The organism is Pseudarthrobacter woesei, assembly GCF_055412745.1.
Genome location: NZ_JBVAYU010000017.1, coordinates 1 through 54,586, shown reverse-complemented (window position 1 = coordinate 54,586; position 54,586 = coordinate 1). Strand labels below are relative to the sequence as shown.

The window sequence follows — 54,586 nt, the reverse complement described above, 5'->3', positions numbered from 1 at the left end:
GCTGCGGACGGTTCTCCGTGCAGGGTGTCTAACAGGATCCGCGCGGCATCCTGCCCCTGTCCGGCTACGTCAACTCAACGTAAATGGCTCCGCCCCGGCGCTCAGCCGCAGCTCAGCCGGTGCTATCGAGGATCAGGCGCGCCGCTTCCGTTGGTTGGTCCCAGTGCGGGAAGTGACCGCAGTTTTCGAACCAGTGCAGCGTTGCATCCGGGAACAGCTCCGTGGCCCGCGCCGCCTCACTGGGAGCGGTGACCTTGTCCTTCCGCCCCCATCCAATGACCACTTTGCCCTTGAGTGAACCGGCCGGTGCGCCTTCCTGGCGGGGTCCGTGAATCAGCGCGTTCAGGGCCGGGTCCAGACTGGTCGATGTCTTGAACCCGCGAAGCTCATGCAGGACCAGATCCTGCGGCAGCTTCCAGGGGTGGGCGGAGAACTGAGCCAACAGGGCCGTGCGGCCCACGGGGTTGCCCGTGAGGAAGGGGAGCGCCGGTTGGATGCGGCGCACCAGTGCGACGGATGCCTTGATGCTTGCACCAAAGATCGCTGCCTGGCGGTCATTCCAGAATCCACCCGGGTCCAGTGCGATCGTGGTGCCAGCGTGCCCTCGCCGTGCCATTTCCATCGCCATCCGGGCGCCCATGGAGCTGCCTACCAGATCAACGTCACCCAGTTCCCCGTCGCGGATAAAGGCTTCGACGGCATCGGTCAGCGTGGCAATGGTGATTTCGCCGGTCAGCGGCGCGGATTCGCCGCAACCGGGGAGGTCGACAGCGATGACATCGCGTTCAGCGGCCAGCGCCGGGATTACCGGGTTCCAGTTACCAATACTGGAACCGAGCCCATGGATCAGGAGGAGTGGCTTGCCGGAGCCTTGCCGGGTTGAGTGCAGCATGACTTCACTGTAGGGGCGGTGCAACATATCTGGCCAGAGGTCATCTGGCGAAAGGCCCGACGGCACAGCGATACGCGGTTAGGCAGCGCATCCAACACGCCTCAGGTCGAACACATCTCAGGCAGGGGCGAAGAGTTCAAGCGCCACGTCGTCGGGGGCCCTAAATTCCAGGATGTAACCGGCGCCGATGTGCTTGACTTCCCCATGCGCAATGCCGAGCTCGTCAAGGACCGTTACGGCAGTGTCGAGGTCGGTGCGGGCGGATACGACAAAGCTCAGGTGATCCAGACCTCCCCTGTCCTCATCATGGCAGTCACCTTCGGGTGCAACCGGGCGGAGCCCGGCGATCAACGACGCGCACTTCCCGGATCACCGGCCCGGATCCCGGGCGACTACATGGTCAAAAGCCCGCAGCGCCGCGGAAGCGGAGTTCCTTGGCATCGGTGCTGGTGCCCGGACCTGGCTGCTTGAGGCTGCCGCGGTGGGCACCGCACGATGAACGTGAAAATGGCCGAAGCTGCTGCGGGGATTTCGGACAGCGGAATTAGTGGATTCTTCTACGCTGCCAAGGCTGGCTGTTGATAACCATAGTGGACTTCGTTGGGCCGACGGTAACCGAGCGCGGAGCAGTCGATGACGGTGGCGAGGTAAACGAGTCCTTGCCAGGTGTGGATGTACGTGATGTCGCCGACGAACTTCACCCCGGGGCGGTCGGCGGTGAAATCCCGGGTGACGAGGTCGGGTATGCCCGCTGCTGCCTCGGTGGTGACGCGGAACGGGCGTGGCTGACAGGCCACCAGGCCGTGATGGCGCATGATCTGCCGCACCAGCTCGGGTGAGCACTCGGTCTGTTCCGCGGCGAGATCGGCGTGGATGCGCCGGTACCCGTAGGTGCCCTCGGAGTCCTCGAAAAAGTGCTGGATCCGCGCCGTCAGGGCCTGGCGGCGGGCTGCCGTGGCCGATTGCGGACGGGTAGCCCAGTGATAGAAACCGGACGTCGAGACGGCCAAGCAGCGGCACATTTTTACCACCGAATTCATATTGGCGGGCTCAGCTTTTTGGGAATCGATGAATTCGTACTTGCTCACTACCGCTGCTCCCGGGCGAAGTAAGCGCTGGCCTTTTTCAGGAAGGCGGTCTCCGCCCGCAGCTCTTGAACTTCTCGCTCGAGCTCCTTCAACCGGGCCCGTTCCGACACCGGTAGATCCGCTTCGGTCCCGCCGTTGGCCTCGCCTGGGGCTGGCGACTGCCGTTCCTCGTCAGCGCGGTCCTGGTCATTGTCGGCCTGGTCATCCGCCTTACCATCGCCGAAAGTCCCGCCTTCGCGGCGGCCCGCGAGAAGAAGGAACTGGTGAAGCTCCCCATCAAGGAAGCCTTCCGTCGGCACCCAAAGGAAATTTTCCTTGTCGCCGGCACCTACCTCAGCCAAGGCGTTTTGCATACATCACCATGGCCTACCTCGTGAATTACGGCACCGCCGTGGCCGGACTTGACCGTACAACCGTCCTGCTCGGCGTCTTCATCGCAGGCATCGTCGCCGTCGTCCTCTACCCGGTCTTCGGCTCCCTCTCGGACAAATACGGCCGTAAGACCATGTACCTCACCGGCGCCGTGGCCATGGGCGTCCTCATCGGGCCCGCGTTCATGCTCATCAACACCGGCGTGGCAGCCAACTTCATCCTGGCCGTCGTGATGATCTTCGGCATCGCCATGGCCCCGGCCGCCGGCGTGACCGGGTCCCTGTTCTTCATGGTATTCTCCCGCGAAGTCCGCTACACCGGAGCATCGGTCGGCTTCACCATCTCCCAGATCTGCGGATCCGCGTTCGCCCCCACAATCGCCACGGCCCTGTTCGCTGCCACCCAGTCCAGCGATTCTATCGTCTTCTATCTTCTGATCGTCTCGGCCATCTCCGTCATCTCGGTGGCACTACTGCCAGGAGGTTGGGGTCGTAAGGAAGCAGCACCCCAGAACGGCGAACTGCAGGAAACCCAACGAACACAGGAGCCCAGCACCGCTGAGGCCTGATCCGACCCTCGGGACGGACAGCTGGCATGGCATCCGTCCGCCTCGACCTGGACCGACAAAAAAGACAGGACCGCGGGCACCAGCGGCCAGGACCATAGCCGCCACCCTTCGACAGAAAGGACCGGACCCATGCAAGAAGGCTTCCAGCACTACACGCCGGCAAAAGAACCCGCGCCGGAAGCTGCCGACCACCGCCGGTATCCCTTCAGGGAGTGGAGCATGCTGGTCGGTGCCGTAGTTGATGTCCGGCGCGAAGGTGTGTTTGTCAGAACCGGCCTCGTGGAAGACACCACACCCTCCGGAGATACAGCCTGGATAGCGGCGGACGGAATTGACCACCGGATCATGATCGAAAAAACCGCAGGTTACGACATCTGGATCACAGCCGAACAACTGCTGCTCCGGAGGGTTCATCAGCCAAGCAACTCAGTTGCATAGCGGCTGCGGGAGGGAACTCGGGCAACAACGTGAACAGAGCCGGAGTACAGGCCGAACACACCAGCGACATCCAAGGAGAGAGCATGTCCGCCGTCCACACCGAACCTGACCCGGTCAGCTCCAACCAAGGACATGACTGTAGCCTCCTTCGGAACGTCGAGGACTTTCCTCAAGGTGCAATCACATCGTCAGCCTGGGAAGGCTGGTGCCACCAGTTTCCGCCCGAAGAGTCACCCTTAGCGTGACTCAGACCGCCACCACAGAAGCCAGGACACTGCGGATCTGATGACTCGCCGAGCGCTGGCGCCGGCGCCAGCGCCAGCGCGAAGCATGAGCCTTTACCTGGCTGTGGGCCGACAGAAGTTGAGGAAATATGAAATGGGCAGAGAGCAAAGTGGACGGACGCGACTGGAACCCAACAGAGTTTGGCAGACTGGACGCCGCGTGGCGTCAGATCAGGCGGAAAGGCTTGGTATGTCTGGGATGCGGAGGCCCTGCGTTCTTCCGGTCCCCGTCCGGCAGGAGGCCCCCCACTTTTGCCGCTAAACACCAGTCGGGTTGTGCCGCCGTCACACTGAAGTGGACGGTATTCCGTTACCTGCAGTTGCCGGGAAGCAGCGCTGAAGGCCGAGTTAGTGCGGTTAACGGGCTACGTCGTCGTTGAGCTCAAAACCGGCAAGTTCCAGCCCGAATACGCCGGCAAGCTCAACTTCTATGTCGCACTCGTCGACGACGTGCTCCGCCGCCAACACCATAACGAAACCATCGGAATCCACATCTGCGGCACCAAAAATGAACGCAGCCTCCGGTACAGCCTGGGACGCTCCACCTCTCCTATGGCCGTCGCGGCCTACACCTACGACAAACTTCCCCCGCCGGAGCAACAAGCGCTTTCGAACGAAGGACACATCGTCGCAGCGCTGGAATGGGCTGAACCTGACGCGAATGCCCAAGCCGGGCCCGGTCAAGCCTAGAGAAGTGCTTCCATTGCCCGCCTGGCGAGCCCAGGGTATCCGTGGTGGTACTTCCGCCTTCGGCGCTTTACCTGGTGATTGCAGTTACCAATTGCCCGGCTGGCTCCGTTCCACCAGCCGGGCAATTCGCGGCTGATCGGAGAGTGACTTAACCGCGGCGTTGCCACATTGAGCCCGCTGCGAATCGGCCCCGCCGTACTGGTGTACCCAAGATAGGGCGGCCGAAGGTGTCTTCGGTGCTGGCTATCAGGCCGTAGTGGTTGACCGGATACCGCACTGGGGCTGCGAGAGTGGATCCGAGCGCCAGACGGAGCACTAGGGCATGCGGCGGGGGAAGGCCCGTCGGAGCTGTCCCCCGCCGTTGTCGGGGCGGCAGTTACCTACCGCATACCGTGCAACCTCAGGTCATTTGGTCGAGGTGAACGCATACAGGTTCTCGTCGAAAGAGCCGGCCACGACAGTGTTCCCGCTCACGGCCGGCCCGGCCGAAACCCAGGCGCCGATGCCGTACTCCCAGGTGACCTCGCCCGTGTTGGCATCCAGCGAGTAGAAACTGCCGTTGTTGGAGCCGACGAACAGCGAGTCTCCGGACACCGCTGGCGAGGTGTGCACGCCGCCGCGGTCCAGCTTGCCCGGGAGCAGCTTCGTCCAGAGCACCGAGCCCGTGGTGGCATCCAGCGCTGCGACCTCGCCGCTGGGGAAGCCCATGTAGACCACATTGCCGCGGATGGTCGGAGCGGCCGGGGTGGCGCCGCCGTTGATCAGCGACGGGTTCGGGCTGCGGTAGGTCCACAGCGTCGCTCCTGTCGCTCCGTCGCGGGCGATAATGCCATTGTTGGAGCCGATGAAGACCTTGCCGTTCGCGGCGGCCGGAACACCGTCCTGCCAGCCGCCGAGCTCGGCCCCGGACTGCCAGAGCTTGGCACCGGTCTTCAAGTCGTACGCCAAGACGCGGTCCGCAGTCTGGTTGCCAACATAGACCCGGCCGTCTGCCACGGCAGGGGTGCCGTCGCTCATGGTGGACCCGCTCAGCTCCGAGGCCCAGACGCGCTGGCCGGTCTTGACATCCAAGGCCAGCAGGAGGCCGTTCTTGGCCTCGCCGTGGCGGGTCTGGTACGGGTACAGGACCTTGCCGTCGGCGACGGTGACGCCGTAATAGCCGTAGGTGCGCTGGTTGAAGCCCTCCCCGGCGGGCTCAGGATCGTGCTGCCACTTCAGCTGGCCGGTGGCCGCATCTACGGCGAAGAGCGTGCCGCGCAGCGTCGGCACGTACACAGTACCCTCAGTGACGGCGATGCTGCCGTGCACGGAGGACGGGACCTTGTAGCTCCACAGCTTCTTGCCTGTGGACTGTTCCACGGCATGGACCTCGCTGTTGCCGTCGCCGTTCTCGTCGCGGGTGCCGGCGTAGATGACACCGTCAACGATCGTGGGGGAGCCGGTCAGGAAGCTGCCGCCTGTGCGGTAGGACCAGGCCAGGCGCTGGCCGGAGCCGACGACGTCGGCAGCGGCGCCAGTGTGGGCGGCGTCGCCGTGGTGCTGGGCCCAGTCGGCGCCGGGCACCGGCGTCAAGTGCTCCTCGCCGGTAAGGGTGAAGGTGGAGGTCTTGGTCCAGGAGGCGCCTGTGGCGTCGAAGACCTGAACGTCGACGGTGTGCTGGCCCAGTCGGCGCAGGTCGCCCTGCAGTTCAGAGAACCAGGTGAACTCGCCGGTGTGCCGCAGCGGGCGCCAATTTCCGCCGTCCACCCTGAACTGGCCCTTCACAGGGGCGTCGGTGGTGTCGTAGGCATTGACCTGAATGCCGGGGAATCCGGCGAGTGGAACGGAAGCGCCGTCGGCCGGGCTGGTGATGGTGAGCTCCTTCTCAGCCGAGTACATGCGGAAGGGGTTGTCGAAGGACTCGTCCGTCATGTGCACGTAGCGGAAGCCGCGCGGAGCGTTGTCGATCGTATAGGAGCTGGACGCGGTCTGGACGTGCTTGGCCGTGCCCGCGAAAGCGCTGTTCGGTTCGACGTCGTTGGAGTGCTCATGACCCACAAGGATCAACTCGGCCTTGTACTGCTCCAGCAGCGAGCCGTACTGGTCGTAGACCTCCTTGGAGCCGAAGGGAACGTTCATTGGCTGGTGGGTGAGCACCACCAGGTGTTTGCCGTCCTTGACGTTGCGCTCGAGGTCCTGTTTGGCCCAGGCGAGCTGCTCCTCAAACGGTGCCGCGCCGTTGTTTTCGAGCACGAGGAAGTGGCGGTCGCCGTAGTCGAAGGAGTACCACTCGGGGCCGACGTGGTTACGGTAGTTGTTGATCCGGGCGGAGTAGTACGTTCCGCCGGAGTACTCGTGGTTGCCCACGGCCGGCCAGACCGGCACCTTGGACTTGGCCGTGCCGGCCTTGTAAGCGTCGAACTGGGTGTCTGTGGCGTTGTTGGTCAGGTCACCGCTGACCTGGATGAAGGCAATGTCCTGCTGGGTGGCGTTGATCTCGGCAATCTGATCCGGCAGTTGAGCGTTGACGTGCGGATCCGCGACGTTTCCGAAGTTGAAGTTGCCGCCAGCGGACTTGGTGTCCTTGAGCAGGGCGAAGTCCACGGACTTGACATCGCCGCCGGCGAGGGCGCCCACGTTGCGGTAGAACTTGGGAGTCTTGAACTCGTCCATGCCCACGGAGTAGCCGGAGGGCTGGGTAATGAACACCAGATCCGTGCCGCGGCGCTCTGTGGAGAGGGTGAGGCTGTAACGGCCGTCCGCGTCCGTTACTGCGACGCTTTTACCATCAGAGACGCTGACGTCGGCCAGGGCCGGCTCGCCCGCGTCACGCGCCTCGTTGCCGTTGCGGTCCTCGAAGACCTGGCCTGAGACGGTGGCGCTGGGCGGGTTGACGGTCTCGGCGACCGCCGCGGTCAGGGGCGCGGCGACGACGAGGGCGGTGAGGGCGGCGGCGCTGCAGTAGAGCGCCAGCCGGAGCCGTTTTGACTGAGGAGGAAATTGGATTGTCATCCGAAAAAGAACCTTTCGACGAACCAGAAGAGACCAACGACTGCGACCGTAATGGTCGCCCCGCGTACCGCCGGAACCGCAAGGCGGGTCCGGCGCACGAGCAGGATCAGGGGGAAGCCGACGAGCACCAGCAGCAGCTGGGCGGCTTCGATGCCGAGGTTAAAGCTGAACAGGGAGAGCAGCATCGACCCGTCCACCTGGCCGTCGATCTGCAGGCTCCCGGCGAAGCCGAGGCCATGGACCAGGCCGAACAGGAAGGTCACGGGCATACGGCCGCGGGCGCCCATCAGGTTTTCCACCGCGACGAAGGCGATGGAGAGGGCTATGAGGGGCTCCACGACCTCGGCGGGGACGTGGACCAGGCCCAGCAGCGCCGCTCCCAGGGTGAGGCTGTGCGCGAGGGTGAACATGGACAGCACCGCCACGAGCTGCCGCGGCCGGGCCGCGCCCAGCAGGAGGGCGACGACGAAGAGAACATGGTCCATGCCTGTGAGCAGGTGCTCCATTCCCATGGCCCCGAAGCGGCTGACGGCGGCGGCGGGGGAAGAGTTGCCCGCCACGAATTCGCGGTGGCCGGCATCCAGCATCTGGCGGCCCTGGGAGCCACCTAGGCTGTAGTCGACGATGTTGGTGTGCCCGTCGACGACGGCGTCTCCAGGGGAGAAGACGTCGTAGCGAATGCGGTACTCGCCGTTCTCACCGGGGCAGCTGAAGGCAAGGTCCAGACGGGCGTAGGCCGCGCCGTCGTGCTCTTCCGTGGAGGTGCCGGCGAGCTCAGGTGCGCAGCGGGCGCCGTCCAGGAAGACAGTGAGCCGCTCAGCCAGATACGTCCGCAGGGCCGGGCGGGCGTTCTGCAGCGACTCCCGCCGGGCGGAGTCGTCCGCGGCCGCGGCCGCCTCCGGGCCCATGTCCACGGCCCGGGCCAGCAACTCATATTCCAGGCTGAGGGTGTAGACCACCCGCGCGCCATCGCCCCGGACCGTCGAGTATCCCGGGCTCTCGCGGACGTGGGCGGAGGCCGGCGTCGCACCGAGGGTCAGCAGGACGGCTGACAGCACGGCCAGCGAACAGAGGAGGGCGAAATGCGAGGCGCGGCGGCGCAGGACGGTCACGGGAACTCAATTCGAGAGGGATCCGGCGGGCGTAAGCCAAGCTACTCTCGGGGTTCGTCTTTCAGGTGACTCCAAGGTTAACGCCAGCATTTTCCCAGACGGCGGAATAGCTACGGTCTCCCATCACATCGCCGCTTGTACATGCCTGTTGAAACTACGCCGCCGGTTCAGCTGACCGGGACCGTGCGCCCATCCGGCGTTGAGCATCACGTGCACCTGGAGCAGGAACTTTCGGCCGCCGTCGGTCAGCGTGTGACGGTCGGTGATGTGCCGGCTCGGGACCGTGAGCTTGCGGCAGTCCAGGGTTCACCGGCTCCGGAGAAAGCGCCCCTTGGCCGGGTCCAGCGGGATGGGCGCCCCGGGCGGGGACGCTGAACTCTGAAGCGCGCGGGGGGTGTCGGTGATGACCGTTCGCGCTCGTTTAAGCCTGGCGTGGTGCCGACGAGAAGCCACCGCACCGCCAAGCCCTCACGAGGCAGCCGGTTCCTCCGGAGGGTTACCGAGGGCGTGGCGAGGTAGTTCCAGAGGGGACGGCCTCCGTCGTGCATTCTGCGGGCAATGGGAGAGAGGGCCGGTGCCTCTTCGACTTCGGCGGCAGTTCCAGGACTGAGGCTTCCGGCGGCGTCGCAGGACGAGCAGAGTCACGGGCCAAGCGCGCTGAACGTCGCGGGCCGTCTGGGAAATTTTCAGCCCGATCAAGCGCGTGGATCTCGTCTATGGTGACGGCCAAGCCTGTACCTTTCGCTTGCAGAAGCCGCAACAGAGTTTCCCGTCCGGCACCCCACTCATGGAACTGTGCGGCGGGGGCTCATCTCAGACCTCGTAGGCCGGAGCGCCGATGGGAACGATCCGATTGGGCTCGCGGCCAAAACCCTCGATCACGAGGTGATCGTCGTGCGCCTGCACCGTTGCGTACGAAGTGACTGTGGTGTCGAGCATGCCCTTGAAGTTGACGAAGTGAGTGCCGCCGGTGAATCCGTAGTTGCCGGCATGGTTGTGGCCGTTGAACCACGCGACGACGTTGTCGTAAGAGGTGACGAGGTCGACCAGCTCGGTGTCGTTATAGGCGTTGTGCTCGTTGAGCGGAAAGACCGGATGATGCGCGCTAAGGACGACCTTCTCGCCGTGCCTGCGGGCGTGCTCGAGGGTCTGCTCAATCCAAGCGAGCTGCTCCGCACCGACGCCGCCATTCCAGGTCTGGCCGTTTGGCTTGCCCGCAGCGGTCAGCTCGGCGCGCATCTTCTCCGCAAGGGTGTATTTGGCGGAGTCCTTCGGGTTGCCGTAGGTGCTGATGTCGTTGGTGTCTACGACGATGAACCGCCATCCATTGCGGCGGAAGTGATGGTACGACGCCGGCATCTTCAGCGTGGTCAGCAGCTCCTCGCGGGGCAACTGGAAGTCATGGTTGCCGAGCACATGGTACTTCGACATGCGCAGTTGCTCCCAGATCGGCATCACAGCCTCGAAACTCTCCGGGAATTCATCGACAAAGTCGCCCAGGTGGAAGGCGAATCGCAGGTCCGCCTCGTTGAGCGTGCCTACGGCCTCCTTCAGCTTGTCGATGGAGAGCCGATAGAGGCGGACAGGACCGTCAGGCTTGTCGGCGTACTGGCAGTCGGCGATCACTCCGAACCGCAGCGGCGGCTCGGAACCCGCAGAGGCTGCCGATGCCGCCCCTGGCACTGCGACGGTGGCCGCGACCCCGGCGCCCAGGCCTAGGAAAGCACGGCGGCTGTGGGCGTAGGTGGTCCATGGCATAGGGGACTCGGTCGGCATGGCGGGCTCCAGGCTGGTAGGAAGTATCAGCACAAGTAAAGCGGTGCCGAGTGACCTCGTAGCAACGATGCGCCGGCCTCCCTGTTAACACCAAGAGAACACCCCCCCAGCCGAGCTGAGCCATTGAATACCGCGGCGCAAGTGCACGTTGTAGACATGGCCTGGCCAGGGTCTCAAAGGACACCATCTCCCGGCCGGGACGGGCGTCAGGGTGGCGTTGGGCTGCTCGCCGCGGATCGGGTGGGATCGCTCGTAGTGGCGGTCATGGCCGCAAGACTTGGGCCGGCATTGGATCGACGCCCTCACTGGATGGGCGAAGACCCCTATAATTCCGCTGTTTTATGCGCCCAGGTGGGCTATATGCGGAAAGGGCGCTTCGGCGGGTCCTGTTCCACAGAATCTGCCATCGGATCACTTCAGCTGGACATGATATTCACTATCGGTGTCCTGGCTGGCGGCCCGCCTGTGGTGGTTTTCTGCCAAGCACAGAGTTGGGCAGCGGTCCTGTTCTCCCGAATAGGAGGTGTCAGGGTTGCAGTGAGATGGTGGGGAATTTCTTCCATTCGCGGTGGAATCGGGTCTCGGCCTCGATAGCGGAGGATTGTTCCAGGGCGTGCAGCCGCCCGTAGCTGAACCCGTTCTCGCCCAGGACGAATGCCTCGGCTCCGAGTCTGCGAAGAAGCTCGCGGGTAACGACGCTGTCCTGGTGGTCCCCCAGGACTTTCTGGACGCCGTGGGCGGCGTCGGCCAAACGGGCGGTCTGCTTGGGGTTGACGGGGGCAGCGGCTTCGGCAGCATACCGCAGCCGTTTCCCGTCTTTCCGGGCCTCGTGCAGGGCCGGGTGGTCTCCGGTGCCTGCAGCATGCCGACTGGCTTCCCGCGCCGCGGTGCGCATCCGCTTGACGTCGCGTTGGACCAGCCGGGGTATGACTTTGACTGCTGGTTTTGATGCCAGCGGCGCAAGGGGCGGGGCGGCGATCATGGCCTCGAGGGCGTCGAGCAGCCAAAAATAGCGCACGCCGTCCAATGCTTCCAGCACCCTGGCGTGGGCTTCCTGGTAGGCGCCTCCGAGTTCAAGATGGCCCCTACGGGTGACGGGTCCCATGACCAGCTCGCCGGGTTCCTCTGCGACCATGTCCTTCAGGCGTGCATGCATGACCTCAGCATCGCGGGCCTCACCGAGCACGCCCGCGAGCCATTTCTGTTCGTTCCGCAGGAAACCCACAGTCTCGGCGTCGTCCAACAGTGTCCGGTACGTCGCCAGCACGGGGCGCATACGTCTGGTGGCAACCCTCATCTGGTGGACCGCATCGTGGGTGTCCTGCCGCACTCGGGGGTCCTGGTCTTTGAGTTCTTTCACCTGTTGCCTGAGGTAGGCGAGGATGACATCGCCGGCGGGTCCCTTGCGCTTGGGCGCTGGCACGGGCTCTGTGGAGTCAGGATCCAGGTTCAGGGCGCGCGCGAGTTTGGACTGGTAGGCGGAGGGCCGGACGCCGGCTCCGGCGAGCCGGTCCTGCACGGACTCGAGCAGGGCCCGGGAACCGGCGACGAGTTCAATCTCCCACTCCCGCCATCGCAGGGTGCCTAGTTTCTGCCCACGTGTCTCAGACTGCACCCGGTCATCACAGAACTCCGCGAGAACGGCGTTGTTCTTGTCTCTGAGCCGGTACATGACGCGCCTCGTCTTCAGCCGGGCCACCGGTACCAGCGCGCGGTCTCTGGTGTGCACACGGACCAGCCCGAGAAGGGCGTCGGGGACGCCGCCAGTCTGCCCTCCGAGCGGTTCGCGGAATTCCGTCCGTTCGTCCGGTCCTGCGGGAAGCTTCAGGTGCCATCCGGCGTCCTCTCCGCCGGTCCTGCGGCGCAGGGTGATCCGCGCGGATGCCAGGCGCAGGTCCTCGGTGTCGAAGTACTCGGCCTCCAGCCGGTGCTCCACAGGCCTGTCCACCCGGGCAACACCGGGCAGGTCCTGAGGCGAAGGAAGAAGGTCCTCCTCCTCGACATCAAACTTCCGTTCGATCTCAACAACGCGTTTCGCGGACATACCGAAATTCTACGTCCCGCGTTCCGGCGCCGGGCATGACGAGCACCAAAAGCCGTCCCCGTGGGCACCTACAGGACCGGAAACGCTGTCAGCCCATGGACCGGCGCGCCCAGGCAGTCATATCCATAGGCCGGGTCAGCGGTCACGGCTGTTGAGCGACCCATTTTGGAGGAAACTGACCATGGCAGGCCGGAGATCAGCAGTGCACCCGGGGGCAGTCCGAGCGTTGCCTCGCCCACGCACGGCCCATGTCATGTGCTCGCTCGTAAGGTCCACGCGCAGCCTGTATCCGGCCGCCGCCTCGGGCCGTCTTGATCCGGATCTTTCCGCTGTGCCGGAGGTCGCCGCTGAGGTCAGTGACCCTGAATCCCACATTGTCCGGTTGCTCTTGTCCGTGAGGACCTCCCATACCGTGGAAGGGCGGGCATTGATCAGAGCCTCCGGCTCAAAGAACTGCACGGGCCCACCGTAGCTGCCGGTCGGGATCGACGGGCGGTTCACAGGCCAGACTCACCCACTGTTCAACCTCCAGCTGATGATAAATGCACCTGAACGCCAGAACGGCGGACCACCGTATTGTTGTCCGCCAGCGTCCAGGACGTGCTCATGAGCACGATCTTGTTCGCAGTCATTCAAGCATCGAAGTCAGGTTTGTACTAGGGGGAGTACGCCGTCACGGCGATCGACGTGAAGGCGATGGAATCGTGTCGGCCCAGCTGGCCCTCGACAGCTGATATAGAGGTTCGGTTGTCAATAGGCATGGACGAGCGGCTCCTGGCTTTTGGTTCCCGGGGCCGCTCGTCGTGTGCCGGCCCGGTCGTGGTGTGAGTGCTGGCGAGTCGTTTCGACTGCAGTGTCAGGCTGATATTCGCGGGTTGGTTACCGCAGGACGATGTGTTCGGCTGGAGCGTATCGGTGTCTAAGATCGAGCGTTGACGGTGTGGTCCTTCTGCTCATAGCTGGCTCTCGAGTTAGCTCCGCGTGCTGCCATCCCACTTTCACCACGTCCCGGGGGCACGTTTCGGGTCAGGCCGCGTTCATGCGTTCTCCCTGCTGCAGGGGCGCCGCCAGTGACCAGCACCAGCCGGCGAGCTCGCGGGCGATCGCGGTGTTGGCCTTGACGGACATTTTGTGGCGTTGATCGAAGACTTCCCACTTGTGGTGGAGCCGGTGGTTTCCTTCCAGAGCGCGGATCCGGGTTGCCGGGGCGACGCGATCGAGCTGGCGCAGCAGCCGTTCTCCGGGCCGGGCGTACGGGCGCCGGTGCTGCCAGACGGCTTCGATGAGGAGTCTGCGGGCGTAGGCGTTCCCGGCCTTGGTGATCGGGCCCTGGTGGCGGGACTGGCCGGAGGAGTTTTCGCTGGGTACCAGCCCGAGATAGGAGCCGATGGAGGAACCGGTGAAGCGGGTCCAGTCCCCGATCTCCACGGCCAGCCCGAACCCGGTCGTGACCTGAATCCCGCGCAGACACATCAACGCCTCGATCACCGGGGTGTAGCGGCAGGCAGCGGCCGTGGCGGTCACCTGCTTATCGATCCGTGCCAGGTGCCCGGCGAGCAGTTCGGCCTGCTCGACATCGGCCTGATAGGTGAACTGCAGCGCCGGTTCGTCAAAGCGCTGGCGGTGCAGCCACAGGCTGTGTTCCTTCGTCCATCTCGTGTCTTTGGGGTAGCGGACGCCGTGGCGCAGCAGGATGGCGTTCACATGCTGGCGGGCGGGCGCGAGGTCCTTGGCCGTGCCCGAGCGCAGCCGGGACAGGTCCCGGAGCGCTTCTTCCTCCGGGTCCGGGATCCGCACCTCGGTGACCGAGCCGACCGCGAGCATCTCAGCCAGCACCCGGGCGTCGCGCCGGTCGGTTTTCACCCGGTCACCGGGTGCGCGCAGCAGTTTCGAGGACGCCGCGACGACGCAGTTGCTACCCGCGGTGCGCAGGTAGCGGGCCAGGACGAATCCGGTCGGCCCGGATTCGTAAACGGCTTTGACGGGCGGCTCGAATCGGCGGACCCACTCCAGCACCATGGCCGGGTCAGCCGGCATCGTATGGTTGCTGATTTCCCCGGTGGCCAGGTTCAGCGCATGGCCCACGACGTTGACCGCGTGAACATCGAGATCAATGAAAGTATGCTCAAACATAGCCGGGACCTCCCAAACTTCACATGTGGCACTACCATTGCACCCCTGACGAGCCGGCCAGGCCAAGGGAGCCGCCAATGGCAACCCACGGACCCTGTGAAACAGAAGGCCCCGGCCTCTTGCCGCTACCTGGCCCCCCGTCCGGGATAGAAAACATCACCGCCGGGGATCAGGCCCCACAGCGCCGCCCTCCAACGCAGACGTCCACGGACTACACCAAAGCCGGAGCTGCGGGACCGCCCGGCGATAATGGCTGGTCCCGGACGGGGGCAAGGACCTGCACCCCTCACTTCATATCGTCTAAGCAGCTGATGCTGGCGCGGACGTCGTCGATACCGTCCCTGGACAGTGCACCCAGCTGTGGGGCAGAGGGCAGGTTCTGACATTATCGGGTCTCACGGCCTTGGACGATCCGACGGGAGTTCTGGCCGGGTCTGGATCAGACTGCGTAAGGGAAAACATGCCTGTCAAAAAGGCCGCCTGATTGAGATGCCTGAGGCGAGCGGACGTGCCTCTCTACCCGTTTCTGTCCCACAGGCTGGTTTCGGTACCGGCTGAGCACTGGTTTTCACTGTCGTAATGCCCATTAGAGGGACACGCGGGGGATGTTCTCGGTACCGCTCACGCAGGCTCCTATCCTGTTGCTATGGCGGTGGCCTACAGGCGTCTTCGTATCCTGACCCCGAGCCTTGGGGCCTACTACGGCGTGGTCGACGAGGGGTACCGGCCGCACGAGCTGGCGTCCCGGTGGCTTGAGGTCCGTTTCTTCGGACGGGCACAAGCCGAAACGACCAGCGCGCAGTACGCCAGCTCCATCGCCTTATTCCTGACTTGGTCGCAGCAAAGCGGGCGAGACCTCGAGCAGTCGGCCCAAAAGCTTCACCTGTTCGCGGCCTATCTCGCGACAGATCCTCAGACGTCCGGGCGGAATGCCGGCTCGCCCCGAACGGCGGGCCGAATCAATCGGATCCTTGTAGCTGTGCGTGAGTTTTACCGATTCGCAATAGCCGAGGGTGCTCTGCCGACCCGACTTCTCAGCGACTTATACGAACTCCCCGACGAGCGAGAGTTCCATTCGGCGAGAGGCCCGCGGGTACGGCACAAGCGGCGTGAGTCCCGACGAGCGACGGCGCCTGACCAGGCGACGGCAGCTGAAGTTGCAGCTCTTCTTGATGCCGCCGTGACTGCCCGCGACCGGTTCCTGATCCTTCTCTTCGCACTCACCGGGATGCGGATCGGACAGGCGCTTGGACTGCGACGGCAGGATCTGCATCTCGTGCGCGACGCGGGCAGCCTCGGATTGCCGTCTCCCACGGGTAACAGCGGTCTGTGCCGTGTCCCGGGCGAGCACATCCATGTCGTCCGCCGCCGTAACCCGAACGGCGCCTGGTCCAAAGCTCAGTTCGACTTGGCCGTCCCGGCACCGGGGATTCTGCTCGCCCTTTACGACAGCTACATGCTCGAGCGCGACGGCTGTCAGGAGGCCGCAGACAACGACATGCTCCTCGTCACGTTGAGCGGGGCGACCCGCGGGTGCGCGATGTCGCCTCGCAATCTCAACAAGATCATCGAGCGGCTCGCCCGGACAGCGGGTTTGCGTCACATCCACCCCCACATGTTCCGGCACTTCGCCGCTTCTGAGCATCTGGCGTCGGGAACCACCCGCGATGAACTGCAGGCCCTTCTGGGATGGAGCAGCCCAGCGTCGGCCGACCCGTACATCCATGTCAGCGACGACCGACGCCGCGCGGCGGTTGACCGCCTCACTGAACGGCTGACATCCCGGGCGCATTCATGACGGCGGTCGCACGGTCATTTGAAACAGCGGCAAGTCACCCACTGGCAGGGCACCCGTTATCGGCGGCCATCGAGACGCAACTTCCACTGGACACCTGGGATCTCCGAGTGTTTGGATACGGCCGGGCCACTTCCCCTGCCCGGTTCCGGGGACGGGCCGACCGTGCCGGTCGCGGCGCGACAGACATCAGTCAGCCGTGGCTGTTGTCGATTGCGAAAGAGTGGGTTCTTCGCGGTGCTCTTCGCCGTGTCAGCGCCAGCTACATGGACGATGTGGTGCTTGCAATCGCCTTACTCTCCGCGACCTTGCGTGAACGGCCGGACGCCGGGCTCGACGCCACACGACTCGGCCGGGATGACCTCACAGCACACCTGATCGGGCTGGGACAACTCCGCGAGAGCGCGCTGCTCAGCCGAAGCGGCCAACAACGCTGCGTACGTTTCCTCAACCATGTTCTGGAAGATACCCGCCAGTGGGGGCTGACCAACGCGGGCGGTGTCGCTGCGGGACTGCCTGACAGCTTCGCTTTGACCCGTCGGGACCATCCTCGAGGCTTCACCCGCGGCTCCGATGAACCCGGAAAGGCGTTGCCCCGGGAAGTTGTCCGTCAGCTCCTGGCACCAGCCTCCCTGGCCCTGCTGGAGTCAGGAGCTGGCAGATGGGCCGTGAACTGGTTCAAACTCGCTCTCGGCACCGGCAGGCGCCCCGGCGAGTTGAACCATCTGCCCCTGGATGGATGTCTGGACTACAACGTGCTCCGCGATGAAAACGGGGCGGAGCGCACTCACGCTGTGTTGATTCACAACATGTCAAAGGTTGGTCTGACTTCTTACCGGCTCCCGATCAACTCTGAAACGGCTGCGGTGATCGAGGACCAGCGTCAGCAGGTGCTGCACGCATACCCCTACACCGATCGGGCACGGCTTCCATTGTTCCCACATCCGCACCACAACGACTCTGGCCAGCGCCCGGTGGCGACCTACCAGGTGGGACTCTCTCTCCGACGTTGGGTGGAAACCCTGCCGGAGCTTCGCGGACCGCAAATGGATGAGGACGGCAGGGCGGCAGGCGCTGAGGAACCGGTCAACGGGAACAGGCCGTTCCCGCGTCAAAAGGTTTACCCTTACGCCCTGCGGCATACGTGGGCTCAAGATCACGCCGATGCCGGCACCCCGCTTGAGGTGCTCCAGGACTTGCTCGGCCACACTAAACCGGGCACCACGCAGGGCTACTACCGGATGACGCATGCTCGCCGGCATGAGGCCATGAACCGGCTCAGCCGGCTGCAGCTGACCAACACCGGTTCCCTCGTCGTCGCGGGGCTTCGCGCCCTTGAGCACGAGGAAGAACTCCGCAGCCACGTCGGCGCCGTGGCTGTTCCTTTTGGGACCTGCGTTGAACCCAGCAACGTCAAGGCCGGCGGCCATAGCTGCCCCTACCGCATGCGCTGCCTGGGCTGCTCACACTTTCGCACCGATCCTTCCTATCTCCCCGAGCTCGGGGAATACCTGACCCAGCTGCTGGTCTCGCGTGAACGGCTTACCGCCGCTGACAGCGTCTTGGAACCGTGGGCCCGGGACAGCGCAATGCCCTCTACCGAGGAGATCGACCGGGTCCGGCACCTGATCCGCCGCTGCGAAAACGAACTTGAATCCCTGACTGACGAGGAACGCGCCGAGATCAACGCCCATGTCGCACAGGTTCGGACTGCCCGGGCCGGCACCACTCAAGCAGTGCCGCTGGAACTGCTGGGAATCGTGCGCGCCGGCGAGCCAACCTTGTTCGCAGGGTCCTTTCAACGGCTGCGGGACGCCGGCCAGATACCGACGACCGGGAGAGTACGATGACATCCTCGAGCGCACAGCAGACCGATGGCATGCTCCGCCAGCGCCGGACTATAAGCGAAGCCAAACATCGCGCCGTCCGCACCGCGATCGACGCCTGCGTTGCCCGCGGCACCACCGATTCCGCCGCCGGCATCGCCCGGAAAGCAGCAGTGACGGAAACGTTTCTCTACCGCCACGAGTCGGAGCCCTGCGCTCTCTGCGCGCAGGTGTTCGGTATGGGACCTGTCGGGTATCTGCGCACCCACATGGCACGCGTCCTCGATTCCAGGGATGCCCACGCTCAAGAGCAAGGTCTCGTCACCGCGGCAACGACCCGGGCTGATCTGGCCAACACCCGCGCCGCTAACCACCGTCTGCAACAGCGCCTGCAAGCGCTGGAACGCCGGCTCGGGGAAGTCCTCGGCCACGCCGTCCAGGACAATCTGCCGGAGCTGGACCGCCTCGCCCAGGACATCGACCCAGCCAGTGAAAAACGAATTCGCGAGCTGTCCGAGCAGACAGCCGCCCTTCAATTGCTGCTCAACGAACGCGAAGAGGAACTGGACGCCGTCCGGCGCCTTAACACCGATCTCACACGCCGCCTGAACGCGACAGCGAAGAGCGCGCCATGAGTGACACGCACGATGACGGCCATCCTCCAGCAGGGGATTTGCCAGCCGAGGACGAGGACACGGTTCTGGAGATACTGGAAATGCTCAAGGCACTCGATTCCACACGGCCCGACCAGATGACCCCGCTCTTTTATCAGCACTGGTTCGAACAACTGAACATGTCCATCCGGGATCTGCTCAGGATTCTCGGTCATGAAGACGGCATCTGATTCCGTGACAGTTCAATAAACACCAGTAGCTGGATGGTTATCAGTTAAGGCAAACCCTGGCCACGCGGACGTTCCATTGACTCAAGGCAATCTGGACCGTTGGCTTTCGCCAGCGAATAGTTCAGGATGTCAGCATCCGGACCAGAAGCTTCACCAGAGGGTTCCAGGTCTCTCTTTGTCGGCGTCAGATGCATCTTTGGAAGAAGACGATGAGCGAAATTGACGATCTCATGGCAAATTCCAACGATCGTTGGGCTCAGGCCGTCAGAAGAGCTCAGGGCATCGCAGACAACGGCCTGGGTGAGGCCCTGAAAACCTATTACACGCGATATTTTCCTGCAGGCTTGGTGATCCTGGTGGCGGCCGGGACCATTCTGGCATTCTGGCCTTCGGAGTCGCGGACTGGCAGAACAATCTGGTGTTCGGGTTCTTCCTCGCCATGCTCGGTGTCGTGATTGGGGGACTGACCTACAACGCGAAGAAAGTGGTGCAGGCCGCCAAGTCCGGAAGGGTCAACGTGCTGCTTTCGTTGGAGAGCGAGGAACGCAAGCATGTCCGCCGGCAGCTAGCAGGGAAGGTGGCGATAGAGCCGGAACATCTTCCCGTCACACGAGCCGCTGCGGTGCAGATGAGAAAAGGCCTTGCCACGCAACTGCTCCTGGCGCCGATGTTTCCGCTCATCTTCATTCCTCAGGCCGCGCGCTTTGCCATACGCAATGACAGCCCGTTCGACTGGCTGATGGCAGTCGCCGTCGCTGGAATTGTGATCGCAATTGTGCTTCTCGTTCGCGACTTCCGGCAGACAGGCCGTTTCATGGCACAGACAGCGGAGCAGGCATCTCCCGGCAACTCATCACTGGGGCAGCCCTAACGATCCCTAACACGTGAGTCAGCGCACTGAACCACGTGAACGCGCAGCTCAAGTGCGTCGACATGCGTCAGTGAGTACCGAAAACAGCCTGTTGCGCAATTGCCGTGGGGCCACGTCACCGTGCTGCTGGACAAACTTGCCGACCGTGAAAAGCGCGACTGGTACGCCTCAGCAGCTGTGGAATACGGCTGGTCCCGGAACGTCCTGATGAACATGATCATGAACCAGACCCTCGAGCGCACAGGATCAGCGCCGTCGAACTTTGCGCAGCAGCTTGTTGCGCAAGACTCGGAGCTAGCCCAGCAAGTGGCCAAGGACCCCTATAACTTCGAATTCCTGGGCCTGTCAGGCGAGGTCGCAGAGCGGGACCTCGAGCAAGCCCTCATGGATCGCATCACCGAGACCCTCAGGGAAATGGGCCCCGGTTTCGCTTTCGTCGGCCGGCAGGTCCACTTCGACGTGGGCGGCGACGACTTCTACATCGACCTGCTCTTCTTCCACGTCGAGCAACTCCGCTACTTCGTCATCGAGCTAAAGACTGGCAAGTTCTAGCCCGAATACGCCGGGAAGCTCAACTTCTACATCGCCCTCGTCGATGACAGGCTCCGCCGCGAAGCTCACGCAGACACTGTGGGGATACTGATCTGCGGCAGCAAGAACGAGCACACCGTCCGCTACAGTCTCGGCCGGACGACCTCACCGATGGCCGTCGCCTCCTACACCTACGACGCCCTGCCCGCCGAGGTCCGCAACGATCTGCCGGACGTTGACCGGCTCACAGCGGCACTGGACTGGCCCGTCGCGAAGCCGAGCAACAGGCTCTCCCCAACGAGGGGCACCTCGTAGCCGCCCTGGAATGGGCCGAACCCGACGCGAACGACGATGCCACCTGAGGGAAAGCCTAAGACTCGAAAAGTCTTACCAAGGCTGCGCCCCGTCCCGCGGCAGGGTAATACCGAAGCCATGGTGTATGTTGCATTTCGGACCGGTAAGAACGTTTGAGAAGAGAATCACCGCAGTGGCAACCGATTACGACGAAGTGCGTTCCGACGTCAAGGAATCACAGGAGCGCTCCCTCGAGGCGCTGCAATCCGCGAACGCACCGGATGCCAGAAGCGTCGTCCGCGACCTGGACGAGGCCGACGCGCTGGATGACGCGAGGACCCCCGGTGGAGAGTTCGTCGCCGAGGAACTGATCGTCCAGGTGATTCCCCAGGCCCGGGACGAGTTCACTTGCTACTCCTGCTTCCTGGTCCGGCACCGTTCCCAGCTCGCACGCGAAAAGAACGGCCACTCGTACTGCATCGAGTGTGAAGGCTAGAGCACAGCCCCTCAAGAATGCCGGAACCACCTCAGCCTGACGTGGCCCGCCGGTTAGGCATTCAGAGTGGAGGAGTGGATCAGCGGGTGTAAGGGGGAACGTGTCTTTCGTCGTTGAAGGGTTCGAACCAGTGCTCCAGTGCCATGGGCGCCAGTCGGAGCTGCCGGTTCAGATCAGCATCGTGCTGGAACCGATATCCTTGTCAAGCCAGACAAAGACGGCAAGCAGGCAGCTTACCACCGGGCTTGACAGTGCGAGAATGGCCATATTCTGTCGGTGGTTGAACTCGGCTAGAGTGCGTGATTCCCTGGAGTAGGAAGTCTGGGCCATGACCTGCAGAGCGATTGTTCCCGTAGCGACTGCGGCCAGCGCCCCGATGACCTCTGCGGCGCCCAATGGCATCAAGTCCACGTCGTACCACGGCTGCTCACTTCCGGCTGCGTGGGTCATGAGCGTTATGAGAAGGACGAAGACAGCCATTCCCAGGCCCAGGCTGACTGATCGTCCAAACGACACGCCCGCTGTGTTGTCCAGACGGTCCATCACCCGGAATTTTGACGGGGGTTTAAAACGGCGCATGGTCCTCCTTAGCAGGGTGGTTATTCATACTGGCTGCCGGTAATCGTTGGGGCTGACAGTTCAGGCATCGCGGCCATGACCGTTGACACCCTAGCCGCCTTGCATTCGAGAGGATGCTCGCGTCTTTTCACGGAATCTGCCTGTCCCGAGGGAAGCGGGCAATCATCCCCTGTGGATGCGTTTAGGGGGCTGCCATGCGGCTTTTGCTTTCAGCGAGAATTGTCAGGGCCGATTCGATGCGTTCCTGGACGGATCCCCGAAGCACCCGAACCGGCTTGTTGCTCATCGTCACCAGTTCGAACAGTCGCTTTTCTGCTTCGATTTGGAACCGGTGGCTGATCGGCGCGTTCTCGCACGGCAGGGGAAATTCGATCGGGAGGAAGAGGATCTCATCGTATGTTTGCTCTGCATAGGCCAGTGCTTCCTCCGTGAAGTCGTCAATGAGGTTGAGCTGGACGTCAGCTGATTTTGATGGCGCCGGTTCGTGATCCTCTGTGGGGAACACGCCAAGACTGAGTCGCGTGGTGGCGTAGACCCATTCATGCAGTACCGAACCGTCGGAGATAGTGTCCGGCGCTGACTGTTCCTGAACGATCCGTTCCGTGTAGCGCCGCTGGCTGAGGCGGAGAACCTCCTCGTTTGTGCAGTCCTGCAGGGACTTGTTCTGCCCGGGGACTGGGTCGTGCATGGGTGTCGGCACCGGGGCGATCAGGGAAGTAAGCGCTTCCAGCGCCGTGGTTAGGGTGGTTTTTCCGACGCCATGGGCGCCGATAATGGCTATCTTCATCAGATTTCTTTCGTTTGGGTGGTCAGGAGGCGTTTATCAGGGACCATCCGGGCAGGCCGGAGAGCGCAGTCAGTTCGGGATCGGAACTGTTCACGAATACTCTGTGTCCGGTCAGCTCCATGAACTGGACATCTGAAATGTCGTCCCCGTAGCTGTGCGAGTCTTGGAGTTTGAGTTGGTGGCGGGAGGCATGGGCGGCAACTGCGGCCGCCTTGCCTTGTCCGATCATGGGAGTTGTGATGCTCCCCGTATACCGGCCCTGCTCCAGGACAGGTTCGCTGGACAGGACATCGTCCGCCCTTATGTGGGCAGCCAATTGTGACAGCGCAGGTGCGAAGGACCCACTTACCAGGACTATGGCGCGGTTCTGCCTCCGGTGTTCCCGCAAAATGTGGTGCATGCCATCGAAGATGATCTGGGGACCGTACTCCTGGAGGGCCTGTTCAAACCAGCTGCGGCCGACCTCTGAGACTTCGGCAACGTCCCGGCCGGCCCACCAGCGGAAGTATTCACGGTTGGTTGCCTCCCTCGGGGCACCGGCGGCCCTTAGCTGCCGGAGCCGGGCGAGAAAGGACTTGCCGTCATCGAGCCGACCGGACGAGCGTGCGTCGAAAAGCAGCAGCTCGAACATAGTGGTCAGCGGGGTTAGTGTGCCGTCTACGTCGAAGTAAGCCGCTGCGGTTTTGCCGGTCAGGGCGTTTCCTCGAGCACGCGGCGGCCGTTGACCAGACTGGCCAGTTCAGGGAACGACCCGGCCTGTGCAATCTCCCAGTCATGAACTGTGAATCCGTACTTTTCGCTGATCATGACGGCGATCTCGACCAGGGAGAGCGAATCGACCTCCATCTGGTCAAAGGTCGTTTGGGTGGTTGCATCGTCAACGATCTCAGGTGCTGTGGCACGGATCGTCTCGATGAGTTCCTCGGCGCTTACGAGGGCTGAAGGCTGGGACATGGTGTCGTCCTTTCGATGAGTTCTTGCTGTGGATCAGTGACCGTGATGTCTGGCCAGGTCAGGGTCGCGGCGCCCCAGGTGGTGCCGCCGCCGAAGGCGGTCAGCAGCAGCTTGTCTCCGCCGGAGAACCGGGCTGCGTGATCGGCCAGGGCCAGCGGGATGGACGCCGCTGAGGTGTTCCCGACCCTGTCCAGATGGATGACCGCGCGTTCGGGGGAGATTCCGAGGACGCCGGCGACGCGGTTCAGGATGCGCTGGTTTGCCTGGTGGGCTACGAGCCAGTCCACGTCTGCCGTCTCCCACCTGCTTTCGTTCAGTGCAGCCCGGGAGGAGTCGGCCATGGAGCTCACGGCCTGAATGAACACCTCTTTGCCCTGCATGGCGAAGTACCGGTCGGCATCCTGGGTGCCCGCGTGGGCCGGCATCCGGGACCCCCCTGCATTAATCTTGATGAGGTCCTGGCAGCTGCCGTCCGAGTGCAGGTCGAAGGAGGAAAGCTGCCCCGGCTGGCCAGCCTCGCCGGCGCCGACGACCACTGCGCCGGCGCCGTCCCCGAAGATGATGGCGGTGTTACGGTCCTGCGGGTTGATGATAGTGCTGAACGTGTCGGCACCGATGATCAGGACGCACCTGTGCTGTCCTGAGAGTACCGCCGCATTGGCCTGGGCCAGCGCGTAGATGAAGCCGGAGCAGACAGCGGCCAGGTCGAACGCGGCCACCGTTCCGAGCCCGAGCCGGTGGGCCACCGCCGGCGCGGTCGCCGGACAAGGGTGGTCAGGGGTGGTAGTGGCAAGGATGACCAGGTCGATTTCCGGGTTCCCTGCGGATTCAAGCGCCCGCCGTCCGGCTTCCGTGGCCATGTCACTTGTGGCTTGTTCGGGCCCGACGAAACGCCGGGAGCGGATGCCGGTCCGCGTCCGGATCCATTCATCCGAGGTGTCGAGCCTGCCCTCCAGTTCCAGATTGGTCACTTCTCCGGCCGGAACGTAGCCGCCCAGGCCCTGAAGTACAACCGCAGGGGGCCGCTGCCTAGTGGGCCGTGGCAAGTTCGCGTTCCTGTTCGTTGCGGACATCCAGGGCATCGTATTCTTGCTGCGCCTTGCTGATGGCTTCCTCGATGCTCATGACCCGGGGCAGGTTGTAGTGCGCGGTGATTCCCTCGAGCCGTTCCGGGATGGAGCCGCCGATGGTGACATTCGGAATGCCCAGCTTGGTGATTTCGTCCTGGATCATCTGGTCGGCCAGGGAACGGAACTTCTCGTTCACGGGACGGTGGCCATCGGCGACGAGCGGGAACTCGATGGGCAGGTGGACGAACGCGTCGTAGTTGGCCAGCGCGTGCTGTTTGGCTGGAACCCCCAGCGCGCTGATGACCTCTTCGAAGAAGCTGAGCTCACCGGTCATCTCGACGGTGTCCAGATCGACGGAATCGTTGGGGTTGATGCCCACGAGGACCCGGACCGTGCCGTAGATCCATTCGTGCAAGGATGAGCCGTCGGAGATGAAGGTGTCCCCAAGGTGGGATTCGTTCACGGCACGCTCAGTGTTGCGGCGGGTGATCAGCATGAGGATCTCGGCTGCGGTGCATTCCTCAAGGGTCTTGCCCGGGACGGAGATGGGGAGCAGTTCGCGCATCGTCTTGGCGGCGCTGCGCGGCATGCCGGTCAGGTGGGCCAGTGCCATTGTGGTGAAGGTCTTACCGGAGGAGTAAGTGCCGGAAATAGCGAGTTTCATTGTGTGTCTTTCAGTTAGATGCGAAGGAAGGTCGTGCTCGGTATTCACTAGGGGAGTCGGTGCGCCACGTCGCAGGTGATTTCGAGATGGTTGCCGATCCGACCGACAATGTCCGCGCAGCGCCAGTTGCCGTCGTTGAGTGGCAGGGTTCTGGGCCGGCGAAGACGTACGTCGAGCGAAACTTCTGGGAGGATGCTCGACGGCGGCGCCGAGGCTTTCACGACGGTCCGGCGCATCCACAGGGTGTTGCTGTCCGCGCGGGACAGGCTGTCCAGCTCGTAGAGCAGGACCTGTCCAAGCTGCAGGGTAGTAACGAAGCCCTCCAGCAGGGAGAGTCCCGGCTGGTAGGCCCCTTCCAGGCCGATCGATTTCTGCACGTCGGATGCGGCTTGCGCCACGGAGACTGTGGCGTGACCGGCTAATCGTGAGGGGTCAATGGTGATGTCGCGGATGTTGGCTTGGCGTGACTTGTAGATGTCACCGTAGACGCGCAGGGCCGCGTCGCCGACGAGGGCGACGGGGTTCTCGGTACGGAGGTTCGCTTTGGATGCGACGCACAGCGGGTGGTGCAGTGACATGACGGCCTTCATGGAGGACATCTCCACACTGACCCGGATGATCCCGTCTTTGGACTGCCCGTTTGTGGTGGCCACGACGGGGAAGTCATCGAGTGTGTCTTCAATGGGTGTGGTGCCAGCCGTAAGAGTGAGCTCGCGGACGTACACGGCCGGCAGGATGGAGGGCGTGTAGCGGCTGGCGAGCAGCGATTCGGCGGCCTCCAGCGCCAGTACGATGGCGTCGGTCGTGCCCAGATGCGGCTGTTGGGACGTTGAGCCTTTCACGGACCACAGGTCCCCGACCCGCACAGATCCGCAAGCCTCCATCCGGGTTGTCCCGTCGGGGGCATGCCGGATGGAGAGCTTCCGCAGCGCCGGTGTTGTCTTGCGGTAGCCGCTGCCGAAGAAGCGGGTGGATGAGGGTCCGAGGTAGTCATCCACGTTGGCCAGGACGAGCGGGTCGGGGAGGGTCAGGCTCATGGGATTGGGCTTTCTTTCGGTGCGGGTCAGACGGATTCTGCCGGGACCAGCTCGGGCTCGGCAGGTTCGGCTTTCTTAGAGGGAAGGAAGGTCAGGATCACGGCTGCGGCTCCGAGGATGACGAGTGCGTTGACCAGGAGCCCGAAGTGCACGCCGCCAAGGATTGCCTCCGCCGATGCCGGGTTGCTGTAGTTGCCCGTTGTGAAAGCAAGGGCGATTGCGCTGACGATGGGAGTGCCGATGGTGAAGGCTACCTGCTGGGTCTGACCGGCGAGCCCTGTCGCCAGGCCCTGTTCTGAGTCGGGCAGCCCGGACGTGACGGCGACGGTGTAAGCGACGATGACGAGCACATGGCCGAATCCACCGATCGCCGTGGCGATCAGGATATGGGTGAAGCCGATGCCCATGTTCATGCCCAGAAGGAGGAAGCTCAGCGTGGAGGCGCCCTGAAGCGTCAGCCCCAGGACCAGCGTCGACTTGGCACCGATCCTGTTGATGATGTTGGCCGCGGCCAGGCCGCCGGTGAAGGCTCCGGCGCCGAGGACACCGAAGGCGAGTCCTGTTGAGAGGGCGGATGATTCCAGGACCCGCTGCAGGTAGATGGTCAGCAGGAAGACCTTGCCGCTTTCCATGGCGAAGGTGACGAGTCCGCCCAGGTTTCCCAAGGATACGGAGCGCCGCTTGAGAATGGTGACGGCCGCCAGCGGGTGCGATGAACGGGCTTCGATGTTCCAGAAGGCGATGAAGGCGATGACGGCTAGTCCCAGCAGCCCCAGGGTGGTGGAGGACCCCCAGCCTTCGCGCTCAACCGAGGTGACTCCCAGGACGAGGGCGAGCAAACCGAGCGTGAGGGTGATCGCGCCGGGGACGTCAAGCTTCTGCTGCACGCGGGCTGAAATGTCCTTGATGATGAAGGGTGCGAGGGCGACGATGGCGACCCCTACCGGGACGTTGATGAAGAAGGTGAATCGCCAGCCGAAGAGGTCGGTCAGGACGCCGCCGAGAACTGCACCGACGGCGAAGCCCAGTGAGAGCAGGGCACCGTTCAGGCCCAGCGCTTTGTTCCTGAGTGAACCTTCCTCGAAGGACGTGGTTAGCAGTGACAGGGCTGCGGGCATCGTAATGGCAGTGGCGAGGCCCTGGCCGACGCGGGCGGCGAAGAGGACTGACGGGTCGGTGGCCAGTCCGCCGACGGCTGAGGCCGCAGTCAGGATGACCATGCCCATGAGGAACATTTTCTTGCGGCCGTAGTAGTCGCCGATCCGCCCCATGAGCAGGACCAGGCCTGCGGCTGAGAGGGCGAAGAGGGTGATGATCCATTGCAGGTCACCGTCTGCGATACCGAGGTCCCGGCCCATGGCGGGAAGGGCGACGGTGACGATCGAGAAATCGAGGGCGAACATGAATTGCGCGCCGAGCAGCAGGGTGAGAATCAGCCGCTGGCGGCCTGTCAGTGAAGGTGCGGGTCTGGATGTTGTCGTTGGCATGCTTCCAGCCTGCGGCCTCCCCAACACCCCATCCAGAGTTCGCTTATGGTGGTACAGGGGGCACCAGCCTTAGCCGACGGGCTGCCACGTTCTGTCACCGCTGGCCCCGGTAACGACCCGGCCGAAGACCACATCGCCGAAGTGCATGCCCGCACCGATCGTGCCGGTGTCGGCCAGCAGGTCGAGGGTGCTGATCCGCGACTGCTTCGAAGCAGACGGATCTGCTTCGAAGCAGGAGTTCAGGGCTGGCTGTGAGACCTGGATGGGGCAGTGCATAACGTCTCCAAAGCACAGCAGACTCTCTCCGCGGGACTCAATGAGATAAGACATGTGTCCCAAGGTGTGTCCCGGAGTGGCGATGGCGGTGATCCCGGGCAGGATCTCGGCACCGTTCTGGGCCGCCTTCCACCCGGGTTCTGCGGCTAGCCCGTTGCTGTGCAGCTCCCTTTCTGAGGCCAGGAGGGTTGTGCCGCGCAGGAGCTCTCCCGGTGCCCCGTCGGCACCAAGCCATCCGGTGTGATCATCATGCAGGTGGGTGAAGACCGCGGCGTCGAGTCGTTCGGGCAGGGAAGGGTCGGCCGCGAGGGCGCCGCCGTGCATAGCTCCCAACGCCGGGTGGGAGCGGGCGGCCGGAAGATCCCTGGGGCCGTAACCTGCGTCGATCATGACGGCCAGGTCCGGGCCGGTGACGAGCAAGGAGCCGATGGATCCGGTCAGGTATCCGTCCTTCCCGATCAGCTCAGGCCGGTTGGCGTAGACGCCATGGCCGCTGGGAAGAGAGAACCAGACATAGGGGTTCAGCTGGACGAAACCGTCCGGCAGGTAGGTGATGGTCAGGTCGCCGATGGTGAGGCTGCGGCGGCGTGCCGGAGCGTTCCAGCGGTCGTGACCGGCCCGGGCGGGACTGGTTTGAGATTCCAGGGGATCTCCTTTGATTCGGTGCCCGGCCGCGGTCAGTTGGCGCGGGCGAGGGCTTCGGCGGTGCCGGAACCGGGTTTGGGAAGGTAGAGGAAGACCCGCAGGTCGTCTCCGCCCACAGGGTTGAGGACGACTGACTCGAGGGTGAGGCGGCCCATTTGCTTGTGGTCAAAGACTATGTCGACGTGGGGTTCCACGCCGACCACGTGGCTGTCCCAGTAGTCCTTGAACTCGGGGGAGACCGCGGCGATTTTGTCGGCCAGCATGGCGAAGGTCGAGTCTCCTGCGTACATGGCCGCCTGGCGGCGGAATTGCGCGGCCATCATCCGGCCCGCAAGCTCGCGATGCGGATAGTAGGCTGCAACCTCGGGCTTGGTGAAAAACTCTTCCAGACAGTTGGAGCCGACGCTGATGCCAAAGACGTATTCGGAGATCGGGTTGGTCGCCACTACGTTCCAGTACCGGTCAACGGCATAGGCGGGGGATTGTGTGAACCCGGCGAGGATCCGGTCCATAGCGGCCCTGATTTCGGCGGCCGCCGAACGCCGGACCGGCTGCTGCTTTCCGGCGAGCTCATACAGGTGCTCCAGATCGCCGCCTTCAAGCCTGAGCGCCTGCCCTATCGCGTCCACGACGACAGAAGACACTCCGATGTCGCGGCCCTGTTCCAGCCACGTGTACCACGTAACTCCGACGTTCGCCAGGACCGCCACTTCCTCGCGCCGCAGACCGGGCGTGCGGCGCCGGCTGCTGCTGGGCAACCCGACGTCCTGCGGGCGGAGCTGTTCCCGTCTGGCCCGGAGAAAGCTCGCAAGGCTCTGGCGACGGGCCTCGGACTCGTCAACATCACGTGGAATCGCGAAGGAGGGCGCCTCCGTCGCGTGTGTCAAAATCAACTCTGTCATCGTGGTCTACTCTTTCATAATTTCTGCCTCGCGGGTTAGCCCTGAGGTCTGGAAGGTCAGGAAGCTGCAGCGGTTCCTACGCGCGGTGCGTTGCAGGGAATCAGCTGCCGCAGTACGACCATGAAATCGTCAAGTGCGGTGCGGTGAAAAAGATGTCCCCCATCCACTTGATAGTAGCGAGGAGCGGGACCGCAGTATTCCTCCCAGAGCCGCATGCGACGAAAATTTACAAGCCTGTCATGGGTTCCACCGATGAGGTCCAGCTGGACGGGCAGGTCTGCCCGTGGAGGGGAGTAGGCGCAGGCACGCTGCACCCCGGCGGCTGTTCTCTCGGCGATATATTCGGGAAGGACAGACGGAGACGGCTCGGACTCATCCAGGATCCTCAGTGCCTCGTGACTGTCCGGAACCGATCCCGGCGCGGGGGAGCCTCCGAGGATGACAGCGCCCGGAAGCTCCAGCCGGTGCTGAAGCAGCAGGCGGCAGACTTCGTAGGCGACATGGCCTCCCATGCTGTGTCCGTAGAAGGCAGAAATAGACATGTCGGCATCGCAAAGATACTCGAAGGCCTTGGCGGCCAGTTGCTCGATTGTCTCAAAGTCTCCGGTGCGGCATTCGAGAGGAACGCCGACGATGGTTACCGATGGGTGAAGCCGGGAAGGCCAGGAGCGGAACTGCCACTCGGTACCCCCGGCATGATGAAAACAGAAGAGAGTTGTGCCGGCCATGTTGAGAGTATATGCGCCTGAGCCGCGGCCATCCAGAGGCTGCTTATCCTGTTACAAACAGTGCCCGGCTGAGAACGGAAATTTCGGAATTTCCGCAGGAGGTAGCCGGTTGGGCCGATCATGAGAGCAATTGGAGTCATGAAATTTGGCGGACCGGAACAACTGAAGGAACTTGAAATTGCCGAACCCGTGCCCGGCCCGGGAGAGATCCGCATCCGCACATATGCGGCAGCAGTAAGTCCAACCGACCTGATGCTGCGCAATGGACAGCACGCGGCGACCATCAAAGAACAGGGACTCCATCCGCCTTTCATCCCGGGAATGGACGTTGCAGGAGTAGTGGATGCTCTGGGTCCGGGCGCCGGCGGGAGGCTGCAGGTCGGTGACCCCGTCGTAGCGCTGACGCTTCCCTTTCCAGCCGGCGCATATGCGGAGAAGGTCGTCGTCTCCGCTGAATCCGCGGTCGCAGCTCCGCAGGGGTTCGACTTTGTGTCTGCATCAACGCTGTTGATGAATGCCGCAACGGCCAGGATCGCCCTTGACGCGATGCACCTGGAACCGGGACAGACCGTCGCCATTTCGGGAGCTTCCGGGGCCGTTGGCGGGTACGCGATACAGCTGGCCAAGGCAGAAGGGCTGAAGGTCATTGCTGACGCCGCCCCCGACGACGAGGAATCCCTGCTCTCCTTGGGAGCGGACCATCTGATTCGGCGCCGTGGTCCCTTCGTTGAAGACGTTCGCGCGCTGGCTCCGGACGGTGTGGACGGCGTCATTGACGGAGCCGTCCTTAACGGTGCGGCGGTGGGTGCAATCCGTGACGGGGGCCACCTGGCCGTCCTCCGCGCGTGGGGCGGGTCCGCGGAGCGGGAGATCTCCGTCCATAAGATCTACGTCGGGTCGGCCATCAAAGAGACGGCGATGTTCCAGAAACTGGTTCGTCAGGCCGAAGAGCGTGTCCTGACACTGCGCGTGGCGGACGTTTTCGCCTCGGCTGATGCCCGGCTAGCTCATGAACAACTCGAGGCCGGAAGGGTGAGAGGGCGGCTCGTGCTCGACTTCAGGCTACAACGTATCCCTGAATAACCCCCGGTGGCGGGAAGCTGCCCACCATCGGTGGGCCACGGAGATCGCCACTCGTGAACCTGACATCGCCTTCCAGGAGCGCTTAGGTCAACCACACGCGGCCGGCCTACGTGAAAGCACGGATCGACAGCGACCCAGACGCCCTGTTCGCGATCTCCCTGGACCGGCTTGCCTATACCAGCCAACCACCACCTCGGCGCCGATCTGGCATGCAACTGCCTCCGCAACGCCGCGCGGCGTCTCAGCCTGCGTAACTTCGGTTTAGCTTGGCTCGTACAGCAGTTCCGGGCTCCGCGACGCCCGGAGGCGCGTATTTCCCGCCACGGGGCCCAGTCCTCCGGTATTGCGTTGCGGAGGGCCGGCGCAGAAGATAGCCCTGCGCCGCTCCCAAGCCGAGGCGGGCGACCATTTCCAGTTCGGCATCGGTCTCGATCCCCTCGGCGACTGCCTCAACTTATATTAGACAGGACAATCGCTACCGCCGATGCAAGCGTGTTCGCCGGCTACTGGTAACCGTCCATATTCGATCTGCAACTATTCGGCACCTTCCACCCAGATGCGGACACTTGTCTACTTCGTTCGAGGGTCTCTGGCAGACTCTGGTGAATGGTCAAAGATTGGGATATTCGGGTTGAGCGCTTTTGGGCTGATGCCAGCGACGATGACGAAGCGATGCTGACAGCGATGAAGTCTCTGGTCGGTGAGCGGCCAAGTGATGATGCTGCAGCGGTCTATGAGTGGGCTTCGGTGCATGATTTTCTTGGTCGTGAGTCAGCTGCCATTCCTCTGTATCGACAGGCATTGGACCTCGGGCTCGACGACACCAGGCGCCCCCGGGCCCTTATCCAGCTGGCAAGCTCTCTTCGGAACGTCGGCGAGGCGGGAGAAGCCGCCACGATACTGGGACAGATGGATGTCAGTGAGATCGTGGGGGATGCGCCCCAAGCCTTTCTCGCGCTTGCCCTGTTTGATGCGGGCCGGCCGGGTGACGCTCTCCGGGTCGCTCTGAGCGCTCTCGCAAAGACCCTGCCCCTGTATGAGGGAGCCGTGAAGCATTATGCCAGTGAGCTCCCGTCGGTTATTGAGTCCGCAGTTTGATGGGCTTTCGCCGGATACTTTGACCACGGTCCCGCCGCTGCGGCGGCATGCTTCTGGGTGACCTGGTAGCTGTAGCCGAGCATTTCAGCTACCAGAGGCGCGGGAACCTCCGTGACGAGTCCGCGCAGGGAGGCGTTGCGTGCGCCTAGAAGGTTGATGCCCACTTCCCGGAGACGCTGCATGAGTGTGTTGGGGTGGATATGCCGGCCGGGGCGATAGCCGGGGAACAACCACTCGCTGCCGGAGCTGCTGCCGGTGCGCATGTTCGGACGCGAAGCCAGGTGTTCCATGAGCAACGACGCGAACGGCTCCGGCACGGGTGCGGGGTCGCCTTCGCCGAGGGAAAGGCACGGGCCGTCGGGCGTGATGATCACATCGGTGCTTTTCATCGCGGCGATGTTCACGACGGGCTGGGCGTAGAGCAGCAGGAACGTGGCGGCCACCCGGTAGGGCAGGGTGTCGACGTCCTCGGTGAGGCAGGCTTTGAGCATGGCGAGCCGCTGGTCCTGACCAAGCAACGGCATGGTTTTGGCTTGGCGATGGCCGATGGTGATGTTTGTGCAGGTCCGGTTGTTGACCGCCCAGATGAAGAAGGTCCGGATGGCGTGCCTGGTGGTCGGGCCGTCGGACAGCCAGGCATCGACGTCGGTCTGGATGCAGGAAGCAACCGGCCGGCCGTGGGTGGTTTTGAGCCAGGTCAGGAACTTGATGGTTTCGGTGATTTCCTGCTTCGCGCTGTGCACGGGACCGCGCGTGGGGCTCCCGTCCCCGGAGAGGCTCCGAATGCGTCGCAGGTGGTGCCAGCGGGCAAAGGATTCAACAGGCCGGCAGGTTGGGCGCCGTCGCCACCAGGACCAGAGCCAGCACTCCGGCGGGGGATCCGCCAATCATTAGCGTGCGTGGCCCGGTCCTGTCGAGGATCCCGCCGACGAGGATGCCGGCCGCTGCGGAGACCAGCAGCCCGGCGGAAAAGGAGCCCGTCACCAGGGTCGGGTCCCAGCCGGTGTCCTCGCTGATGGGGCGGACCGCCGCGATCAGGGCGTAGTAGAGCACGCCCCACCCGGTGGTCTGGGTGATGCACAGCGCGGCGAGGCCGCCGCGCGGGGCACCCTCCGCGGCGAGGATCCGGGTGGGAGCGGGCGCGGGCATGGTCAGTTCCCGGTGAGCTCCGCATACAGCTTCTGGACCCGGGCCTTGATGTCATCCCGGACCAGGCGCATGCGTTCCATGCCTTCGATGCCGCGTTCGGAGGGTTCGTCCGTATCCCAGACCTCCAGCCGCTTGCCCTCGGGGGCTTCGACTTTTGCCTCGTTGCCCAGGACAATCACCACGTCGACGGCGTTCAGTACTTCGTCGGTGACGGGTTTGGGGTGTTCCCCGGTGATGTCGATGCCGAGTTCTGCCAGGGAGTCCACGGACTGGGGGTTCAGCGATTTACCGGGTTTGGTCCCGGCGGAGTGCACCGTGACGGTCCCGTTGGCGAGCTGGTTCATCAGTCCGGCGGCGAGCTGGGACTTCCCGCCGTTCTTGCTGCAGACGAACAGGACGCTGGGCTTTTTCGTGGTCTGGGTCATGCGTGTGATTCTTCCTTGTGTGCGTCGGGGTTGGTGAGCAGTGATGCTGCCAATGCCTTGACCCGGTCGTGGATCTCATCGCGGATGATCCGCACGGCCTCAACGGGCAGGCCGGCCGGGTCTGCAAGCTCCCAGTCCTCGTAGCGTTTGCCAGGGTAGATCGGGCAGGAGTCGCCGCAGCCCATCGTGATCACCACATCGGAGGCGCGCACGACGTCGTCGGTGAGCGGCTTGGGATAGTCCTTAGTGAGGTCCAGGCCCATTTCGGACATCGCCGCGACGACGGCGGGGTCCAGTTCGGCAGCCGGCAGGGAGCCGGCGGACCGGACGCGGATCCTGCCCTTGGCCTCGACAGTCAGGAGTGCCGCTGCCATCTGGGACCGACCGGCGTTCTGTACGCAGACAAACAGCACCTCCGGTACCTCGGAGGCGACGGCGCCTTTGGATTTGGCCAGGGCGCTGAGTCGGTCGTTGGCGAAGTGTTCGGTGGTGGAGGGCAGGTACGTTTTGATCTTCGCGGTCCGGGCCAGGGCGGTGTAGGACTCGAAGACGTAGCGTTCGACCGTCTCCGCGGCAAACACGCCGGCGAACCGGTCGGTAAGGCGCGCGCTGATCCGGTGCAGGAGTTCGGTGTTGTCCTGCAGGCCCAGGCCGTGTTCGTGGTGGTCAGTCATGTCAGCTCTCCAGTGTGTTCAATGGACGAAAGCAGGCACAGCGGTCAGTTTTCGCCGGAGCGGCCGTGGGCCAGGCCGGTGGGGAATCCGAGGAGGACAGGTTCGGGCGCTCCACAGCAGCCGCCGGAGGTTTCGGCGACGAACCCTGCGGGTACGGCCGCGGGGACGTCGCAGCTGGTGCCGATGTCCGAGGAGCAGACGCCGGTTTCGGGAAGCTCGAGCTGGACGGTGTCGGCGGCTTCACGGTCTCCGGCCAGGGCGGCCGCGACGGAGCGGACTTGTTCGTAGCCGGTGGCGAGCAGGAAGGTGGGGGCCCGGCCGTAGGACTTCATGCCGACGATGTAGAAGTCCTGCTCCGGGTGGGCCAGCATCCTGGCGCCGTGGGGTTCGACGGTGCCGCAGGAGTGGAATTCGGGGTCGATCAGCGGCCCGAGCTCACGCGGGGCTTCCACGGCCGGGTCCAGGTCCAGCCGGAGTTCCCGGAGGATGTCCAGGTCGAGGCGGAAGCCGGTGGCCGGGACCACAACGTCGGCCTCGAGGGTGCGGCCGTCGGTGGAGGTCAGGGTGACGGTGCCGTCGGCTGCTGCGAGGGACGCGATCCCGAAGCCGGTATGCAGTTCGACGGTGCCCGACTCGACGAGGCTGCGGAGCCTGTTGCCGAGCTGGCCGCGGGCGGCCAGTTCATCGGCGTCACCTCCCCCGTAGACCTTGGCGGCGGAGGCGCCGCGGATCGCCCAGACGATCTTCGTCCCGGGCACCTGGGTTGCGAGCTCGGCGAGGTTGATCAGGGTGTTGGCGGCCGAGTGGCCGGCGCCGACCACAAGCGCTGTGCGGCCCTCGAACGTCCCTCGGTCGCGTCCCAGGACGTCCGGCAGTGGTGAGGAAATCCTGTCAGCTGCGGCGGCTTCGCCGAGGGCGGGCAGGCCGAAGGTTCCGAGCGGGTTGCGGTCGGACCAGGTGCCGGAGGCGTCGATGACACCGGCGGCCTGGTAGTCGCGGACTTCTCCGTCGGTGTGTTCGACCCGGACCACAAAGGGTGTGGTGTCGCGGTCACGGCTGTGGGTTTTGTCCATGCCCTGCCGGGTCACTGCCACGACGCGGGCGCCGGTGTGCAGGCGGGACGCGATCGCTGGGAGCGCGGCGAGTGGGGTGAGGTACTGGTCGACGAGTTCGCCGCCGGTGGGCAGCGCCGTCGGCTCCGGGGATTCCCAGCCGGTGGCGTCGAGCAGCCGGACGGCGGCGGCGTCGGTGTTGTACTGCCACGGGGAGAACAACCGGATGTGGCGCCACTGCTCGATGGCTGCGCCCGCGGTGGTGCCGGCTTCGAGGATCAGCGGCTCGATGCCGCGTTCGATCAGGTGCGCTGCGGCTGCGAGGCCGACGGGGCCGGCGCCGATGATGGCAACGGGGAGGTTCTTCGCTGAATCCATGGTGTCCTCTGTTTCATCCGTAGGTTTGACGGTTCTGTTGGGAGGCACCTGCCGGTCCTTGGTGGGACCGGCAGGCGGGAGGGTGTTAGCAGCAGTCCTGATGGTCGTCGCAGCAACCGGAGTCACTGCAGCATCCTGTCTTCATTCAGCTCACCCCCTCTCCGTTCGGGGTCAGGCGTGGATGGGTTCTTCCACCAGTGCCGTGGCGATGCTGTCCGCGTCCTCTAACGCGGCGAGGTAGCGTTCGGCGTCGAGGGCGGCGGCGCAGCCGGTGCCGGCTGCGGTGATGGCCTGGCGGTAGCGGTGGTCCACGGCGTCCCCGCACGCGAAGACCCCGCTGAGGTTGGTGACGGTCGTGGGTGAATCCACTTTGATGTAGCCCTCGGCGTCGAGGTCGACCTGGCCGGTGAGCAGTTCGGTGCGCGGGAGGTGGCCGATCGCGACGAAGATGCCGGTGGCGGCCTGTTCGCGGGTTTCGCCGGTGCGGGTGTCGGTCAGGGTGACGCCGGTGACCTTGGCGTCCCCGTGGATGGCGGTGATGGCGGAGTTCCAGGCGAAGCGGATCTTGGGGTTGTCCTTGGCGCGCTGGGCCATGATCCGGGAGGCGCGGAGCTCGCCCTTGCGGACCACGACGGTGACGGACTTGCCGAACCTGGTTAGGAAGGTGGCCTCCTCCATGGCCGAGTCTCCACCGCCGACGACGATGATGTCCTGTTCGCGGAAGAAGAACCCGTCGCAGGTGGCGCACCAGGAGACGCCGTGGCCGCTGAACTTCTTCTCCTCCGGCAGGCCGAGTTCCTTGTAGGCGGAGCCGGTGGCGAGGATTACGGCCTTGGCCTCGAACGTCTCCCTGCCGGCGGTGGTCACGCGCTTGATGTGGCCGGCAAGGTCGACTTCGGTGACATCGTCAAAGATAATCTCCGCACCGAAGCGTTCGGCCTGCTGCTGGAGGCCGTCCATCAGCTCGGGGCCCTGGACGCCGGCGGGAAAGCCGGGGAAATTTTCCACCTCGGTGGTGTTCATCAGGGCACCTCCCGCGGTGACCGCCCCGGCGACGACGAGGGGCTTGAGCCCGGCGCGGGCGGCGTAGATCGCCGCGGTGTAGCCGGCGGGGCCGGATCCGATAATGACGAGTTGCTTCGGCATGGCTGCTTCTACTTTCCGGCGGGGGTGAGGGATGCGATCAGGTATTCGATGCGGGCCTTGATGTCGTCGCGGATCGGGCGGACGGATTCGACGCCCTGGCCGGCCGGATCCTCGAGTTCCCAGTCCTCATAGCGCTTGCCCGGGAAGATCGGGCAGGTGTCGCCGCAGCCCATGGTGATGACGACGTCGGATTCCTTCACGGCCTCGGTGGTGAGGACCTTGGGGATTTCGGCGGACATGTCGATGCCGAGTTCGGCCATGGCCTCGACGGCGGCCGGGTTGACCTTGTCCGCCGGCGCGGAACCGGCCGAGCGGACCTCGATGGCGCCTTCTGACAGGGTGGTGAGGAACGCGGCGGCCATCTGGGAGCGGCCGGCGTTGTGGACGCAAACGAAGAGGACAGAGGGCTTCTTGGCGGTTTCGGTACTCACGGGTTTCTCCTGAAAATCAGTTAGGTGTGGATCGGTTGTGATGAGGTCGTTGCCCCCGCACCTTACTGACAAGACATTGATCATTGTCGATGCATTCAGTATCGAGCAATAAATCGATACTTGTCAATATTGGCGGGTTTTGGTTTTAGGCCGCGTGAAGACGCGGTACGAGGTCGCTGATGCGGCGGGCGATGTCAGTGAAGGCGCCTTCGAAGGCGTCCTCGGTGTTCAGTCGGAGCGGATCCGGAACGGACCAGTGGATCCCTCCCAGGTTGGGGATTTCCTCGTGGGCGTTGTCGCACACGGTCACGACGAAGTCTTCATCGTGCGCCACCTCATCCAGCCGCCGCGGGGGAAGATCCGCGAGAGCGACACCGTGGCGGCGGGCGACGTCAATGGTGCCCGGGGCGATGCGGTCCGCGGGGTGCGTGCCTGCGGAGGTCGAGGGGATTTCACTGACCTGGTTCCAGAGTGCGACGGCCAGCTGGGACCGGGCGCTGTTCCGGGTGCAGACGAAGAGGACGCGGCGGGCTCCGTGTTCAGCCCCGGGCACCAGACCTTCCAGGGCGCCGGGAGCAAGTCGGATGTAGCTGCGGCGCTTATCCGCCTCCGAACGGTGGCGGGTCACCAGGCCCGCGCCTTCCAGCGTGCGCAGATGGTGGGAGAGCAGGTTTGACGGCATCCCGAGTTCGGCCTGCAGCTCCGTGGGGGAAAGGTCCCCCAGGGTCAACAGGTCCACGATTCGCAGCCGCGCAGGATCCGCGAGGGCCGCGTGCTTGGCGACCCGCGCCCGAAAGACTTCAACTGGGTCAGTATTCATTGAATCAATTTTGACTGAGTAAATATCTTGAGTCAAGCTGTTGGTATGACTTCTCAACAACCGGCGCCGTGGCGCCGTGCCGTGGCCGAACTGCTCGGCACCAGCCTGCTCGTGACGATCGTCGTCGGCTCCGGGATCGCTGCCCAGCAGCTGTCCCCCAATGACGTTGGCCTGCAGCTGCTCCAGAACAGCACCGCCACGGTATTGGGACTGACGGTGCTGATCCTGGTGCTCGGGCCCGTGAGCGGCGCGCATTTCAATCCCGTGGTTTCCCTCGCCGACTGGATCCTGGGCCGACGCAGCGGCACCGGACTGACCCTGCCGGAACTTGCCACGTACATCGTTGCGCAGACAGTGGGTGCGGTCAGTGGCAGCGTGGTCGCGAACGCCATGTTTGAGGTGGGATCCTCCATCTCCACCAAGGAGCGCGCAACCACAGGTCACATGCTGGGCGAGGTTGTCGCCACCGCAGGTCTCGTTCTGCTGATCTTCGCCCTGTCCGCCACCAAGCGCGGCGTTCTCGCCGCGCCGGCGGTGGGCGCTTACATCGGCGCCGCGTACTGGTTCACGTCCTCGACCTCGTTCGCGAACCCGGCCGTGACGGTGGGCCGCATCTTCAGTGACACGTTCGCGGGCATCGCCCCGGCGTCCGTTCCCGGCTTCGTGGTAGCGCAGCTGGTCGGTGCGGCGGTAGGCCTGGGCCTCCTCCTCGTATTGTTCCCCTCCGCGGCCAGCACCGCGGATGACGTCGTCCTGGCGCACAGTTCCGAACCGGCCAACTCGTAGCATTCGCCTGCAGTTGGAGGGTTGACCATCTGCGCTTCCAGCCAACCAGGGCCGGTGCGGCTTTATATTGATGATTGTCAATATCGGGGCATAATGGGTATATGAACTCGCTGTCTATCCTCGAACCGGCCACGGATGAAACCTGCTGCGCCCCGGCGGGAACGCCTACCCTGGGCGCTGAGGAGGCGAAGCAGAAGGCCCTGGTCTTTAAGGCCCTCGCTGATCCGAACCGGCTACGTCTGCTCTCCATGGTCAAGGCCGAGGCGTCCGGCGAATCCTGCGTCTGCGATCTCACCGAACCGCTGGACCTGGGCCAACCCACTGTCTCCCATCACTTGAAGATCCTGGTTGACGCCGGTCTGCTGCATCGCGAGAAGCGCGGCACGTGGGCCTACTACTCCCTCGTCCCCGGCGCCCTGGAGCAGGCGGCCGGCCTGCTGGCGTCTCTGTGAGTCAGAGTCCGGTGCCTGACGTCATTGTCCGGCCGTTGCGGGAATCCGATTGGCCCGAGGTTCAGCGGATCTACGTTGAGGGAATCGCGACGGGTCAGGCCACATTCGAGGTCGAGGCACCGGATTGGCGCCGTTTCGACGGCACTCGCCTCGCTTCCCACCGCTTGGTGGCGGAGGCGCCCGACGGCGGGATTCTCGGCTGGGCGGCTGTTTCCGCCGTTTCCGGCCGCCCGGTGTACGCCGGCGTCGTCGAACATTCCATCTACATTTCTGAGTCGGCCCGCGGCCGGCGGATAGGAACACTCCTGCTCCAGACGTTGGCCGACTCGACGGAAAGCGGCGGCATCTGGACCATCCAGGCGAGCATTTTTCCGGAGAACGAGCCGAGCATGAGGCTGCATCTTGCCCACGGCTTCAGGGTGGTGGGACGGCGGGAAAAGATTGCCCGGATGGCCCACGGCCCGGCCGCCGGGCAATGGCGGGACACCGTCCTGATTGAACGGCGCACGCGCGTCCTTTAGTTCTTGTGCTGCCAGGTAGTCCCTGGGAGCTGACGACACCACCGCAAGCAAGGAGGGCACCATGAATGCCGAGACCCCCGCCACCGAGGCCCGGTTGCGGGCGATGCTGGAGAACGTCAGGACGGCAACCGCCAACACGCGCCAGGCGATGGACGCCCCGGGCGACGAGAACTGGGTGCAGGACGGCGAGTCGGATGCCGAGTACCTGCGGTCGATCCAACGGGACACGATTGCCAGGCTGGATGCCACCGCCCGGGATATCGAAGTCCTGCTGGCTCAGCGCATGGACGGCTAGCCGGACGGGTCACAGCCCCCGCCGCGCAAGCGTCGGCGGGGGCTGGAGCCACGTCAGGCGGGCTGGGAGCTGAGTGCGGTCAGGGCCGACAACTTCTCTTGACCGGTGGGTTCTTCGGGCAGCAGCGGAATGAAGGCCACCCGGTCCGTCAGGGTGTGTACCTTCGTGATCTGTTCGATTTCGCTCGCGGCGCGGGCGCGCAGGAACGGCGTCTGCGGGTGCGCGGCGGCGAGCGAGTTATTGATGACCCAGGCCCACGGATAGATTCCGGCCCTCTCCAGGTCACCCTTCAACTCTTCGGCTTCCAGTACCGGTGTTGTTTCGGCCAGCGTGACGAGAACAACCTTGGTCTGCGCCGGATCCTGCAGCCGCATCAGCGGCGTCACGAATCCCATGGTGTCGCCGACCTGGCGGGCGATCTCGCGGTGGTACGAACCGGTGGCGTCCAGGAGTAGCAGGGTGTGGCCGGTCGGTGCCGTGTCGATCACCACGAAGTGCCGGCGGGATTCCTGGACCACCTTGGAGAACTGCCGGAACACGGCCACCTCGTCCATGCAGGGCGACAACAGGTCCTCAGCGAGGGCCGCGCGCCCGTCATCGTCCAGGTTCCGGCCCTTGGTCTCCATCACATGGGTTCTGTACTCCTGAATCGCCGCTTCCGGATCGATGCGAGAAACCGTCAGGCCCGGGATGGAACCATGGAGTGTTTCGGTGAGGTGCGCTGCGGGATCAGTCGTGGTCAAGTGGACCGCATGCCCGCGTTTGGCCAGGGCAACCGCAATGGCGGCAGCGACGGTGGTCTTCCCGACCCCACCCTTGCCCATGCACATCACGAGGCCGTGGCCGTCGAGCTCCACTTCGTTCACCAGGGCAGCCAGCGGGGCGTCCTCAACCTCGGCGGCCAGCGTGGTGTCATCAGTGATATCGGCGTCGGAAGTGGTCTCGAACAGGGACTCAAGGGCCGGAATGCCGACCATATTGCCCGATTTCAGATCCAGAACATCGCGGGGAAGTCCGGCGACCGCCTCGGGAATGGCCGCGATGGCCGCAGCCTCCCGGGCCCGCAAGGCCTGCGCCAGATCCTCGTCCCCTGCGGCTTCCGGCAGGACGCCGTTGACGACGACGTACCCCCCTCCGATCCCGATCTGGTTGAGTTCGAGATACGTCCGCTCAATTTCGCTCAGTGACGAGGTCTGCGCGCGGCTGACCAGGACAAGCCGGGTCCTCGCCGGGTCCGTGAGGGCCTGGACTGCTTTGGCATAAACCTGTTTGTGCTTCTCCAGTCCGGACAGGGGGCCCAGGCAAGAGGGGTCTCCCTTGCCGGCGGCCAGGAAATCGGTCCACGAACCGGGCAGCTGCAGCAGCCGGATGGTGTGGCCCGTCGGGGCGGTATCGAAGACGATGTGGTCATACTCCCCGTAGGAGCTGTCGTCGGCGAGCAGGTTGGTGAACTCATCGAAGGAGGCGATCTCCGTGGTGCAGGAGCCCGAGAGGCTCTCGGCGATGCCGATCAGCTCCGTCTCGGGCAGGAGGCCCCGGACGGGCGCGATGATCCGTTCCCGGTAAGCCTCGGCGGCCTGCTCGGGGTCAATTTCCAGGGCCGATAAGCCCGGCACATCCTGAAGGGGCGTGACGGTGTTCCCGATGGTCACGCCGAAGACCTGCCCGACGTTGGATGCGGGGTCGGTGCTGACCAGCAAGACCTTTTTGCCGGTTTTTGCCAGAGTGACTGCTGTTGCGCACGCCACGGAGGTCTTGCCCACACCGCCCTTGCCGGTGAAGAACAGGAAACGGGGAGTGTTCTCGAGAAACTTCACGCCGGGACCTAGCTGCAGCTCGTTGAGCCGCCGCAGCAGCCGCCGGACTTTTCACTCAGGCCAAGTTCCGGGCGGGACTGCGCTTCAATGGCGGCTTTGTCCAGTCCGGCGAAAGTCAGCAACTGCCCCCTGCTGGGGTAGGTGCCGGTGGCGACCGTAACGCCGTCGACGATAGTGAGGGGAAGGCCCTTTGATCCGACCAGGTGCATGAATCCACGGACCGTTTCGTCCTCCGCGAAGGCGGTCGGTTCGATGGCGAGGTTGTGGCGGGCAATGTCGGCACCGAGGCCATGGAGGTGTCGCACGTCCGCGGTCACATCCACCAGGGACTGGTCCACGTCAGGGCCACAGACCCCCGTGTCACAGCAGAGGGCGGATTCGTAGATTCGGATAGCAGGCATGTTGTTCTCCTTGGCTTTCGTGGTGCTTCGATTCGATACCGAAACACGGAGTGCCACTCATTCAGGCGGTCGTCCCGGCAGGGACATCGCCAGCGTGATTGCGGCTCTCTTCTCAGTATATCGACAATCGTCGATACACAAAAGGATGGAGGAGGTTACGTTGACAACGGTGGATACTTTTCGAGGAAGGGTCGGTTCGCTACCGGGGCGACACGCGTGTCCTGCACATCGTCGTAAGAAAGCTGGTAGACGCCTCCATCGCCCGGCGTCACACTGATTTCATGGACGACGCGGAAAAGCAGGACACCATTGAGAACGTCACAGCCCGGATAATCGCCCGGCATCCCGACGCTCCCCGTACCCTGGTCGCCAGAGTCGTGACGGAAGAGTATGACCAACTGGCTTCCAGCCGCATCCGTACCTACATCCCGACTCTGATCGAACACGGGGCCCGGAACAGAATCGGCCGGGAGTTCGCCGCCCGGCCCGTAGACGAACCCTGAAGAGATGCTTCTCCAGCGGCCAAACCGAGGGTTGGCATCGCGGACTTCTGCGAAGTGCGAGATGCCGGGGGAATGAGTTTTGAATGGCTAAATACCAGCAGGAACTGACTCATATTGCTTTTTTACTCGCTGACCTCGAGGTCAGCGAAGTCTGGTTAGTGTACTTCGGGTCCGGGGGCAACCAGGATCTGTGGGTCGTCGACGCGTATCTAAACTCAATGATGCCGCTGCCCGTCTACGACTGCGATCTGCTGGCGTTGGTCCTCAATGAGCGCCTGACTGAACTCCACATGCCGCACCTCGCTTCCTACCGTCCTGGCTAAGGACGCGATACTCAGCTTTCAGCCCCGCCGCTCCAGGATTGTGACTGGCGCGGTCACGGGCATGGCCCAGAGGACGTTCAGCCGGCGCCAGGCCAGCGAGAGCATGGCTTGGATGGATATGTCAGTCTGAATGGAGCCCACTAGGACGGCCCGGACGGTACTCATCTGAGCGACTTGCCGAACCTAATGGCGGTTTGAATGGTAACCACCTGTGAGCGTTGTTCCCATCACTATCGGGTCAAGTGGGTGCTGTCAGCGCCGACGTCGTCGCGGTCGAAGTCCGCAGGCATGCTGGTTGCCGCGCATGCGGCACAGCTGTAGGACTACAGGCATGCGTCCGCTGGCATGTCACTTGTCTCACTGCTGCCGCAGGCCGGACAGGTCAGCGTGCCGGTGAACTGGAGGCCGCTCATGCCGTGGCCGAGGACGTGCCGGCGAGGCGGCGGATCAGGGCGAGGCCTGCCGGTGTCCCGGGCCAGTGCTGTTCCAAGGGGCCGTGGCCCGCTTTGCGGATGACCGACCGAAGAACCAGCGCCACGATGATGGCGTCATCGGCGTAGCCGATCACCGGCAGGAAGTCCGGGACCAGGTCAATGGGCGAGGCGAGGTAGACCAGCAGGAGGACCAGCCGGATCCGGATTCCGCGTGGCAGTGTGCGGTCCGCGGTCAGCCTGCGGAGCAGTACCAGCAGGTCCGGCAGCAGCCGCAGGGCCTCCTTCATGCCCAACGTTTCCGGATGCTTGCGGGCGTAGAGCGCCAGCAGGACAAGCAGCACCGCATAGACCAAGACGATCCCGCCAATGATGGCGATCGCCATGTCCCACCAGTTCATTCGATGACCTCTTCGCTTGTCGTGTGTGAGTGGATGGCGGGCCTCAGGCTGCGCAATAGATGATCACAGCAGGGTGCCTGGACCACCACCCGAACAGACCATTCAGGACCAACCCTGCAAGGACCGCACCAGATGGCATGAATTCCAGGGGCTGTCCCAACACCCGCGGATAGTCCATCCAGCCTAACTTCAGGGGACCCTGCAGATTCAAGGACGTCCTTGATTAGAGAAGGTATCGGTAGATCGTGGCGCGGGAGACTCCGAGCATCTTGCCGATGTCGGAGGCGCTGATCCCTTTGCCTTTGAGTTCCTTGGCCCGGGCTGCGGCAGCGTCGTCTATTTTGCGGGGTCGTCCGCCGTGGCGGTTGTTGGCCGCGGCTGCGGCGAGCCCGGCCTTGGTGCGTTCAATCATCGTGTCGCGCTCCAGTTGCGCGAATGCGGCCATGATCGTCAGCATGGCGGTGCCCATGGGCCCGGTCGTGTCCAGTCCTTCGGTCAGGGAACGGAAACCTGCTCCCCGTTTCCTGATGTCCTCGATGGGGTCGAGGACGTGACGGGTGTTGCGGCCCAGGCGGTCGAGCTTCCACACGGTGAGTACGTCGCCGGTCTCCAGCCGGTCCAGGGCTTTGGAGAGCTGGGGGCGTTCCACCGTGGATCCGCTGACGCCGTTGTCGGCAAAGGTCCGGGCTGCGCCGGCGGACTTGAGTGCAGTGAGCTGCAGATCAAGGTTCTGTTCCGTGGTGGAAACCCTCGCATACCCAATCACAGCCATGGGCTTCCCCGTATTCTCTTAAAGCCGGGCAATTTGCCGTTGTGAGACTACCTGTTATTGGATGGCATTCTGAGATCTCAGAGGGGCGTGTCGAACCGCGGGATCCTCGGTGTCATTTTTCGAAGTCGTCTGCACGGAATGTTCGAAGTCCTCTGCACAACTCCGGCTGCCTCGGCATGGTCAGTCGGGTCCGGGGTTATCCGGCCGGAGCCGGAGGGCAACCCACAGGCCGCATCGTCGGCATATGTAGGCCGGTTCCGAACCGAGGGCGTGCAGTTTATGGCGCTGCATCACTCTGCCGCAGCAGGAGCAGGAGCAGGTGCAGGGGTCAGGGTCCACTGTTCCTGAGGGCTTCCGTTAGCTGATCAAGCGTAGGCAGGCCTGCGTAGCCATTGGGGGTCATGTAGATTCGGCACGCCAGATCGCTCGTGGAGGCTGCAGTTGGGAAGATGTCGGCTCCGTTGACGGTGATCGTCGGTGAGCCGGCAAATCCGGTGTCCTTGATATCTGCCGCGGACTCTAGAAGCCGCTTGTGAACTGCAATGTCGGTTCGTCCCAGAGCGGTCAGGGCTGCTTCAAGTCGCTCGTATGCTTTAGCCGAGTTGGGGCACTCATCAATATGGAGCAGTTCCAGTCTCATGTAGCTATTGTCCTCGTTTGGCTGGCATCCTTTGTAACCCGTCCGGGGCAACACTCTGATTCGTCTCCCACGAGACGTGATTGCAACACTCTTGAATGGGCCGCTGAGGCTGGCGTGCAGAAGGCCCCGCGGCCAGATACTTCTGATCGGGGGCCTTCTGTCGTAGGCGTTGTCCTATTTGTTAGTGGCCTGCGCCGAGTTTTCCGCCGAGGCGTTCGCGCATCGTGGTGCTGGCGTCGTTGAGGCCGATGATTTTCACGTCTGTGCCGTGGTGGCGGTATTTCTCCGTGATCGCATCCAGGGCTGCGATGGTGGAGGCGTCCCACAGGTGGGAGGCGTGCATGTCGATGATGACGTGTTCGGGGTCCAGGGCGTATTCGAACTGGGTGTAAAGGTCGTTGGAGGAGGCGAAGAACAGCTCGCCGTCCACGACATAGGTGGCGGTCTCGTGACCCTGAACGGTCTTGACCGTCCGTTCGACGGTGACGAAGTGGGCGACGCGGCGGGCGAAGAGGGCCATGGCGACGAGGACGCCGACGCCGACGCCGATGGCGAGGTTGTGGGTGGCGACCACGACGATGACGGTGGCGACCATGACCATGGTTTCGCTCTTGGGCATCATTTTCAGCGTGCGGGGGTGGATGCTGTGCCAGTCGAACGTGGCCCAGGAGACGAAGATCATCACCGCGACCAGGGCGGCCATCGGGATGACCGAGACCACGCCTCCGAGGGCGACGACGAGGATGAGCAGGAATGCGCCGGCCAGGAAGGTGGAGATCCGGGTGCGGGCGCCGGAGGCTTTGACGTTTATCATGGTCTGGCCGATCATCGCGCAGCCGCCCATGCCGCCGAAGAAGCCGGTGACGATGTTGGCTACGCCCTGGCCCCAGGCTTCGCGGGTTTTGTGGGAGCGGGTGTCGGTGACGTCGTCGACGAGTTTGGCGGTCATGAGGGATTCGAGGAGTCCGACGAAGGCCATGGCCAGGGCGAAGGGGAAGATGATCTGCAGCGTCTCAAGGTTGAGCGGCACGTTGGGGATGAACAGTGACGGCAGGGATTCGGGCAGGTCTCCCTTGTCCCCGACGGTGGGGACGGCGGCGGAGGCCAGGACGGTGATGAGGGTTAGGGCAACGATCGCGACCAGAGGGGCTGGCACCGCTTTGGTGAGCTTGGGCAGGCCGAACACGATGGCCAGGCCCAGAAAGACGAGCGGGTAGACCAGCCACGGGACACCGATGAGCTCGGGGACCTGGGACATGAAGATCAGGATCGCCAGGGCGTTGACGAAGCCGACCATGACAGAGCGGGGGATGAAGCGCATGAGCTTCGCGACTCCGGAGAGTCCCAGGATGATCTGGAAGATCCCGGCGAGGATGACGGCGGCGATGAAGTAGTCCACGCCGTGGGACTTCACTAGTGGGGCAATGACCAGGGCGATCGCACCGGTGGCTGCTGAGATCATGGCTGGCCGGCCGCCGACGAAGGCGATCGTGACGGCCATCGTGAAGGACGCGAACAGTCCGATCCGGGGATCGACGCCGGCGATGATCGAGAACGCGATTGCTTCCGGGATCAGGGCCAGGGCGACGACGAGCCCGGCGAGGACTTCGGTCTTGAGGCGGCGCGGGGACATCAGGGTGCCCCGGACGGATTGCAGCTGTTCGGGTGTGAACGCCGGCGGGTGTTCGGCTTTTGTGACGGCCATTGCTGGCTCCGTTCATGGTCAAGAAGACGCACGACTGCGGCTTCGTTTTGCTAATGAATTGGGGGCGCAGCGCCGCGCCGGGAAAACGGGGGAACTAGTCTTAGAGGTCCCACATCACTACCTAAACCCTACCCTAACGTGATGGTAGAGTTGAATCCAGAACAGGACGGAGGCGCTGATGACGGCTAAGACCAGCAGCACCAACACCATGCACATCGGTGAACTGGCTGAGAGGACCGGGCTGTCCCTGCGGACCATCCGCCACTACGACGACGTGGGGCTCCTCCCTGCAACAGCGCGGACCGACGGCGGCTTCAGGGTGTTCTCCGAAGATGATTTCGAACGCCTCATGGTCATCAAGCAGATGAAACCCCTGGGTTTCTCGCTCGACGAGATGGCTGAAATCCTTGCCCTCCTTGCGGCGCCGGACGTCGCCGCCCCTGAACGATCAGGGACGCTGGGCGGATTCCTGGAGAGGGCCGTCCACCAGCGGGCCAAGATGGCCCGGAACCTCGCCCAGGCGGATGAGTTCATCCAGAGCCTCGGCGGGTAACGTCTGATCGCACCCTACTGATTCATGTCCTAAACCTCCTGACCAGGCAGCCTTATCGCCGCCTGGATCGGACCCCACTGGGCCACCCGGCTCAAGTCAAAAAATGCTCTACCGCGTCATCGCGGTCCCGGAGTGGGCCAAAATGACCGTCCTGCTGGGGCGACAAATACTTGACACAGCCACACTGTGCCGCCGGCCGAGGTTGGTGCCATCGCTATCATTCCCTGATTGGAGCATGGCTCTGGCGAGGACGCGCGGAGCTGGTCTGAGGGGCGCCGCCCGGTCATGCGGCTCTCGACGTTGCGGACCATGAAGGGGATGAACGGAGGTGGAACCGATATGAGAAGCCTAGCGACCAAGAGCCCTGCGCGGCATGACCAAGAGTCCCCAACAAGCGAGGGCCTGACCAGGCCGCTGCCGCTCGTGGAATCCGACGGACGGGTCATCTATGTAGATACAGAGAAGTGCCGCACCCTGTCAGATCGGGTGCGGCAGCTTGGGGGAGGCCTTGGTGGGGAGAATCAGGGGTGTGGACAGTGTCCACACATTGGGTCCCGGATCGGGCCGTACCGGTGCCGGACTGGCCCGGATTCCGTATGTTTCGGCGGGAGCCCAGTGTTCCGCGGCCTGGAGTCCGGTTCGAGTCCCACCTCGGGCACAGTGTTTCCGCAGGTCAGGGGCTTTTTAGTGCTTTTTTCATGTGGACAGTGTCCACACTCTTGCCTCTGACCTGATGTTCCGGGTGTGTGGGGTCCCGGACAGACCTATTCGGTTGTGTGGGGGAGCGGCTCTCTACTGCAGATCGGGTACCGCCCTGCGGGGTGCGTTCTGGGTGTTCATCCTTGTTCGTCCTTCCGTTGGGTTTCTCGCGTTCACCACTTCATGGTGGCCAGGGCCGCCTACAACATGACTAGCTGATTGTTCTTTAGATGGGCTTGGGTTTGCGGCTGGTCCGGATTCTCCGCTCTGATAACTGTTCATGCAGGACTGCGGGGAACGGCATGACATGGCCACTGCTCCGGAGCTGATCATGAGCTTACTGAGCCTGGCCAGTCGGCAGGCGGGCCGGCCTCGGGGGCGAGTCGTAGGAGTTGGTGGGCCTTGCTGCCTCTGCCTTCCCACCAGTTGATGAGGGCGATGGCGGTGCGGATGGGGCGGAGTGTCGGGTGCTGCTGGGTGTGTATGCGTGGATCAGCGCCCAGAGCTAGTGTGCTGCGGCACGGTCTAGGTGTTGTGCGGGCACCTCGGCACTTAGGCATCAGACTCAATGGCTCAGGGCGGTCCTCTGCGATACCGGCGGCGCGCGGCCACTGGGGTGGCGTGACGGACAGGGACTACCAGGCCAACAATCAAGATTGAGACCGCAAGACCACGCTCCAAGGCGGTAGACCAGATGGACCAGAGAACGTTTATAGGGGCCGAGTCAGTGCTTGCGAACCAGAAAACAGCCACACCAAGGGCACAAAAAACCCCAAGCTCAACGGCCCGGCGATGAACACTTTCGCAGGACCCGCGACCTCCTCGAGGCACTCGAGCTCACCGACACGACCCTCGTCGGATTTTCCATGGGCGGCGGTGAAGTAGCCCGCTACTTCACCAGGTACGGGACGGACCGGGTGCGCAGCGTCGTTTTCGCAGCCGCCGTCCCCGTACATGATGCGGGGCCAGGACAACCCGGACGGGCCGCTCACCAAGGACGCTGCAGCCGAGATGACTTCTGGCCTGACGAACGACGAAGACTCCTTCTACGACGATTTCACCCGGCAATTCTTCTCCGTCAACGGGGAGCTTAAAGTCACCGAGCAGCAACGTCAGGAAGCCCTCCGGCTCTGCAAGCAGGCTGACAAAAAGGCGGCACTGGCCTGTATGGAAGCTTTCGGCACAACCGACTTCCGCGACGACCTGCCCAAGGTCACCGTCCCGGCCCTGATCCTGCACGGCGACGGCGACGGCACCGTGCCCTTCGAAGGATCCGGTGCCCGGACCCACGCAGCCCTGCCCGGCAGCGACCTGCACATCCTCCACGGCGCACCACACGGCTGCAACGTGAGCCACCCCGATGAGTTCAACCAGGCACTGCTGACCTTCCTGCAGAAGTAGGGGCCCGGCGCTAAAGCGGGACATCACTGCAGCGAGGCAGGGTGAGGCGGCCACAAGGGCCACCTCACCCACTCCTTACTCGATTCCGGAGACCAGATCAATCTTCTACCCGGGCGACGCCGGAGGAGCATGATGGGCTCGGGGAGGAGGCGAGAGCCCTGCGTGACTTGCTGCTGCATTCCTGTTTCCATCACGTCCGGGGCCTAAGAGTCGTGCGGTTCAGGTGCATAGCAGCGCAGCACACACCCGAGCGTTGGCGCGTTTGACGACCACGTAGAGGGCCTGGAGGCTTCGTTCCGTCACGCGGCCCTTCATCAAATCGCCCATACCGGGTGATATCTCGGATCCGCTGTTATAGCCTGCATCAGGGCCACCGCGATGCGTGTCAGCGCCGCCGGTTTGCTGATGCACGGCGTGGGCAAGACGGTGCCCGGGCGTCGGCGCTTTCAAGACACCGGATACCGGTCCATCACTTTGCGAGTCCACGTCGGGCAGTCCGCAAGTGCAGGGGTGACGAATAGGGTCTGTGGGTAGTTTCCCGATAGGCGCGCCATTCCGGCGTGCGGAGGACACGTCCCTGGGAAAGGGATTTTCATGAGAACGATCAAGCGCGTTTTGACCGTAGCAGCCACCTTGTCGTTGGTGGCCATTACTGGATGTGCCACCCAGGACGGAGGGCCTTCCACCCCGCCGCCCGCCACCAGTTCCTCTGCAACGTCAGCCGATGGATCGGCCTCGGCCGGTGAGGCTGTCATCACGATCAGGGGCTTCGCGTACGATGTTCCGGCGTCGGTGAAGCCGGGGGCGATGGTGACGGTGACTAACGCGGACAGCGCCCCTCACACCCTGACTGCGACGGCCAAGGGCGGTTTCGACGTTGAAGTCCCGGGCGGTGGAACGGTGAGCTTCCGGGCCCCGGACACCCCGGGTGAGTACGGGATTATCTGCAGCTTCCATCCGCAGATGACCGGGAGGCTGGTCGTGACATGAACTGGACAATACTGAAACCGCGAGCACGGTCTTTATGGGTGCTGCGTGTCGGCGTCGCGGCCGGTCTGGTGGTCAGTGCCGTGGTCCATGTCCAGCTCGCCCCGGGCTATCAGCAGGCCGCGCCGGGCGGTCTCGGGCAAGGGACCCTGTTTTTGATCCAGGCCGGGGCAGCGGCCCTGGCCGCGGTGTTTGTTCTGCTCAAAGGTTCACGGGCGGCTTTCGCGGCTGTCGCCGTGGTGGCGTTGTCGTCCCTGGTCGCGGTCATCCTGTACCGGTATGTCCAGGTCCCTGCTGTTGGGCCGCTGCCTTCGATGTATGAACCCGTCTGGTATGCGGCCAAGACCATCACGGCGGTGGCCGAAGCGGCCGCGGGCGGCTTGGCGGTCGCCGGGTACGCCCTGCTGCGCAAGACCCGGTCCGGATCAGGGCCAGCTGCCAGGGGCGGCCGCGGGGCTTCAACTACCTGACCCGGACGGGTTTACCGTCCCAGGTCAGGCACCTCTGGTGCCTGTCCGCGGGTGGCCTGCCAAGAATATGTGGTCCGGGCCACATTTTCACCCATCCCTTATCGGTAGTGCTCCGAAGTACTGCTGTCCCCTTCCCTGGGGTGCCAACATCACACGCGCGTGAATGAGGAGATTTTCCTATGAATAAGACACTTCGCCTTACGGCGGTCCCCACCCTGGCCTTGGCCGCCATTGCCCTGTCCGGTTCCCCTGCGATGGCAGCGGACCAGTCCTACCAGTCCACCCTGGGCCAGCTCAACGGCAGCGCAGGCTCGGGAAGCATCACTGTTGATGTCAAGGGCAACCAGGCCCACGTTGTCCTGAAGGTCTCCGGCATGCCCGCGACGTTCATGGACGCCCCGTACCCGCATGTCCAGCACATCCATGGCGGGGCTAAGGGCGTCTGCCCGGATCCCTCGGCCGATAAGGACGGCGACCAGGTCATTTCCACCACCGAAGGCGCTCCGTCCTACGGCGCCATCGTCACCACCCTAGCGACCAGCGGTGACACCAGCCCCGCAGCTGGGCTTGACCTTAAGGTCGGCGGCCAGGGTGCTGCCTACACCGTTGACCGCACGTTCGAGCTGAATGCCGAAACCAAGGCAGCCCTGGAAGCAGGCACCGCCGTCGTGGTCGTCCACGGCCTTGACCCCGCCACCCTGAGTGCGGCAGGCCAGGCCGCCAAGAGCGACCTTGCCCCGACGCTTCCGCTGGCCGCCACGTCCCCTGCCCTGTGCGGGACCTTGAAGGCGGGCCAGATGAAGACGCCGGCAGGCGGCGCTGACACCGGTGTCACCCAGGAAACCGGTACCGACACCGGGGCCCTCGCCGTCGGTGGCGGCCTGGCCCTGGTCGCACTTGCCGGCGGAGCCTACGTAGTCCGCCGCCGCAGCGCCGGTTCAGCAGCCTAAGCACCGGCTGACCGGATCACGACTGTGACACTCATGAATTCCGGCCGCCGCGGGGGCCTGCGGGCCTCCACGGCGGCCGGGGTTCTGCTCCTGCTGACCCTGGCTGGCTGCGGTGCGGGAAACAACGGAACGCTGGACGTCGGCTCCCCACCTTCCGCTTCCGCCGCGGCGGCCACCCCCGCCGCGCCCGGTTCCGACGTGCAGGCACCTCCCCCCTCGGGTCCGGCCGCCGCGCCTCCCGTGGCAGAGCCCGCGGTGCTGACCCGATCCGAGCCGGCGGCCCTGGAAATCCCGGCTATCGGCGTGCGAACCGACCTTCTTAAACGTGGACTCCGCGAGAACGGTTCCCTGGAAGTTCCCCCCACCGGAAGCGGAGCGCCCGCCAGCTGGTACGACGGTTCCCCCACGCCCGGGGAACGTGGCCCTTCGGTGATGCTGGGCCACGTGAACGCTGACGGTGGCGCCACCGGGGTGTTCGCTGACCTCCGGAAGCTCACACCAGGCACTGAGATCAATGTCTCCCGAAGGGACGGCAGCATCGCCGTGTTCACCGTTGACCGCGGCGCCAAGTACAGCAAAAACAACTTTCCTACCCTCGAGGTCTACGGCAACACCCCCGGCGCTGAGCTCCGGCTCATCACGTGCGACGGCTACGACCCCGCCACCAAACTTTTCGACGACAACTACGTCATCTACGCCAAACTCAAAGCCTGACAACGGCCGCTGACCCGGAAAATGCGGCGGCCAGGATGGAAAAGCTGTGAAATACCGCAAGCCACTAATTGCCTCCTTGGCCATGTCCGCTCTGCTGCTGTCAGGCTGCGCCGCGTCTGCCAGCGTGGTGCCATCGAACGCTCCGCCGACCTCACCCGCAGCTGCGTCTGAAACCGGTCACACCGGCAGCCACGGTGGCGGGCATCACAGCCAGGGTTCGGCCCCACCAAATGCGACGGCGGACGGTCCCAGCGCCGCTGCCCTGATGGTATGCGGCGACCAGCCAATGGACAGGCTCACATCCATCCTGGACCTGGACTCAGACCCGCACACCGTCAACGACTGGGCCGACGGTACCTTCACCTGCACCTACCACCTGGCCGAAGGGCCACTGGAAATCTCCGTCCAAGAAGCTGCGGACAAGGCATCGGCACTGAAATATTTCGACGCGATGCAGGCCCTGGCAAAAGACGCGAAACCCATCGAAGGCCTGGCGAACCTCGGATTCCCGGCCTATGAAACCGCCGACGGATCAGCCGTGTTCCAAAAAGACAACTTCGTCCTGCACGTGAACGCCTCCGGCCTGCCCCCCATTTTGGGACCCGACAGCATCACCAGGAACGCTCTGGCCTACCAGCTCTCCACCACCATCCTCGCCTGCTGGATCGAACACCCCTGACTCACCTCCTCCGCACGTCACTGCGGACGGGCCCCACGAAAGGTTCATCATGAAGGCAAACATCAGAACAACCTGGACAATCGGACTCGCAGCAATAGCCTTGTTCGCCCTCTCCGGCTGCGGGAACGCAGGCATGCCCGGTTCCGGCACGACGTCAGCACCAGCAGGAACAGCACAGCCAACATCAGCTCCAGCCACCACCACTGAGCCTGTTCCCTCGACCTCCAGCCCGGGCTCTTCGCCCGCAGCTGGTTCGGCGGAGATACTGATCAAGGGCTTCAAATACCAGGGCGCGGAAACCGTGAGCCCCGGAGCGACGGTCACCGTCACCAACGACGACATCGAAGCGCACACCATCACCGCGGACACCGGCAACGCGTTCGACGCCATTATCAAAGTCGGCACCGGCACCTTCACCGCCCCAACCGAACCAGGCACCTACGCCTACCACTGCAACTTCCACGGCAACATGAAAGGCACCTTCACCGTGAAATAGGAGCCACAAGAGATCCCGCCCGACGGGTCCTCTGGGAGTGTCCGTTTAACGGTGGATCCGTGGCTGGCATTTAATTGATTCTTCCTTCGAAGGTGATGGCGAACGCGTTCAGGGCCGGCTTCCACCTCGTCGCCCATCGTGCCCTGCCTTTGCCAGTCGG

The 54,586-nt window shown here is 63.9% G+C and carries 58 protein-coding genes and 3 pseudogenes; 28 read left to right on the top strand and 33 right to left on the bottom strand.

What is annotated here, in order from left to right:
- Nucleotides 1-112: 112 nt before the first annotated feature.
- Together ACZYZE_RS17590 and ACZYZE_RS17585 are read right to left on the bottom strand one after the other, a co-directional pair.
- Entirely contained in the window at nt 113-892 is a 780-nt protein-coding gene (locus tag ACZYZE_RS17590) for an alpha/beta fold hydrolase (protein ID WP_463909248.1), read from the bottom strand.
- Between the two features lie 117 nt (nt 893-1,009).
- Nucleotides 1,010-1,243 carry a VOC family protein gene (locus ACZYZE_RS17585; protein ID WP_463909247.1) on the bottom strand — a complete coding sequence of 78 codons (234 nt, stop codon included), beginning with the start codon at nt 1,241-1,243 and terminating at the stop codon, nt 1,010-1,012.
- Between ACZYZE_RS17585 and ACZYZE_RS17580 the strand changes: the two are divergent.
- Nucleotides 1,230-1,388: pseudogene (locus ACZYZE_RS17580) on the top strand (IS21 family transposase); the annotation flags it as partial. The gene ACZYZE_RS17585 and the pseudogene ACZYZE_RS17580 sit on opposite strands and share 14 nt — an antisense overlap.
- A gap of 130 nt (nt 1,389-1,518) precedes the next feature.
- Here the strand turns inward: ACZYZE_RS17580 and ACZYZE_RS17575 are convergent.
- Nucleotides 1,519-2,123: pseudogene (locus tag ACZYZE_RS17575) on the bottom strand (IS3 family transposase); the annotation flags it as partial.
- Nucleotides 2,124-2,341: 218 nt separating this feature from the next.
- Here ACZYZE_RS17575 and ACZYZE_RS17570 point away from each other — a divergent pair.
- The 3 genes from ACZYZE_RS17570 to ACZYZE_RS17560 all read left to right on the top strand — a co-directional run bounded on the left by ACZYZE_RS17570 (nt 2,342) and on the right by ACZYZE_RS17560 (nt 4,332).
- Nucleotides 2,342-2,920: an MFS transporter gene (locus tag ACZYZE_RS17570; protein ID WP_463909246.1), complete on the top strand. Its 579-nt coding sequence runs from the start codon at nt 2,342-2,344 to the stop codon at nt 2,918-2,920.
- A 129-nt stretch (nt 2,921-3,049) separates the two neighbouring features.
- Nucleotides 3,050-3,358 (top strand): hypothetical protein, encoded by a 309-nt coding sequence (locus ACZYZE_RS17565; protein WP_463909245.1) that lies wholly within the window; start codon nt 3,050-3,052, stop codon nt 3,356-3,358.
- A 635-nt stretch (nt 3,359-3,993) separates the two neighbouring features.
- Complete coding sequence (locus ACZYZE_RS17560) at nt 3,994-4,332, top strand: PDDEXK nuclease domain-containing protein (RefSeq protein WP_463909243.1); 339 nt, start codon at nt 3,994-3,996, stop codon at nt 4,330-4,332.
- Nucleotides 4,333-4,737: 405 nt separating this feature from the next.
- Here the strand turns inward: ACZYZE_RS17560 and ACZYZE_RS17555 are convergent, their stop codons facing one another.
- From ACZYZE_RS17555 to ACZYZE_RS17535, 5 genes are all read right to left on the bottom strand, one after another.
- Entirely contained in the window at nt 4,738-7,323 is a 2,586-nt protein-coding gene (locus ACZYZE_RS17555; RefSeq protein WP_463909241.1) for an outer membrane protein assembly factor BamB family protein, read from the bottom strand.
- Nucleotides 7,320-8,435: a HupE/UreJ family protein gene (locus ACZYZE_RS17550; RefSeq protein WP_463909240.1), complete on the bottom strand. Its 1,116-nt coding sequence runs from the start codon at nt 8,433-8,435 to the stop codon at nt 7,320-7,322. Before ACZYZE_RS17550 ends, ACZYZE_RS17555 begins: the two co-directional genes overlap by 4 nt.
- A gap of 813 nt (nt 8,436-9,248) precedes the next feature.
- Nucleotides 9,249-10,193, bottom strand: a complete 945-nt coding sequence (locus ACZYZE_RS17545) for a metallophosphoesterase (RefSeq protein WP_463909238.1) — start codon at nt 10,191-10,193, stop codon at nt 9,249-9,251.
- Between the two features lie 544 nt (nt 10,194-10,737).
- Nucleotides 10,738-12,255: a CYTH and CHAD domain-containing protein gene (locus tag ACZYZE_RS17540; RefSeq protein WP_463909236.1), complete on the bottom strand. Its 1,518-nt coding sequence runs from the start codon at nt 12,253-12,255 to the stop codon at nt 10,738-10,740.
- 1,026 nt (nt 12,256-13,281) lie between these two features.
- The gene (locus ACZYZE_RS17535; RefSeq protein ID WP_463909234.1) at nt 13,282-14,388 is read right to left on the bottom strand and encodes an IS110 family RNA-guided transposase; all 1,107 of its coding nucleotides are present in this window, start codon (nt 14,386-14,388) and stop codon (nt 13,282-13,284) included.
- Nucleotides 14,389-15,034: 646 nt separating this feature from the next.
- Here ACZYZE_RS17535 and ACZYZE_RS17530 point away from each other — a divergent pair.
- The 7 genes and pseudogenes from ACZYZE_RS17530 (at nt 15,035) to ACZYZE_RS17500 (ending at nt 21,045) form a co-directional block, all read left to right on the top strand.
- On the top strand, nt 15,035-16,186 hold the full coding sequence (locus ACZYZE_RS17530) for a tyrosine-type recombinase/integrase (RefSeq protein WP_463909232.1): 1,152 nt from the start codon (nt 15,035-15,037) through the stop codon (nt 16,184-16,186).
- Between the two features lie 203 nt (nt 16,187-16,389).
- Nucleotides 16,390-18,033, top strand: coding sequence for a tyrosine-type recombinase/integrase (locus ACZYZE_RS17525; RefSeq protein WP_463909230.1), 1,644 nt, complete (start codon nt 16,390-16,392; stop codon nt 18,031-18,033).
- The gene (locus tag ACZYZE_RS17520) at nt 18,030-18,644 is read left to right on the top strand and encodes a hypothetical protein (RefSeq protein ID WP_463909228.1); all 615 of its coding nucleotides are present in this window, start codon (nt 18,030-18,032) and stop codon (nt 18,642-18,644) included. Before ACZYZE_RS17525 ends, ACZYZE_RS17520 begins: the two co-directional genes overlap by 4 nt.
- Nucleotides 18,641-18,853 (top strand): hypothetical protein, encoded by a 213-nt coding sequence (locus ACZYZE_RS17515; protein WP_463909227.1) that lies wholly within the window; start codon nt 18,641-18,643, stop codon nt 18,851-18,853. Before ACZYZE_RS17520 ends, ACZYZE_RS17515 begins: the two co-directional genes overlap by 4 nt.
- Before the next feature lie 418 nt (nt 18,854-19,271).
- The gene (locus ACZYZE_RS17510; protein ID WP_463909226.1) at nt 19,272-19,724 is read left to right on the top strand and encodes a hypothetical protein; all 453 of its coding nucleotides are present in this window, start codon (nt 19,272-19,274) and stop codon (nt 19,722-19,724) included.
- Between the two features lie 81 nt (nt 19,725-19,805).
- A pseudogene (locus ACZYZE_RS17505) lies at nt 19,806-20,617 on the top strand (PDDEXK nuclease domain-containing protein); the annotation flags it as partial.
- A 125-nt stretch (nt 20,618-20,742) separates the two neighbouring features.
- A complete protein-coding gene (locus ACZYZE_RS17500; RefSeq protein ID WP_463909224.1) occupies nt 20,743-21,045 on the top strand; it encodes a DUF4193 domain-containing protein in 303 nt (100 codons plus the stop codon).
- Nucleotides 21,046-21,213: 168 nt separating this feature from the next.
- Here the strand turns inward: ACZYZE_RS17500 and ACZYZE_RS17495 are convergent, their stop codons facing one another.
- The 11 genes from ACZYZE_RS17495 to ACZYZE_RS17445 all read right to left on the bottom strand — a co-directional run bounded on the left by ACZYZE_RS17495 (nt 21,214) and on the right by ACZYZE_RS17445 (nt 30,174).
- Nucleotides 21,214-21,624 (bottom strand): hypothetical protein, encoded by a 411-nt coding sequence (locus ACZYZE_RS17495; RefSeq protein WP_463909222.1) that lies wholly within the window; start codon nt 21,622-21,624, stop codon nt 21,214-21,216.
- A gap of 181 nt (nt 21,625-21,805) precedes the next feature.
- Nucleotides 21,806-22,411 (bottom strand): AAA family ATPase, encoded by a 606-nt coding sequence (locus ACZYZE_RS17490; protein WP_463909220.1) that lies wholly within the window; start codon nt 22,409-22,411, stop codon nt 21,806-21,808.
- Between the two features lie 22 nt (nt 22,412-22,433).
- On the bottom strand, nt 22,434-23,105 hold the full coding sequence (locus ACZYZE_RS17485; protein ID WP_463909287.1) for an HAD family hydrolase: 672 nt from the start codon (nt 23,103-23,105) through the stop codon (nt 22,434-22,436).
- Nucleotides 23,102-23,365 carry an acyl carrier protein gene (locus tag ACZYZE_RS17480; protein WP_463909218.1) on the bottom strand — a complete coding sequence of 88 codons (264 nt, stop codon included), beginning with the start codon at nt 23,363-23,365 and terminating at the stop codon, nt 23,102-23,104. The genes ACZYZE_RS17485 and ACZYZE_RS17480 overlap by 4 nt, the downstream gene beginning before the upstream one ends.
- Nucleotides 23,341-24,438: a beta-ketoacyl-ACP synthase III gene (locus tag ACZYZE_RS17475; RefSeq protein ID WP_463909216.1), complete on the bottom strand. Its 1,098-nt coding sequence runs from the start codon at nt 24,436-24,438 to the stop codon at nt 23,341-23,343. The genes ACZYZE_RS17480 and ACZYZE_RS17475 overlap by 25 nt, the downstream gene beginning before the upstream one ends.
- On the bottom strand, nt 24,395-25,099 hold the full coding sequence (locus ACZYZE_RS17470) for an AAA family ATPase (RefSeq protein WP_463909214.1): 705 nt from the start codon (nt 25,097-25,099) through the stop codon (nt 24,395-24,397). The genes ACZYZE_RS17475 and ACZYZE_RS17470 overlap by 44 nt, the downstream gene beginning before the upstream one ends.
- Nucleotides 25,100-25,146: 47 nt before the next feature.
- Complete coding sequence (locus ACZYZE_RS17465) at nt 25,147-26,136, bottom strand: AvrD family protein (protein ID WP_463909213.1); 990 nt, start codon at nt 26,134-26,136, stop codon at nt 25,147-25,149.
- A gap of 26 nt (nt 26,137-26,162) precedes the next feature.
- Nucleotides 26,163-27,623, bottom strand: coding sequence for an MFS transporter (locus tag ACZYZE_RS17460; RefSeq protein WP_463909211.1), 1,461 nt, complete (start codon nt 27,621-27,623; stop codon nt 26,163-26,165).
- Between the two features lie 69 nt (nt 27,624-27,692).
- Nucleotides 27,693-28,319, bottom strand: coding sequence for an MBL fold metallo-hydrolase (locus ACZYZE_RS17455; protein ID WP_463909209.1), 627 nt, complete (start codon nt 28,317-28,319; stop codon nt 27,693-27,695).
- A 257-nt stretch (nt 28,320-28,576) separates the two neighbouring features.
- Complete coding sequence (locus ACZYZE_RS17450; protein WP_463909207.1) at nt 28,577-29,446, bottom strand: helix-turn-helix transcriptional regulator; 870 nt, start codon at nt 29,444-29,446, stop codon at nt 28,577-28,579.
- A 56-nt stretch (nt 29,447-29,502) separates the two neighbouring features.
- Nucleotides 29,503-30,174, bottom strand: coding sequence for a thioesterase II family protein (locus ACZYZE_RS17445; protein WP_463909205.1), 672 nt, complete (start codon nt 30,172-30,174; stop codon nt 29,503-29,505).
- Between the two features lie 138 nt (nt 30,175-30,312).
- Here ACZYZE_RS17445 and ACZYZE_RS17440 point away from each other — a divergent pair, with 138 nt between their 5' ends.
- Together ACZYZE_RS17440 and ACZYZE_RS17435 are read left to right on the top strand one after the other, a co-directional pair.
- Nucleotides 30,313-31,257: an NADP-dependent oxidoreductase gene (locus ACZYZE_RS17440; RefSeq protein ID WP_463909203.1), complete on the top strand. Its 945-nt coding sequence runs from the start codon at nt 30,313-30,315 to the stop codon at nt 31,255-31,257.
- A gap of 606 nt (nt 31,258-31,863) precedes the next feature.
- Nucleotides 31,864-32,355 (top strand): tetratricopeptide repeat protein, encoded by a 492-nt coding sequence (locus tag ACZYZE_RS17435; protein WP_463909201.1) that lies wholly within the window; start codon nt 31,864-31,866, stop codon nt 32,353-32,355.
- Here the strand turns inward: ACZYZE_RS17435 and ACZYZE_RS17430 are convergent.
- The 8 genes from ACZYZE_RS17430 to ACZYZE_RS17395 all read right to left on the bottom strand — a co-directional run bounded on the left by ACZYZE_RS17430 (nt 32,313) and on the right by ACZYZE_RS17395 (nt 38,430).
- Complete coding sequence (locus ACZYZE_RS17430) at nt 32,313-33,098, bottom strand: site-specific integrase (protein WP_463909200.1); 786 nt, start codon at nt 33,096-33,098, stop codon at nt 32,313-32,315. The two genes, ACZYZE_RS17435 and ACZYZE_RS17430, sit on opposite strands and share 43 nt — an antisense overlap.
- A gap of 73 nt (nt 33,099-33,171) precedes the next feature.
- Nucleotides 33,172-33,504 (bottom strand): MFS transporter, encoded by a 333-nt coding sequence (locus ACZYZE_RS17425; protein WP_463909198.1) that lies wholly within the window; start codon nt 33,502-33,504, stop codon nt 33,172-33,174.
- A gap of 2 nt (nt 33,505-33,506) precedes the next feature.
- The gene (locus ACZYZE_RS17420) at nt 33,507-33,929 is read right to left on the bottom strand and encodes an arsenate-mycothiol transferase ArsC (protein WP_463909196.1); all 423 of its coding nucleotides are present in this window, start codon (nt 33,927-33,929) and stop codon (nt 33,507-33,509) included.
- A complete protein-coding gene (locus ACZYZE_RS17415; RefSeq protein ID WP_463909194.1) occupies nt 33,926-34,603 on the bottom strand; it encodes an arsenate reductase ArsC in 678 nt (225 codons plus the stop codon). The genes ACZYZE_RS17420 and ACZYZE_RS17415 overlap by 4 nt, the downstream gene beginning before the upstream one ends.
- Nucleotides 34,604-34,647: 44 nt before the next feature.
- On the bottom strand, nt 34,648-36,033 hold the full coding sequence (locus ACZYZE_RS17410) for an NAD(P)-binding domain-containing protein (protein WP_463909285.1): 1,386 nt from the start codon (nt 36,031-36,033) through the stop codon (nt 34,648-34,650).
- Between the two features lie 171 nt (nt 36,034-36,204).
- A complete protein-coding gene (trxB, locus tag ACZYZE_RS17405) occupies nt 36,205-37,179 on the bottom strand; it encodes a thioredoxin-disulfide reductase (protein ID WP_463909191.1) in 975 nt (324 codons plus the stop codon).
- An 8-nt stretch (nt 37,180-37,187) separates the two neighbouring features.
- A complete protein-coding gene (locus ACZYZE_RS17400; protein WP_463909189.1) occupies nt 37,188-37,610 on the bottom strand; it encodes an arsenate reductase ArsC in 423 nt (140 codons plus the stop codon).
- Between the two features lie 145 nt (nt 37,611-37,755).
- Nucleotides 37,756-38,430, bottom strand: coding sequence for a metalloregulator ArsR/SmtB family transcription factor (locus ACZYZE_RS17395; RefSeq protein ID WP_463909187.1), 675 nt, complete (start codon nt 38,428-38,430; stop codon nt 37,756-37,758).
- A 45-nt stretch (nt 38,431-38,475) separates the two neighbouring features.
- Here ACZYZE_RS17395 and ACZYZE_RS17390 point away from each other — a divergent pair, with 45 nt between their 5' ends.
- The 4 genes from ACZYZE_RS17390 (at nt 38,476) to ACZYZE_RS17375 (ending at nt 40,484) form a co-directional block, all read left to right on the top strand.
- Nucleotides 38,476-39,216, top strand: a complete 741-nt coding sequence (locus ACZYZE_RS17390; protein WP_463909185.1) for an aquaporin — start codon at nt 38,476-38,478, stop codon at nt 39,214-39,216.
- A 101-nt stretch (nt 39,217-39,317) separates the two neighbouring features.
- A complete protein-coding gene (locus ACZYZE_RS17385) occupies nt 39,318-39,668 on the top strand; it encodes an ArsR/SmtB family transcription factor (protein ID WP_463909183.1) in 351 nt (116 codons plus the stop codon).
- Between the two features lie 11 nt (nt 39,669-39,679).
- Entirely contained in the window at nt 39,680-40,189 is a 510-nt protein-coding gene (locus tag ACZYZE_RS17380; protein ID WP_463909181.1) for a GNAT family N-acetyltransferase, read from the top strand.
- 61 nt (nt 40,190-40,250) lie between these two features.
- Nucleotides 40,251-40,484 carry a hypothetical protein gene (locus ACZYZE_RS17375; RefSeq protein WP_463909179.1) on the top strand — a complete coding sequence of 78 codons (234 nt, stop codon included), beginning with the start codon at nt 40,251-40,253 and terminating at the stop codon, nt 40,482-40,484.
- A gap of 53 nt (nt 40,485-40,537) precedes the next feature.
- Here ACZYZE_RS17375 and arsA read toward each other — a convergent pair whose 3' ends face one another.
- Complete coding sequence (arsA, locus tag ACZYZE_RS17370; RefSeq protein WP_463909177.1) at nt 40,538-42,301, bottom strand: arsenical pump-driving ATPase; 1,764 nt, start codon at nt 42,299-42,301, stop codon at nt 40,538-40,540.
- Between the two features lie 8 nt (nt 42,302-42,309).
- A complete protein-coding gene (gene arsD, locus ACZYZE_RS17365; RefSeq protein WP_463909175.1) occupies nt 42,310-42,702 on the bottom strand; it encodes an arsenite efflux transporter metallochaperone ArsD in 393 nt (130 codons plus the stop codon).
- Nucleotides 42,703-42,983: 281 nt separating this feature from the next.
- Between arsD and ACZYZE_RS17360 the strand changes: the two genes are divergently transcribed.
- Together ACZYZE_RS17360 and ACZYZE_RS17355 are read left to right on the top strand one after the other, a co-directional pair.
- Nucleotides 42,984-43,205, top strand: coding sequence for a three-helix bundle dimerization domain-containing protein (locus tag ACZYZE_RS17360; RefSeq protein WP_463909173.1), 222 nt, complete (start codon nt 42,984-42,986; stop codon nt 43,203-43,205).
- A gap of 83 nt (nt 43,206-43,288) precedes the next feature.
- A complete protein-coding gene (locus tag ACZYZE_RS17355; RefSeq protein ID WP_463909171.1) occupies nt 43,289-43,528 on the top strand; it encodes a hypothetical protein in 240 nt (79 codons plus the stop codon).
- 409 nt (nt 43,529-43,937) lie between these two features.
- Here ACZYZE_RS17355 and ACZYZE_RS17350 read toward each other — a convergent pair whose 3' ends face one another.
- The 4 genes from ACZYZE_RS17350 to ACZYZE_RS17335 form a co-directional block, all read right to left on the bottom strand.
- Complete coding sequence (locus tag ACZYZE_RS17350; protein ID WP_463909169.1) at nt 43,938-44,360, bottom strand: YkvA family protein; 423 nt, start codon at nt 44,358-44,360, stop codon at nt 43,938-43,940.
- 223 nt (nt 44,361-44,583) lie between these two features.
- Nucleotides 44,584-45,132 (bottom strand): recombinase family protein, encoded by a 549-nt coding sequence (locus tag ACZYZE_RS17345; RefSeq protein ID WP_463909167.1) that lies wholly within the window; start codon nt 45,130-45,132, stop codon nt 44,584-44,586.
- Nucleotides 45,133-45,460: 328 nt separating this feature from the next.
- On the bottom strand, nt 45,461-45,772 hold the full coding sequence (locus tag ACZYZE_RS17340; RefSeq protein WP_463909165.1) for a thioredoxin family protein: 312 nt from the start codon (nt 45,770-45,772) through the stop codon (nt 45,461-45,463).
- Between the two features lie 181 nt (nt 45,773-45,953).
- Nucleotides 45,954-47,477 carry a SulP family inorganic anion transporter gene (locus tag ACZYZE_RS17335; protein WP_463909163.1) on the bottom strand — a complete coding sequence of 508 codons (1,524 nt, stop codon included), beginning with the start codon at nt 47,475-47,477 and terminating at the stop codon, nt 45,954-45,956.
- A 178-nt stretch (nt 47,478-47,655) separates the two neighbouring features.
- On the opposite strand from ACZYZE_RS17335, the gene ACZYZE_RS17330 reads away from it, so the two are divergent.
- From ACZYZE_RS17330 to ACZYZE_RS17290, 9 genes are all read left to right on the top strand, one after another.
- On the top strand, nt 47,656-48,030 hold the full coding sequence (locus ACZYZE_RS17330; protein ID WP_463909161.1) for a helix-turn-helix domain-containing protein: 375 nt from the start codon (nt 47,656-47,658) through the stop codon (nt 48,028-48,030).
- A 1,565-nt stretch (nt 48,031-49,595) separates the two neighbouring features.
- Nucleotides 49,596-49,823: a hypothetical protein gene (locus tag ACZYZE_RS17325; RefSeq protein ID WP_463909283.1), complete on the top strand. Its 228-nt coding sequence runs from the start codon at nt 49,596-49,598 to the stop codon at nt 49,821-49,823.
- The gene (locus ACZYZE_RS17320) at nt 49,741-50,130 is read left to right on the top strand and encodes an alpha/beta fold hydrolase (protein WP_463909159.1); all 390 of its coding nucleotides are present in this window, start codon (nt 49,741-49,743) and stop codon (nt 50,128-50,130) included. The genes ACZYZE_RS17325 and ACZYZE_RS17320 overlap by 83 nt, the downstream gene beginning before the upstream one ends.
- A 594-nt stretch (nt 50,131-50,724) precedes the next feature.
- Nucleotides 50,725-51,120, top strand: a complete 396-nt coding sequence (locus tag ACZYZE_RS17315) for a cupredoxin domain-containing protein (RefSeq protein ID WP_463909157.1) — start codon at nt 50,725-50,727, stop codon at nt 51,118-51,120.
- A gap of 38 nt (nt 51,121-51,158) precedes the next feature.
- Nucleotides 51,159-51,587, top strand: coding sequence for a hypothetical protein (locus tag ACZYZE_RS17310; protein ID WP_463909155.1), 429 nt, complete (start codon nt 51,159-51,161; stop codon nt 51,585-51,587).
- A 179-nt stretch (nt 51,588-51,766) separates the two neighbouring features.
- Nucleotides 51,767-52,537: a hypothetical protein gene (locus ACZYZE_RS17305; protein WP_463909154.1), complete on the top strand. Its 771-nt coding sequence runs from the start codon at nt 51,767-51,769 to the stop codon at nt 52,535-52,537.
- Between the two features lie 24 nt (nt 52,538-52,561).
- On the top strand, nt 52,562-53,251 hold the full coding sequence (locus tag ACZYZE_RS17300; protein ID WP_498049668.1) for a class F sortase: 690 nt from the start codon (nt 52,562-52,564) through the stop codon (nt 53,249-53,251).
- Nucleotides 53,252-53,537: 286 nt separating this feature from the next.
- Nucleotides 53,538-53,930 (top strand): hypothetical protein, encoded by a 393-nt coding sequence (locus ACZYZE_RS17295; protein ID WP_459320343.1) that lies wholly within the window; start codon nt 53,538-53,540, stop codon nt 53,928-53,930.
- 49 nt (nt 53,931-53,979) lie between these two features.
- Nucleotides 53,980-54,426: a cupredoxin domain-containing protein gene (locus tag ACZYZE_RS17290; protein ID WP_463909152.1), complete on the top strand. Its 447-nt coding sequence runs from the start codon at nt 53,980-53,982 to the stop codon at nt 54,424-54,426.
- The last annotated feature ends 160 nt before the right edge of the window (nt 54,427-54,586 follow it).

What these genes read in the sequence shown, in the direction of transcription:
- ACZYZE_RS17540 (WP_463909236.1), bottom strand. Translation starts at nt 12,255, where the DNA reads ATGTCCGCGAAACGCGTTGTTGAGATCGAACGGAAGTTTGATGTCGAG.
- ACZYZE_RS17345 (WP_463909167.1), bottom strand. Translation starts at nt 45,132, where the DNA reads ATGGCTGTGATTGGGTATGCGAGGGTTTCCACCACGGAACAGAACCTT.
- ACZYZE_RS17375 (WP_463909179.1), top strand. Translation starts at nt 40,251, where the DNA reads ATGAATGCCGAGACCCCCGCCACCGAGGCCCGGTTGCGGGCGATGCTG.
- ACZYZE_RS17530 (WP_463909232.1), top strand. Translation starts at nt 15,035, where the DNA reads ATGGCGGTGGCCTACAGGCGTCTTCGTATCCTGACCCCGAGCCTTGGG.
- ACZYZE_RS17410 (WP_463909285.1), bottom strand. Translation starts at nt 36,033, where the DNA reads ATGGATTCAGCGAAGAACCTCCCCGTTGCCATCATCGGCGCCGGCCCC.
- ACZYZE_RS17545 (WP_463909238.1), bottom strand. Translation starts at nt 10,193, where the DNA reads ATGCCATGGACCACCTACGCCCACAGCCGCCGTGCTTTCCTAGGCCTG.
- ACZYZE_RS17335 (WP_463909163.1), bottom strand. Translation starts at nt 47,477, where the DNA reads ATGGCCGTCACAAAAGCCGAACACCCGCCGGCGTTCACACCCGAACAG.
- ACZYZE_RS17330 (WP_463909161.1), top strand. Translation starts at nt 47,656, where the DNA reads ATGACGGCTAAGACCAGCAGCACCAACACCATGCACATCGGTGAACTG.
- ACZYZE_RS17290 (WP_463909152.1), top strand. Translation starts at nt 53,980, where the DNA reads ATGAAGGCAAACATCAGAACAACCTGGACAATCGGACTCGCAGCAATA.
- ACZYZE_RS17360 (WP_463909173.1), top strand. Translation starts at nt 42,984, where the DNA reads ATGGACGACGCGGAAAAGCAGGACACCATTGAGAACGTCACAGCCCGG.
- ACZYZE_RS17355 (WP_463909171.1), top strand. Translation starts at nt 43,289, where the DNA reads ATGGCTAAATACCAGCAGGAACTGACTCATATTGCTTTTTTACTCGCT.
- ACZYZE_RS17295 (WP_459320343.1), top strand. Translation starts at nt 53,538, where the DNA reads ATGGACAGGCTCACATCCATCCTGGACCTGGACTCAGACCCGCACACC.
- ACZYZE_RS17440 (WP_463909203.1), top strand. Translation starts at nt 30,313, where the DNA reads ATGAAATTTGGCGGACCGGAACAACTGAAGGAACTTGAAATTGCCGAA.
- ACZYZE_RS17415 (WP_463909194.1), bottom strand. Translation starts at nt 34,603, where the DNA reads ATGACTGACCACCACGAACACGGCCTGGGCCTGCAGGACAACACCGAA.
- ACZYZE_RS17325 (WP_463909283.1), top strand. Translation starts at nt 49,596, where the DNA reads ATGGGCGGCGGTGAAGTAGCCCGCTACTTCACCAGGTACGGGACGGAC.
- ACZYZE_RS17520 (WP_463909228.1), top strand. Translation starts at nt 18,030, where the DNA reads ATGACATCCTCGAGCGCACAGCAGACCGATGGCATGCTCCGCCAGCGC.
- ACZYZE_RS17350 (WP_463909169.1), bottom strand. Translation starts at nt 44,360, where the DNA reads ATGAACTGGTGGGACATGGCGATCGCCATCATTGGCGGGATCGTCTTG.
- ACZYZE_RS17305 (WP_463909154.1), top strand. Translation starts at nt 51,767, where the DNA reads ATGAATAAGACACTTCGCCTTACGGCGGTCCCCACCCTGGCCTTGGCC.
- ACZYZE_RS17390 (WP_463909185.1), top strand. Translation starts at nt 38,476, where the DNA reads ATGACTTCTCAACAACCGGCGCCGTGGCGCCGTGCCGTGGCCGAACTG.
- ACZYZE_RS17480 (WP_463909218.1), bottom strand. Translation starts at nt 23,365, where the DNA reads ATGTCCCAGCCTTCAGCCCTCGTAAGCGCCGAGGAACTCATCGAGACG.
- ACZYZE_RS17425 (WP_463909198.1), bottom strand. Translation starts at nt 33,504, where the DNA reads ATGCCCGCGCCCGCTCCCACCCGGATCCTCGCCGCGGAGGGTGCCCCG.
- ACZYZE_RS17590 (WP_463909248.1), bottom strand. Translation starts at nt 892, where the DNA reads ATGCTGCACTCAACCCGGCAAGGCTCCGGCAAGCCACTCCTCCTGATC.
- ACZYZE_RS17565 (WP_463909245.1), top strand. Translation starts at nt 3,050, where the DNA reads ATGCAAGAAGGCTTCCAGCACTACACGCCGGCAAAAGAACCCGCGCCG.
- ACZYZE_RS17420 (WP_463909196.1), bottom strand. Translation starts at nt 33,929, where the DNA reads ATGACCCAGACCACGAAAAAGCCCAGCGTCCTGTTCGTCTGCAGCAAG.
- ACZYZE_RS17470 (WP_463909214.1), bottom strand. Translation starts at nt 25,099, where the DNA reads ATGAAACTCGCTATTTCCGGCACTTACTCCTCCGGTAAGACCTTCACC.
- ACZYZE_RS17490 (WP_463909220.1), bottom strand. Translation starts at nt 22,411, where the DNA reads ATGAAGATAGCCATTATCGGCGCCCATGGCGTCGGAAAAACCACCCTA.
- ACZYZE_RS17385 (WP_463909183.1), top strand. Translation starts at nt 39,318, where the DNA reads ATGAACTCGCTGTCTATCCTCGAACCGGCCACGGATGAAACCTGCTGC.
- ACZYZE_RS17515 (WP_463909227.1), top strand. Translation starts at nt 18,641, where the DNA reads ATGAGTGACACGCACGATGACGGCCATCCTCCAGCAGGGGATTTGCCA.
- ACZYZE_RS17475 (WP_463909216.1), bottom strand. Translation starts at nt 24,438, where the DNA reads ATGTCCGCAACGAACAGGAACGCGAACTTGCCACGGCCCACTAGGCAG.
- ACZYZE_RS17460 (WP_463909211.1), bottom strand. Translation starts at nt 27,623, where the DNA reads ATGCCAACGACAACATCCAGACCCGCACCTTCACTGACAGGCCGCCAG.
- ACZYZE_RS17315 (WP_463909157.1), top strand. Translation starts at nt 50,725, where the DNA reads ATGAGAACGATCAAGCGCGTTTTGACCGTAGCAGCCACCTTGTCGTTG.
- ACZYZE_RS17320 (WP_463909159.1), top strand. Translation starts at nt 49,741, where the DNA reads ATGACTTCTGGCCTGACGAACGACGAAGACTCCTTCTACGACGATTTC.
- ACZYZE_RS17570 (WP_463909246.1), top strand. Translation starts at nt 2,342, where the DNA reads ATGGCCTACCTCGTGAATTACGGCACCGCCGTGGCCGGACTTGACCGT.
- arsD (WP_463909175.1), bottom strand. Translation starts at nt 42,702, where the DNA reads ATGCCTGCTATCCGAATCTACGAATCCGCCCTCTGCTGTGACACGGGG.
- ACZYZE_RS17495 (WP_463909222.1), bottom strand. Translation starts at nt 21,624, where the DNA reads ATGCGCCGTTTTAAACCCCCGTCAAAATTCCGGGTGATGGACCGTCTG.
- ACZYZE_RS17395 (WP_463909187.1), bottom strand. Translation starts at nt 38,430, where the DNA reads ATGAATACTGACCCAGTTGAAGTCTTTCGGGCGCGGGTCGCCAAGCAC.
- ACZYZE_RS17450 (WP_463909207.1), bottom strand. Translation starts at nt 29,446, where the DNA reads ATGACAGAGTTGATTTTGACACACGCGACGGAGGCGCCCTCCTTCGCG.
- ACZYZE_RS17535 (WP_463909234.1), bottom strand. Translation starts at nt 14,388, where the DNA reads ATGTTTGAGCATACTTTCATTGATCTCGATGTTCACGCGGTCAACGTC.
- ACZYZE_RS17465 (WP_463909213.1), bottom strand. Translation starts at nt 26,136, where the DNA reads ATGAGCCTGACCCTCCCCGACCCGCTCGTCCTGGCCAACGTGGATGAC.
- ACZYZE_RS17555 (WP_463909241.1), bottom strand. Translation starts at nt 7,323, where the DNA reads ATGACAATCCAATTTCCTCCTCAGTCAAAACGGCTCCGGCTGGCGCTC.
- ACZYZE_RS17445 (WP_463909205.1), bottom strand. Translation starts at nt 30,174, where the DNA reads ATGGCCGGCACAACTCTCTTCTGTTTTCATCATGCCGGGGGTACCGAG.
- ACZYZE_RS17435 (WP_463909201.1), top strand. Translation starts at nt 31,864, where the DNA reads ATGGTCAAAGATTGGGATATTCGGGTTGAGCGCTTTTGGGCTGATGCC.
- trxB (WP_463909191.1), bottom strand. Translation starts at nt 37,179, where the DNA reads ATGCCGAAGCAACTCGTCATTATCGGATCCGGCCCCGCCGGCTACACC.
- ACZYZE_RS17340 (WP_463909165.1), bottom strand. Translation starts at nt 45,772, where the DNA reads ATGAGACTGGAACTGCTCCATATTGATGAGTGCCCCAACTCGGCTAAA.